Origin of the sequence: Simplicispira psychrophila DSM 11588 (assembly GCF_000688255.1) — a bacterium.
Lineage (GTDB): Bacteria > Pseudomonadota > Gammaproteobacteria > Burkholderiales > Burkholderiaceae_C > Simplicispira > Simplicispira psychrophila.
The window spans coordinates 1-49752 of sequence record NZ_JHYS01000019.1 but is presented as its reverse complement, the minus strand read 5'-3'; the positions used below and the strand labels follow the sequence as shown (position 1 = coordinate 49752).

Genomic DNA, 49752 nt, shown 5'->3' with positions numbered 1-49752 from the left:
CGGCGCAGAACCCAAAGGCGAAGCCCGGCACACGGCAAAAAACCCAACGAATAAACGCCTGAGAAACCAAATGCCGCTGGATATTGCATGGCCTAAATAATGTGGCTTTTAAGAGCGGCTAACGAACGAAAGTAAGCTGCCCGCCGAAGGCGGGTCAGCTTGACTGACCGGTTAGACCCAGACGCCAAAAAGGGAAACCCCAGGCTGGCGATGGGCGCAAACCGCGAAAAAGCACAGCGTAACCGAGGCGGCGCAATGCTGACAAAAAAGCTGAAAACTGGCGCAGCGCCAAAAGGCAAAGCCCCACCAAAAACGCCCAAACGCCCGACGGTGGAAGCAGCGACAAACCAAGCATGGCGTAGATTATTGCGGGCAGGCTAACGAACGAAAGTAAGCCGCCCGCCGAAGGCGAATCGGCTTGACTGACCGGTTAGCCACAGCGGCCAAACCGAGAATGCTGCGCAGACGCCCAGCGCTACGAAAACAGAAGCTGCAAGCGCACGCAAAATAAGGGCTAGCGCCGGATTTGACTCCAAACCAGCACAAATGCCCGGCGGTGGAAGCAGCGACAAAAAAACCATGATGCGGATTATTGCGGGCAGGCTAACGAACCAAGCTAAGCGGCGGCGAAGCCGTCCGACTTGAGCGCACAGTTAGACCCAGAGGCCAAAACTGGAAACCCAAACTTGACGACGTGCGCTAACCGCGAAAAAGCACCGCGCCACGGAAGCGGCGCAATGCTGGAAAAATGATAGCTACTAGCGCTTACTGCGCAAGCGCTAGAGACCCAAAAGGCTGGAAACTGGCGCAGCACCCAAAGGCGAAGCCCGGCACACGGTAAAAACCCCAGCGGATAAACGCTTGAAAAGGTAAATGCGGGTGAATAAACCATGGGCTTAAATAAAGCGATTATTGGGCAGGGCTAACGAACGAAAGTAAGCCGCCCGCCGAAGGCGGGTCGGCTTGACTGACCGGTTAGCCACAGAAGCCAAAACTGGAAGCCCCAAATTGACGACGCGCGCGCACTGCGAAAAAGCAGTGCGCCACGGAGGCGACGCACTGCTGGCAAAAAAAGCTGAAAACCAGCGCAGCACCCAAAGGCGAAGCCCGGCGAGAAACCAAAAACCCAACGAATAAACGCTTGAGAAGGTAAATGCCGGTGAATAAAACATGGGCCTGAATAAAGCGGATTTTTAAGCGGCTAACGAACGAAAGTAAGCCGCCCGCCGAAGGCGGGTCGGCTTGACTGCACAGTTAGACCCAGAAGCCAAAACGGGAAGCCCCAAATTGACGACGGGCGCAAACCGCGAAAAAGCACTGCGCCACGGAGGCGACGCACTGCTTGCAAAATGATAGCTATTGGCGCTTGCTGCAAAAGGGCTAGAGGCCAAAAAGGCTTGAAACTGGCGCAGCACCCAAAGGCGAAGCCCGGCACACGGCAAAAAACCTAACGAATAAACGCTTGAGAAGGTAAATGCCGGTGAATAAAACATGGGCTTGAATAAAGCGATTTACGAGCAGGCTAACGTATAAAGTTCAGTGGGCGGCGAAGCCGATCCACTGCAACGAGTTGTTAGGCGGGCGATGACTCTGCCGCGTCTTTGGCATTTGCTTCGGCTAAGATTACTTTCTTAACAACTTCATAGCAGTCATCAACGTGAGAGTTTCCAACCATTTTCATGGCACCAAAGCTAATTGACGCTGCAACAGCCGAGCCTAATATAGGTATATATTTGGCAACAGACTTTGCAGCAACGCGAATTCCGATACGCTTTAACACTTGCATAATAAGTTGCTTTGTTATGATCTTTCCGATCAGCTCACTTCCAATACTTGTTACAGCGACAAGTATCAGTTTTTTTATTTGCGGATCAATCAAATCCATTTGCTCAGGAGTTAGACCAAACTTTCGGTTAATCATCGGAATCATTTCAAGAAGCAAAGCGACATCGGCTCCAATGTCAGCTCCTGGAATAGGAATAATCGCTGCTCCTGCGGATAAACTGGCACGAGTGGTAACCATAGATTTACATTCATCTCGCAGGGAATTCAGTTCTGAAATTTTTTGCGGAAGCATAATTTATTCTCTTTTTAAGTTATGAGCTTATTGATACTACGATAGACGATGCTCGAATGCCTAACGACCGAGTTCAGCGCGCGGCGTAGCCGTCCGCTGCAACGACCAGTTAGACACAGACGCAAGCAAGGGAAACCCAAACTTGACGAAGTGCGCTAACTGCGAAAAAACACTGCGCCACGGAAGCGGCGCAATGCTTGTAAAAAGATAGCTACCAGCGCTTGCTGCACAAGCGCTAGAGGCCAAAAAGACTTGAAACTGGCGACCCACACAAAGGCGAAGCCCGGCACGCAGCCAAATACCCAGCGGATAACCGCTTGAGAAGATGAATGCGGGTGAATAAACCATGGGCCAGGATAAAGCGGCTTTTACAGCAGGCTAACGGACAAAGTAAGCGGCTGGCCGTAGGCCAGTCCGCTTGACTGCCGAGTTAGGCTGCAAGCGTGATTGTAAGACCCGCCTCGATGATTTACTTCTACTGTGCGTTACAGGGGCCTTAGTTCTTTTAGCCTCTGCAGGATATTACGGACTTGCCCACCTTCGATGATCTCGCCCCAGTGACCATCGCAGAAACGCTCTCCACGAACACACCAAGTAAGCATAGATTTGATTTCCTGCAGCGTTGCACATGCCACTTTCTCAGGATCGCAGATCATCGCGCCTATGTTCTTTGATGTGTAATTAGAGTCGGACCAGCACTCTCGCGCAGCAGCGCTGAAAAATTGAATAACAGCCTCTTCGTATTTAGGCCAAGACATGACCACTACGCCCTTGTCTGTTTTCTTGCCATCGCCACAAAGGACGACCGGCTTGAACCCTTCTCTATATAGCACCGGCAAGTAACCGAGTAGTTCATCGAAGTCTGCACCGGTGGGAGCGGCTGATTTCATGGTGTCCAATATGAAAATTTAAGAGTGTTTGAAACGATGTTTGATTTTTATTTCAGCAGAAAAGGATGACGGACCAAACGTCATTCGAAATGATTATTTAGATGCCATCTCTCATATCTTTGGCGATCTGTAAAAGCATCGCAGCGGCATCCAAAGCATGCATTATTTCCTGTCTTTGCCCATCAAACGAGCCGAAACGATTAACAGGTGCAACTACAACGCGAATTGCCGTAGATCGTCCTGCCGTCACAACATCCAAGTTACGACCATTCATCATTGTTCGGATTTGCTCAATCTTCTCAGAAGCACCTCGAATTTGAAGATCCACATAGCCTTGAGCCATTTTATGGACAATGTTTATATTTTTCCCAAGCTGATTAGGTCGAAAATCTGGCCAATCCGAGTTTGCTGGTTTTATACCGGGCCGTTGCATCTCCAAAGCTGGAAATTCCCGATTGGCGATGTCCCAATATGACAACCAGAACTGCGTCACATCCTCATTGGCCACTGGAGAATACCCTCTTCGATTTTGCTCGATGGCTTCAGAAAGAATGTATGCTCGATATTCTGCGCGTTGGGTTTTTTCGTTACTGAACCAATCTTGAAGCTGCTCGTAACTTATGCGCACGTCGTAGTTCTGTGCTTCAGCATTTGTAGTCACGTAACTACTAGGTGCAACAATGCAAGTTACAAAACTTTGCCAAAGCCCCTTATCACAACCTTCCGCGCCTCTTTTGCCGTACCGGGCTGCTTGATCGGGTTGAGCCGGAGCATCGACCTTATTTTCGATGAGGATCGCGTGCCCGTTTGCGTACTTCACCACGATATCAGATTCACCTAACTGAGGGTGTATGACTGAATGCCATGCGCCAGTACAAGCGGGCATATCCAAACATTGAGGCATTGTCAGTCGAAATAGCCACGACGAAAAGTCGCTGTTTACATTTATTTCCTCAAGCAGCAGAAGATCGATATCTCGTTCCGCGACGAACAGGAGCTTGTTTAGTTTCTTCATGACACCTAACAGCCAAGGTAAGCCGCCCGCCGTAGGCGGGTCGGCTTGACCGCAGAGTTAGACCCAGACGCCAAAACGGGAAGCCCTAGCTTAACGACGGGCGCTAACCCCGAAAAAACACCGCGCCATGGAAGCGGCGCAATGCCACAAAAAAGATAGCTAGCAGCGCTTACTAAATAAGCGCTAGAGCCCAAAAAGGCTAAAAACCCACGCACACCAAAACACGCGCCAGGAACAGCAAAAGCGCGAGATGGTGGAAATGCGGGCAGATAAACCATGGTGCAGATTACTGCGGGAGACTAACGTTTGAATTAAGCCGACCGCTTTAGCGGGTCGGCTTGAATTAATGGTTAGACAACTTTTACGTCTTTGCCGTGCTCTTCCATTAGCGCGGCAAATTTTTCCCAAGAAAGTCGTTTTTTGTTCACAGAATTTCCTGATGGAAGCCACTCCATGTTGCCCTTACTTACTAATGCTGTTCCTAGTTTCTTCCCGTCTTTCTTAACCTCAATCTGAACATCTTTGTGTAGAACGAACTTGGTAGAGATATCCAACGTAACTTCATGAGCCATAAAATTTCCTTTTTTCTTACTAACGCTTGAATTAAGCGGCGACCCGCCAGGGCCGTCAACTTGGTCGCGTTGTTAGGCTGAGACCTATTTAGTAGAGACGCAGTAATTTCCCTGAGCGCTGTAACCGCTGGGGCACGCGCCGCTTTTTGGAATGACAATTTTTGGATTGGCGGTAGTTGCTACGCAGTAGTTGCCCTGTGCACTCCAGCCGCTCGGACACGCTCCATTTTTTGGGATCGCGACTTTTGCGCTTGATGTTGGGACACACATATTCCCTTGCGCCGAGTATCCGCTAGGGCAAGCCCCATTTTTTACTATCGGCATTACCTGCATCGACATTTTTAACCTCCAAAAAAACAGCGTGAACGGCGACGCTGTGACGCCTTGCCGCCTAACAGACAAGGTAAGCGGCCCGCCGAAGGCGGGTCCGCTTGAGCGCAGAGTTAGACACAGAAGCCAGCCAGGGAAACCTAAACTTGACGACGTGCGCTAACGGCGAAAAAGCACCGCGCCACGGAAGCGGCGCACTGCTTGAAAAATGATAGCTGCTAGCGCTTGCTGCATAAGAGCTAGAGGCCAAAAATGCTTGAAAATGGCGCAGCGCCCCAAGGCTAAGCCCAGCGAGAAACCCAAAACCCAACGAGTAAACGCTTGAGAAGCCGAGTGCTGGTGAATAAGGCATGGGCTTGAATAAAGCGATTAGTGGGCAGGGCTAACGAATGAAGTTAAGCGGCGGCGCAGCCGTCCGCCTTGAACGCCCGGTTAGCCCGAGACGCCACTACAGGGCACCCAAGCTTTACGACGGACGCCGACTTTGAAAAGGCACTGCGCCACGGAAGCGGCGCAACGCAGATAAAAAAATAGCTACTAGCGCAGGCTGCATAAGCGCTAGAGGCCAAAAACGCTTGAAACTGGCGAAGCATAGAAAGGCGAAGCCCTGCACGCAGCAAAACACCCAGCGGATAACCGCTTGAGAAGGTAAATGCTGGTGAATAAACCATGGGCCGAAATAGAGCGGTTTTCAGAGCAGGGCTAACGAACAAGTTCAGCGAGCGGCGAAGCCGTCCGCTGCAACGCCAAGTTAGGCGCAATTTGGTTACTTGGACACATATTTATAGAAATGGCCGAGAAAATCTGTTTCGCCGTTGTAAGCACGGAGCGAAACATTGAGGTCACTATAAATTTGGAAATACTTTTGAGTGTTGATCTTTTGACAGCTCATGCTGACAAGCTTAGCCATGCCGCGCTGCATTGTTAAGCCCCCTGACGGGCTGTTTCTCCTTCGAGCGTCAGCGCCGCTGTATTTTCCATTTAGCGAGACACTGTAGAGTGTTTTTCCGCTTATGAAGCGGAGATCGACAACGCCGTACTTGTTGAAATAGTTGCCTTCAAATTTCTTAAATGAGTCGTGCCTGTCTGTCGGGTATGTAAGCTCAGTTGCTCCCATTTTCCCGAACCGGAACTGTAACCAACCGCCTTGCCCAATGCCTTCACTCGCAATGTTTCCACACACGGAGACAATTTTTTCGTTCGTTGTAGTCTTACAAGAAAAATAATCAACTTCCGGGGCGCGGCAGAGCGTTTGGGACAGGCAGACTGAAGGCAGCAAGAATAAGCAAGCAATGAGGGCGACCGATTTCATGGCACCTAACGGCCAAGTTCAGTGAGCGGCGTAGCCGTCCACTGCAACGCCGAGTTAGAACCGAGCCAATTAATAGGCACAGACTTTACGGCGCTATGAAAATAAAAGCTGCTTGCACACGCCCCGCTTGTGCCGGAGCCCGATTTGATACCGAAACTGAATGCCCCACGGGAACCGCGAGCGCAAAGGTGGTTGTGAGCTGGAAGCAAAAGCGCAGGATTAACCATAAACACGGTTATTTCAAATAAGGCTAACTAGATTTATACGACAGCCATCCTAAGCGGACTGGTCTACCAAAACAAGATGTATCAATCGGTACATAGGGATAGTACCGAGATGAAGCCATTTAGGCAAACCTAAAATTTTGCGGATGACACCGTCTTACGATCGCACTGCACCCACTGCATCTGCCGTGCCAGTGCCGGCCCCAGCACCCAAATTATTGGATCGAATGCGTAATCATCTACGCACGCGCCACTACAGCATTCGTACTGAAACGGCTTATGTCGATTGGGCGCGGCGCTTTATTTTGTTTCATAGAAAACGCCATCCACAGGAAATGGGTGGTGCTGAAGTGGAAGCATTTCTAACGTATTTGGCAGTGGAGCGCCATGTCTCTGCTTCAACCCAAAACCAAGCCAAAGCCGCGATTTTGTATTTGTACAAACAGGTGCTGCAAATCGAGCTGGCGTGGCTCGATGAGGTGGTGCAAGCCAAAACGCCCAAGCGCTTGCCGGTGGTGTTGACGGCCAGTGAGGTGCGCGCCTTGCTGATGCACATGCAGGGCACGACCGGGCTGGTGGCGCAGTTGCTCTATGGCACGGGTATGCGTTTGCTTGAAGCCCTGCGCCTGCGCGTCAAGGATGTGGAGTTTGCGCGGCGCGAGGTGGTGATTCGTGAGGGCAAGGGCAACAAAGACCGGGTGACGGTGCTGCCCGAAAATTTGATACTGCCGTTGCAAGCGCAATTACAAAAGGCGCGTGCGTTGCATGAAAAGGATCTGGAGGCTGGCTTTGGCCGTGTGCATTTACCGCACGCGCTGGCGGTGAAGTACGCCAACGCCGACCGCAGCTGGGCGTGGCAATACGTGTTTCCGTCGCCGGTGCGTTCGGTCGATCCGCGCCCCGACGCCGTGACCGGGCAGCAGTTGGAGCGGCGCCACCACGTGTATCCCGAGTCGGTTCAACGCGCGGTGCGCGAGGCCGCCAAGCTGGCGCAGATCGACAAGCCAGTTAGCCCGCACGTACTGCGCCATTCGTTCGCCACGCATCTGCTGCAAGCGGGCTACGACATCCGCACCGTGCAAGAGCTGCTGGGCCATGCCGATGTCAGCACCACCATGATTTACACGCACGTGCTCAACAAGGGCGGGCGCGGCGTGCTCAGTCCGCTGGATGCGCTGTAGCCACTGGGCGTGGCAACGTCTTTGCGCGGGCGACTGCGGGCAGGCGGGTGGTGATGGGACAATGGCCACCCCTTCCGACAACCTTTCTCTCACAGGTGAATCCCATGGCAGGTTTGACAGCGGGCGCGCCGACGCCGCAATCCATCACGTTGCACGCCAAGTCGCGGGTGCTGGAGGTGGTGTTTTCGGATGGCGCGCAGTTCCGCATTCCGTTTGAGTTGATGCGCGTGTATTCGCCGTCGGCCGAGGTCGCTGGGCATGGACCGGGGCAGGAGGTGCTGCAGACGGGTCAGCGCGAGGTGACGATCACGGAGTTGGCGTCGATTGGCAATTACGCCATTCAGCCGCAGTTTTCGGATGGCCACGAGAGCGGGATTTTCTCGTGGAGTTATCTGTATGAGCTGGGCCAGCGTCAGCAAGAACTGTGGGACGATTATTTGCAGCGCCTGTCCGCAGCGGGTGCTGACCGCGATACGCCGATGCCGCCCAAAGCGGGCAAAGGATGCTCCAGTCATTGACGGGGCTGGATAGGAGTCATTTTTTCACCGTGCATTTACTCTGCTTTTAATAGCATGTAGCGATTTAACCATAAGGCTTAGAGCCTGATTTCATTCAAATAATTGGCGGATAGCCCCATGGATACACGGGGTTGTCACCACACACGCTAGCATCGATACCATGAGTACCACGCATTTTGGTTTTGAGTCCGTAGATGAAAAAGACAAGGCACGCCGCGTGCGCGGGGTGTTTGATTCGGTCGCGTCCAAATATGACGTGATGAACGACCTGATGTCCGGCGGCTTGCACCGTGCCTGGAAGGCCTACACGGTGATGGTCGCCAACCTGCACGAAGGCAGCCAGGTGCTCGACATTGCCGGCGGCACGGGCGACTTGGCGCTGGCGTTTGCCAAAAAGGTCGGGCGCACCGGCCGGGTGGTGCATACCGATATCAACGAGGCCATGCTGCGCACCGGGCGCAATCGGCTGATCGACGCTGGTGTGGTGCTGCCGACATTGGTGTGCGACGCCGAAAAACTGCCGTTCCCGGATGCGCATTTTGATGTCGTCAGCGTGGCCTTTGGCCTGCGCAACATGACGCACAAGGATGCGGCGCTGGCCGAGATGTGCCGAGTGCTCAAGCCCGGTGGCAAATTGCTGGTGCTGGAGTTCTCGAAAGTGGCCAAGCCGCTGAGCAAGATTTATGACTGGTATTCCTTCAATGTGCTTCCCCAGGTGGGCAAGCTGATTGCGGGGGATGCCGAGAGCTACCGTTATCTGGCCGAATCGATCCGGATGCATCCGGGGCAGGAAGAACTCAAGGCCTTGATGCAGCAAGTCGGCTTTGGCCATGTGGACTATCACAACATGACCGGCGGCGTGGTCGCTTTGCATGTGGGAATCAAGTGCTGAATATTGCAATGTTGATTTTTGAACCGCTGGAGAATTGATATGAAGAAATGGTTGCCTGCATTGCTGGTGGCATTCCTGATGGTGGTGCACCCGGACGCGGACGCACGGCGCATGGGTGGTGGCAAGTCGTTCGGGCAGCAGTCCGGCAATGTGACGCAGCGCAATGCCGCGCCGGCCCACAACCCCGGCGCGCCGACGCAAAACGCCAATTCGGCGGCCAACAAGGCCGCGCCGGGGGCCCCGGCGGCGGCAGCACCGAAGAAACCTTGGGGTGCCATGCTGGGGGGGTTGGCCGCTGGTTTGGGTTTGGCGTGGCTGGCGCATTCGCTCGGCATGGGCGAGGGTTTTGGACAGATTTTGATGTTTGCGCTGTTGGCCATGGCAGCGTTTGCCCTCTTCAAGATGGTGATGCGTTCGCGCAGTGGGGCTGGTAATGCGCAAGGGGCGCAAGGGGCGCAAGGCTCGGCGGCACCGTTTGCTTTCCAGGGCGCGGGTGCTGGCTCAGCTTCGCCTGAGACGGCGCCGCTGCCACGCGATTACAGCCCGGACAAGGTCGGCAACGATGCTTCGGCCCGTCCATGGGAGCGCAGCAGTACGGCCTTTGATGGCAGCAAGTCGGCCACCGGTGGCTCGATGATTGGCTCGGCGTTGGCGGGCTCGCAAAACTGGGGCATTCCAGAAGGCTTTGACACCGTCGGCTTCATTGAAGCCGCTAAACGCAACTTTGCCACGCTGCAGTCGGCCTGGGATCGCTCGGATGTAACGATGTTGCGTTCGATGATGACCGATGGCATGTTGACTGAAATCCGCGCCCAGTTGGCCGAGCGCGAGTCGCACCGTGGCGACCAGCCCAACCATACCGAGGTGCTGATGATTGAAGCCCAGTTGCTGGGCATTGAGGACTTGGGCGAGGCCTACATGGCCAGCGTCGAGTTCTCCGGCATGATCCGCGAAGAGCCCTCGTCTGGCCCGAGCCCGTTCCGCGAAGTGTGGAACATGACCAAAGCCAAGACCGGCACCAGCGGCTGGCTCGTGGCTGGGGTGCAAGCCCTGCAATAAGACAGGCCAACAGCGCTGCGCGCGCAGTTCGGGGAATAATCGAGGACTATGGCAACACAGTCCCCTTTTTCTTTTCTTGGCCGCGCTTTTGAGCGCCTGGCCGCCGTTCCACCACCGCCGCAGTGGCTTTTGAGCAAGTTGCAGCCGCCGCCTTGGCTGGTACACGAGACGCAGCGCCGCGTGGTGCTGTTTTTGAACCATGTGCTGATGCAGGAGAGCGCTGCCACCGAGCGCTTGCGCCGCCAGCAAGGCCGCGTGGCGCGCATCCAGTGGCGTGGCTTCTCTATGGCGCTGCTGGTGACGCCGGCGGGCTTGTTTGATTTGGCACCTGAATTTGCCGTGCCGGATCTGCGTTTGCAGGCCACGCAGACTTCGCCCCTGGATTTGGCCCAGACCGCGCTGCGCGGCGATAAGCCCACGGTGCGCATTGAAGGCGATGTGCAGTTGGCCGCCGACCTGCAGTGGCTGGCCGATAACGTGCGCTGGGAGGCCGAAGAAGATTTGGCGCGGCTGGTGGGCGATGTGCCGGCGCACACCCTGACAGCCGTGGCGCAGCGCGCAGCCCAGGCACTGCGCCAGTTTGTCGGCGCGCGCGTCGCGCCTGCAGCCCACGCTTCTACCGCTATGCGGAACGAATACCCCGTCGTCGGTCCGATTACCGAGCACGAGCGGAAAGCGCCATGAAACGATTTTTTCGGGGTGCCACCATTGTCTGGGTGGTGCTGCGCTACGGCCTGGATGGCTTGGTATTGAACAGTTTTCAGCGCCCTTGGTTGCACGCGCTGGCCCGGGTGGTGTCGGTGGGGCGCAATCTGGAGGCGCCGCGCGGCCAGCGCTTGCGCGAGGCACTGGAGCGGCTGGGCCCCATTTTTGTCAAATTTGGCCAGGTGCTTTCGACCCGGCGCGACCTGATGCCGCCCGACATTGCCGACGAGCTGGCGCTGCTGCAAGACCGTGTGCCGCCGTTTGACTCGGCCATTGCCGTGGCCACCATTGAGCGCGCCTTTGGTCGTCGGGTGGAGGAGATTTTTGTCTCGTTCGAGCAGGTGCCGGTGGCCAGCGCCTCGATTGCCCAAGTCCACTTTGCCACCCTGCGGGATCGCCATGGCCAGTTGCATGAGGTGGCGGTGAAGGTGCTGCGCCCAGGGATGTTGCCGGTGATCGACAAAGACCTGAGCCTGATGCGCATGATGGCCGGCTGGGTGGATAGTTTGTCGGCCGACGGCAAGCGCCTGAAACCGCGCGAGGTGGTGGCCGAGTTCGATACCTACCTGCACGACGAGCTGGACCTGGTGCGCGAGGCCGCCAACGCGGCGCAGCTGCGGCGCAATATGGAAGGCCTCGATCTGGTGGAGATTCCGATCATTCACTGGGATTTTTGCCACCCCGAGGTGATGGTGATGGAGCGCATGAACGGCGTGCCCATCAGCCAGGTGGAGCGCTTGCGCGCGGCCGGCGTGGACATCCCCAAGCTGGCACGCGATGGCGTGACGATTTTTTTCACGCAGGTGTTTCGCGACGGCTTTTTTCATGCGGACATGCACCCTGGCAATATCCAGGTCAGTCTGGCGCCGGCGACGTTTGGCCGCTATATCTCGCTGGACTTTGGCATCGTCGGCACGCTCACCGAGTCGGACAAGGAATATCTGGCGCAGAACTTCGTGGCGTTCTTCCGGCGCGATTACAAGCGTGTGGCCGAGCTGCACATTGAAAGCGGCTGGGTACCACCCGAGACGCGGGTGAACGATCTGGAGTCGGCGATTCGCACGGTGTGCGAGCCATACTTTGACCGGCCTTTGAAAGAAATCTCGCTCGGTATGGTGCTGATGCGCTTGTTTCAGACCTCGCGGCGCTTTCAGGTCGAGATCCAGCCGCAGCTGGTGTTGCTGCAAAAAACCCTGCTCAATATCGAAGGTCTCGGTCGCCAGCTCGACCCGGAGCTGGATTTGTGGAGCACCGCCAAGCCGTTTTTAGAGACCTGGATGCTCGATCAAATGGGGCCACGGCGCCTGCTGCGCGAGTTCAAGGCCGAGGCGCCGCACTACGCTAAATTACTGCCCGAGTTGCCGCGCCTGCTGCACGGCTACCTGAGTCGCCAGCCAGTGCAGCAACAGCAGCGCGAGCTGCGCGAATTGCTAAAAGAGCAAAAACGTACCAATCAATTGTTGCAAAGTTTGGTGTATGGCGGTGTCGGTTTTGTACTGGGCTTGTTGGTGATGCAGTGGGTGGTACGGGTGCAGATTTTCTAGCCGGAGGCGAGGATGTTGGTTGCTTTTATCGTCCTGTATCTCCTGGCCTCAGTGGTCATCGGCTTGTACGCGTCCACGCGCGTGCACAACACGGCCGACTATGCGGTGGCCGGGCGCAGTCTGCCGCTGGCGGTGGTGATTGCCACCACCTTTGCCACCTGGTTTGGCTCGGAGCTGGTGCTGGGGGTGTCGGCACGGTTTATCGGGGGCGGCTTGAGCGAGGTGGTCGAAGACCCGTTTGGTGCCTCGATGTGCCTGGTGCTGGTCGGGTTGTTTTTTGCCTACCGCCTGTACCAGAAGAACCTCATCACCTTGGGTGATTACTACCGCCAGCGCTTTGGTCGCACGGTCGAAGTGGTGTGCTCGGGCATCATTATTTTCAGTTACCTGGGCTGGGTGGCGGCGCAAATCACCGCCCTGGGTCTGGTATTCAACCTGATCACGCAAGGCGCACTGCCGGTCACTGTCGGCATGGTGCTCGGCACCGTGGTGGTGCTGGTTTACACCTTGTACGGCGGTATGTGGTCGGTGGCCATGACCGATTTCGTGCAGATGATCGTGATTGTGGTCGGACTGGCCTTGATCGCCTGGTTTGCCGCTGACCTGGCGGGTGGCGCTGGCAAGGTGATCGATTTTGCCGCGCGCGAGGGCAAGTTTCGCTTTTTCCCCGTCAATGGGGGCGTGAAGGAGTGGACGTTTTTCTTCGCTGCCGCCATCACCATGATGCTGGGCTCGATTCCACAGCAGGACGTGTTCCAGCGCGTGATGTCGTCCGACAGCGCGCGCACCGCACGGATTGGCCCGGTCATCGGCGGTCTGTTGTACCTGCTGTTTGCTTTTGTGCCGATGTTTGTTGTCACTGCGGCGGTCATCGTCATGCCAGAGACGGCGCAACAGCTGCTCAGCGACGACCCGCAAAAAGTGCTGCCGACGCTGGTGATGGAGCGGATGCCGCTGGCCTTGCAGATTGCCTTTTTTGGCGCGCTGTTGTCGGCCATCATGTCCACCGCCTCGGCCACGCTGCTGGCGCCATCGACCACGTTTGTCGAAAACATGCTGCGCAACCTGCGCCCCGGCATGAGCGACGCGGCGACGCTCAAGGCCATGCGCATTTCGGTGGTGGTGTTTACGGCCATCGTGCTGGTGTATGCCATCACCATGCAAGGTACGTCGATTTACGAAATGGTCTCGGGCGCCTACCAGGTGCCGTTGGTGGGGGCGTTTGTGCCGCTGGTGTTTGGTCTGTATTGGGAGCGGGCCACTACCCAGGGCGCCTTGTCCGCTGTGCTGCTGGGCCTGGGCGTATGGCTGCTGTTTGCCGCCCTGCCGGTGCTGTCGCAGGCGTTTCCGCAGCAACTGGCCGGCGTGCTGGCTGCTCTGCTGGGCATGGTGGCGGGCTCGCTGCTACCGCAGTGGGCAACCGACCACAAAGGCCATGTGCACCACTACAAAAGCACGGTGGCCTGAGCGGCGCCGGCTGCAGCCAGCTGGAAGGGGAGCAGCCGCCTATAATTTGAGGTTTTGCTTTATCGCCTGGAACGACATGCCTATATACGCCTACAAATGCGGCTCCTGTGGCCATGCCAAGGATGTGCTGCAAAAAATGTCCGCCGATCCGCTGACCACCTGCCCCGAATGTGGTGCCGAGACCTTCACCAAGCAGCTGACGGCCGCCGGCTTTCAGCTCAAGGGCTCGGGTTGGTACGTCACCGATTTTCGCGGCGGCAACAGCGGCGCCGGTGCCGCGCCCGCGTCTGGCGCTACTGATGCGCCAGCTGCCGCCAGTGACAGCCAGATTGCTGCCCCGGCTGCGGCCAAGGACGCGCCTGCCAGCACCGCCGCCCCAGCGGCAGCCGCTGCTGCGCCCGCTGCCTCTGCGGCCCCCAGCGCCAGCTGACTACACCCGGTTTTTGCATGGCGCACTTTCGCAAATGGCTGTTTACCGGATTGCTGGTGATCGTTCCCGGAGCGATCACTATCGCCGTGCTCAACTGGATCGTTGGTCTGCTCGACCAGACCTTGCTGATCCTGCCGGGCGCCTGGCACCCGGACAAGCTGCTGGGTTTTCATATTCCCGGCTTTGGCGTGCTGCTGACTTTGCTGATTCTGTTGGTGGTGGGCGCTACGGCGAGCAATTTTGCCGGCCGCAAACTGGTGCAGTGGGGCGACGCTTTGGTCAGCCGCATTCCGGTGGTGCGCTCGATTTATTCCAGCGTCAAGCAGGTCTCAGATACCGTATTTTCCGAGAGCGGCAACGCCTTTCGCACTGCCGTGCTGGTGCAGTGGCCGCGCGAAGGCGTCTGGACGGTGGCTTTCATCACGGGGGCGCCCAATGGTGAAGTCGCCGCTTACTTGCGTGATGAATTCGTCAGCGTCTACGTGCCGACCACGCCCAATCCGACGGGCGGTTATTTTGTGATGGTGCGCAAGAGCGAGTGCGTCGAGCTGGAAATGAGCGTCGATGCTGCCCTGCGCTATATCGTTTCCATGGGAGTGGTGGTTCCCAGCGATCCGTTGCTGGCCGCTTCCCGTTAATCTTTTTTTATCCCTTTGCGCCGACAACGGCGCCAGAAATCTGCCATGGCTATGCGTTCCCACTATTGCGGTCTTGTCACCGAAGCCCTGTTGGGCCAAACCGTCACCCTGTCGGGCTGGGTTAACCGCCGCCGCGACCATGGCGGTGTTATTTTTATCGACCTGCGCGACCGCGAAGGCTCAGTGCAAATCGTCTGCGACCCCGATCGCGCCGAGATGTTCAAAATCGCCGAAGACGTGCGCAACGAGTTTTGCGTGCAGGTCAAAGGCTTGGTGCGCGCCCGTCCTGAAGGTACCACCAACGACAATCTGCCCAGCGGCAAAATTGAAGTGCTGTGCCACGAGTTGAACGTGCTGAACGCCTCGGTCACGCCGCCGTTCCAGATCGACGAAGACAACCTGTCGGAGACGACGCGCCTGACGCACCGTGTGCTGGACCTGCGCCGCCCGTACATGCAAAACAACCTGAAGCTGCGCTACAAAGTGGCGATGGAGGTGCGCAAGTTCCTTGACATCAGCGGCTTTATCGACATCGAAACGCCGATGCTCACCAAAAGCACGCCCGAAGGCGCGCGTGATTATTTGGTGCCCAGCCGCGTGCACGACGGCCAGTTTTTTGCGCTGCCGCAGTCGCCCCAGTTGTTCAAGCAACTGCTGATGGTGGCCGGCTTTGACCGCTACTACCAAATCACCAAGTGCTTCCGCGATGAAGACCTGCGCGCTGATCGCCAGCCTGAATTTACGCAGATCGATATTGAAACCTCGTTCATGGACGAGCAAGAAATCCGCGATCTGACGCAAGACATGATCAAGACCGTGTTCCAGAACACGCTCAACGTGGACTTGGGTGATTTCCCGGTCATGACCTACCAAGACGCGGCGCACCGCTTTGGCTCGGACAAGCCCGACCTGCGCGTCAAGCTCGAATTCACCGAGCTGACCGAAGTGATGAAGGCGGTGGACTTCAAGGTGTTTGCCGGTGCCGCCAACATGAAGAATGGCCGCGTCGTCGCCCTGCGCGTGCCCGGTGGTGCGGTCGAAGGCAGCGGCCTGTCGCGCAGCGAGATCGATGCCTACACCGAGTTCGTCAAAATCTACGGCGCCAAAGGCTTGGCTTACATCAAGGTCAACGACCTGAGCAAGGGCCGTGACGGCTTGCAGTCGCCCATCGTCAAAAACATCCAAGACAGCGTGTTGACCGAAGTGTTGGAGCGCACCGGCGCACAAAACGGCGACCTGCTGTTCTTTGGTGCCGACAAAGAAAAAATCGTCAACGACGCTATTGGCGCGCTGCGCATCAAGATCGGCCACAGCGAGTTCGGTAAGAAACACGGCCTGTTTGAAGACCGCTGGGCACCGCTGTGGGTGGTGGACTTTCCGATGTTCGAGCACGACGAAGAAAACGACCGCTGGGTGGCTGTGCACCACCCCTTCACCGCGCCCAAAGACGGCCACGAAGACTACATGGTCACCGCCCCGGAGAAGTGCATCTCCAAGGGCTACGACATGGTCTTGAACGGCTGGGAAATGGGCGGCGGCTCGGTGCGTATCCACCGTGCTGACGTGCAGCGAAAAGTGTTCGATGCGCTCAAGATCACGCCCGAAGACGCACAGCAAAAGTTTGGCTTCCTGCTGGACGCGCTGCAATACGGCGCGCCCCCGCACGGCGGCTTGGCCTTTGGTCTGGACCGCATCGTCACCATGATGACCGGCGCCGAGTCGATCCGCGACGTGATCGCCTTCCCGAAAACCCAGCGCGCCCAGTGCCTGTTGACGCAAGCACCATCGCCAGTGGACGAAAAGCAGCTGCGCGAGCTGCACATCCGCTTGCGTAACCTGGATGCGGTGAAGCCTGTCTGAGGGGCGGTTGCCGGTTTGGATGAAGCAACTGGGCGCCTTCGGGCGCCCTTTCTTTAGCAAGGAATAACCATGGCATTGGGGAATAAAAACTACAAAATTCCCCAGTCCGTGCTGGTGGTCATCCACACTGGGGCGTTGGAGGTTTTATTGATTCGGCGTACCGACCCGGCGCCCGATGGGTCGGTGTTCTGGCAGTCGGTGACGGGCAGCAAGGACACACTGGCGGAGGCGTGGCAGACGACGGCGCTGCGCGAAGTGCAGGAAGAAACCGGCATCGACGCCACGGCACCGGGCCATGTGCTGATCGACTGGCACTTGGAGAATGTCTACGCCATCTATCCGCAATGGCTGACGCGCTATGCGCCCGGGGTGCTGTACAACACGGAGCATCTGCTGAGCCTGCAAGTGCCCGACCAAACCCCCATCACTTTGAATCCGCGCGAACACACGGCGTGTGGCTGGTGGCCCTGGCGGGAGGCGGCAGATCGCTGTTTTTCATCCTCGAATGCCGAGGCTATCCTGTTACTGCCACAATTTGTTCCACGATGACCACTCTGCTCAATGACTCCGGCATTCTGCGGGTCGCTACTTACAACATCCATAAAGGCGTGTCGGGTATTGGCCCGGCGCGTCGCTTGGAAATCCACAACCTGGGCCACGCCGTCGAGCAGCTCGATGCCGACATCGTCTGCCTGCAGGAAGTGCGCAAGATGAACCGCAGCGAGGCGCTGTATTTCAAGCGCTGGCCCGACGTGTCCCAGGCTGAATTTTTAGCCCCGGAAGGCTATTCGTCGGTGTACCGCACCAATGCCTTTACCAAACACGGCGAGCACGGCAACGCCCTGCTGACGCGCTGGCCGGTCATCGGCCACCAGCACGAGGACATATCTGACCACCGCTTTGAGCAGCGCGGCCTGCTGCATGTGCAGGTCGATTTGCAGGGCAAGCATGTGCACGTCATCGTGGTGCATCTGGGGCTGATTGCCGGCAGCCGGGTGCGCCAGGTGCAGCGCATTCGCCAGTTCATTGAGCGTGAAATTCCGGAAAATGCGCCGCTCATCGTCGCCGGCGACTTCAACGATTGGGGTCTGCAGATCAAGACCGCCCTGGCGCGTTTTGGCCTGATCGAGTTCGACGCCACGCAGGCGCTGACCTACCCGGCGCGTCTGCCGCTGGTGCAGTTGGACCATATTTATGTGCGTGGCCTGACGCCGCTGGGCCTGAAAGTGCCGCGTGGACGCATCTGGTGGCGCATGTCCGACCACCTGCCGTTGATCGCCGAGTTTCGGGTGTAGCTTTGGGGGCAGGGACTGCCATGTTGCAGTGCCCGCCGCATGGCACAACAAGGACACACATTTGAAAAAAGGCCTCAACCTGGGAGATGGGCACTGCGTACAACTGCTGCAGGGAACCGTGGAGCTGTTTCCGGCGCTGATCCGGGCCATCGATGAGGCCCGTGTCGCCATCCAGTTGGAAACCTATATTTTTGACTTGACCGGCGCTGGCGCGGATGTGGCCGAGGCGCTGGTACACGCGGCGCAGCGCGGCGTACACACCTGTGTGCTGGTGGACGGCTTTGGCACTGCACCCTTGCCGCCAGCATGGGCCGAGCGTTTTCAGACCGCCGGTGTGCAATACCGCGTGTATTCGCCCCTCGGGCCGCTGGGGCTGCTGCTGCCACAGCGCTGGCAGCGCCTGCACCGCAAGCTGTGCGTGGTCGATCGCCAAGTGCTGTTTTGCGGCGGCATCAACGTACTGGACGATTTTTACGATCCCAACTACGGCGCGCTGGAAGCGCCACGTTTTGATTTTGCCGTGCAGGCCAGCGGCCGCTTGGCCAGCCAGGCCAGCGATGCCATGGAGAAGGTGTGGCGGCGCATCCAGGCCGTCAGCGAGATCCGCCACCACCACCTCAGTAGTGCACTGCGCTCGTTGCGCGCCGCCAGTGTGGCTAGCGCTGCGCAGCGTGCCGGGCGCAAGGCCGCCAGCGGTATGCGCGCTGCGTTGGTGCTGCGCGACAACCTGCGCGACCGCACCCGGATTGAAAAATCCTACCTGCGTGCGGTCGGTCTGGCACGCGAAGAAATCATCATTGCCAATGCCTACTTTGTGCCCGGACGCAAGCTGCGCCGAGCCCTGGTGCTGGCGGCGCAGCGCGGCGTGCGCGTGCGCCTGCTGCTGCAGGGGCGCTACGAATACTTCATGCAGTACCACGCCGCACGGCCGGTGTATGGCGCGCTGCTGGCCGCAGGGGTGGAAATTCATGAGTACGCACCGAGTTTCTTGCACGCCAAGGTGGCCGTCATGGACGCCCAGACGTCTCGCCCCTGGGCCACAGTAGGCTCGTCCAACTTGGACCCGCTGTCGCTGCTGCTGGCGCGCGAGGCCAATGTGGTGATTGAAGATGCCGGCTTTGCGCAGGATTTGCGCCAGCGGCTGGTGCAGGCCATGGACCGCGCCGGACGCCTGCTCGATCCGGCCAGCTATGCCTTGCGTCCTTGGCGCCAGCGCGCGCTGGATTGGGCGGCCTTTGGCATCATGCGCACCGCCCTGTGGGTGGCTGGAAAAAGTTACTGAGTGCGGGTCTTTTACTATATTTTTAATAGCTATCAGCGCTCGCTGTATATGCGTTAGATGGCAAAAGCCCTTGTAACCTGCGAAATGTGGTTCGCTGGTACGATGGTGGCATGTTCAGATCACTTGCTGCCGACATGCATCCTGCCACCAGCGACGAGGGAACGCCTGTTTCCGTCAAGATCCGTGAGCGCCTCACGGCTGCGCGCAAGCGCTTTAACGCCAACGATAACATTGCCGAGTTCATCGAGCCGGGCGAACTCGACCTGCTGCTCGATGAAGTCGAAATCAAGATGCAGGGCGTGCTCGACAGCCTGGTCATCCACACCGAGGGCGACCACAACACGCAGAACACGGCGCGCCGTGTCGCCAAGATGTATGTGAATGAGGTGTTCAACGGCCGCTACGTGCCGCCGCCCGCCATCACCGAATTCCCCAACGCCGAGCACCTCAACGAGCTGATGATCGTCGGCCCGCTCACCGTGCGCAGCGCTTGCAGCCACCATTTCTGCCCGGTGATGGGCAAAATTTGGATTGGCGTGATGCCCAACGAACACACCAACGTGATTGGCCTGTCCAAATACGCGCGCTTGGTCGATTGGATCATGGGCCGCCCGCAAATCCAGGAAGAAGCGGTGGTGCAACTGGCGGACCTGATCATGGAAATGACCCAGCCCGATGGCTTGGCCATCGTCATGGAAGCCAGCCACTTTTGTATGTCGTGGCGCGGTGTGCGCGAGCTCGATAGCAAGATGCTCAACTCCGTCATGCGCGGTGTCTTTTTGAAAGACCCCAACCTGCGCCGCGAATTTTTGTCACTCATCCCCGGAAGAAACTGACCATGTTGGTACGCCTGCTGTACGCCAGCCGCGCGGTGGACCCTTCGCCCACCGCCATTGAAGCCATCCTGACGCAGTCGCGCCAGCACAACCCGCCCTGCGGCATCACCGGCATCCTGTGCTATGGCGGCGGCATCTTTTTGCAGGCCATCGAAGGCGGGCGTTCGGCCGTCAACGAGCTGTACGGCCACATCCAGCGCGACCCGCGTCACAAGAATGTTGAGCTGCTGAGCTACGAAGAAATTGCCGAACGCCGCTTTGGTGGTTGGACGATGGGCCAGGTAAATCTGTCCAAGCTCAACCATTCCATCTTGCTCAAATACTCCGAAAAGCCCGAGCTCGACCCCTACGCCGTGTCCGGCAAAGTGTCGTTTGCGCTGCTGGAAGAGTTGATGGCCACCGCCTCCGTCATGGGCCGCGCCTGAAGCCTGTCTGACGCGCCCGCATTTTTTCAGACCGCAGCCCACCTTGAGTGCGCTGCGGTTTTTTGTTGTTCGCTTTCATTGCACACTTTCCCCATGCTTTCCTACGACACCTTGCTGGCGTTCTTTGGCGTCTCGCTGCTGCTGGCGCTGACGCCCGGCCCGGACAATATTTTTGTGCTGCTGCAGTCGGCGCAGCGTGGCTGGCGTGCCGGGATGTGCGTGGTGGTCGGCCTGTGTTTGGGCTTGTGCGTGCAGACGGCGGCGGTGGCGCTGGGACTGGCGGCGGTATTTGCCGCGTCGGCGCTGGCGTTTACCTTGCTCAAGAGCGGCGGCGCGGCGTATTTGGCGTGGTTGGCTTGGCAAGCATTGCGTGCGCCGGTGTCGGTGAATCAGGCGGCGGACGTTGATACCGCTGCGCCCGCGACGCCGACCACCAACGCCGCGCGCATGGTCGGGCGCGGGGTGGTGATGAATTTGACCAACCCCAAAGTGCTGGTGTTTTTCTTGGCTTTTTTGCCGCAGTTTGCCGAGCCGGCGCGCGGCAGTATGGCGTTGCAAATCATGCTGCTGGGCCTCATTTTTATGCTGGCGTCGCTGCTGGTGTTTGGCGCGATTGCCTGCTTTTCGGGCGCGTTTGGTGCCTTGTTGCAAGGCTCGGCGCGGGCGCAAAAGTGGCTCAACCGCGCCGCTGGCTTGGTGTTTCTCGGTCTGGCCTTGCGCCTACTGGCCGTAGAGCGTTGATGGGGCTATTAAATCAATAGCTGCTAGCGCTTTAATTTAAAGGATTTGAGAGTTAAAACACTCTTAAACCCTTTAAAGACGTGCGCTAGCAGCTATCTTTTTATAGTCCTAGTGCCAGCACTTCGGCGTCTACTTCGCTGTGCTTTTTCAGCATGGTCTTGGACAGCTGGCCCATGCGGCTGACCACCACGGCGGCCAAAGTCGCCAACACAAAGCCGGGCACGATTTCGTACAAGCCCAAGCCGATGTAGTTTTTCCAAACCACCACCGTGACCGCGCCGACCAAGATGCCGGCCAGTGCGCCGTTGCGCGTCATGCGCGACCAGAACAGCGACAAAATAACCACCGGGCCAAACGCCGCGCCAAAACCGGCCCATGCGTAGCTGACCATGCCCAGCACTTTCGACTCGGGGTTGCTGGCAATGGCGATCGCCACCAGCGCAATCATCATCACCATGGCACGGCCGACCCACACCAATTCGGTCTGGCTGGCGTTTTTGCGCAAGAAGGTGCGGTAGATGTCTTCGGTCAGCGCGCTAGAGCACACCAGCAATTGGCACGACAAGGTGCTCATCACCGCCGCCAAAATAGCCGCCAGCAACAGACCGGCCACCCACGGGTTGAACAGCTGTTTGGCCATTTCGATGAACACGGTTTCCGAGTTGGCGTTCACCGCTAACGCACCACCGCTGTGCGTCAAAAAGTACGGAATGCCGACAAAGCCGACCGCCACCGCGCCTGCCAGGCACAAAATCATCCACGTCATGCTGATACGGCGTGCCGCCGGAATGATGGCTGCCGATTCAGCCGCCATAAAGCGCACCAAAATGTGCGGCTGGCCAAAGTAGCCCAAGCCCCACGCCAGCAAGGACACGATGCCGACAAACGAGGCGCCGCGCATCATGTCCAGCTTGGCCGGCTCCATCAGGGCCGTGAACGATTGCTGCGGCTCCAGACCATTGGTGACGGCCAAATAGCCGACCACCGGAGCTACGATCAGCGCGGTAATCATCAGCGAGGCCTGGATGGTGTCCGTCCAGCTGACGGCCAAAAAGCCACCAATAAACACATAAGAGATGGTGCAAGCCGCGCCGACCCACAGGGCGGTTTGGTAGGGCATACCAAACATATTCTCGAACAGGCGCGCGCCGGCCACCACGCCCGAGGCGCAGTAGATGGTGAAGAACACCAAAATCACCAGCGTGGTCAGCACGCGCAGCAACTTGGCGTTGTCTTCGAAACGGTTGGCAAAGAAGTCGGGCAGCGTCAGGGCGTTGCCCGAGCGCTCGGTGTACAGGCGCAAACGGGCCGCGACAAAGCGCCAATTCAAATACGCGCCCATCACCAGACCGACGCCAATCCAGGCCTCGCTCAGGCCGGACAAATAGACCGCGCCGGGCAGGCCCATCAGCAGCCAGCCGCTCATGTCCGACGCGCCAGCAGACAGCGCGGTGACGAAGCTGCCCAGACTGCGGCCGCCCAAAATGTAGTCGTCGAGGTTGTTGGTGCTGCGATAGCCTAGAAAACCGATGAACAGCATGGCAAACAGGTAAATGCTGAACATGATCACAGTGGGATCGGTGAAGTTCATGAAAGTCTCTCGTGGTGGTGGGAGGAGGACAAGCGGGCGCGCGCTGCGGTGTCGGCAGCGCGCGGAGCCGGTTTGCCGGACGGGAAGTGTGAGGCGGTAGAGCAGTAACGCGGGCTGGGGAAAACGCTTAACCCATGGTCATGAGTTGTGCATTGCCGCCAGCGGCTGCCGTGTTGGTGCTGATGCTTTGCTCGTGCAGCAGCGCGCTGACGTCGTACAGCGTGCCATCGGCCAGTTGTGTGCTGCTCAGGCTTTCGATGCGCAGCAGCGCACCGGGGCGCTGCGCCATTTGCGCTGCCAGCCGTTGCAATGCGTCACCGTCGCCTTCAAACAGCAGCGCGCCCAAGGGTGCGGCCTCCAAAATCTGCGCGCGGTCGCGTTGCTCGACATAGGCCAATACTTCGGCGGGCAGTGCGGCCAGCGCTTGCGCCACCGGGCTGTTGGCGGCGGGCGGTGCCAGCCACAGCGGGTTGCCGCTGGCCAGCGCCGCCGCCAGCTGGTGCAGCAGGCCGACGGCAGTGTGTGGCTGCGCCCACACCGCGCCGCGCGGCAGCAACTGGTAGCGGTTGGTCTCACCGGTCGGGCCGGGCAGAGTGAAGATTTGTCCCAGCACGCTGTGCGCCGCATAGCTTTGGCACGCGGCCAGCGTGTGCGCGGCATCGCCGCTGCTGTACCAGCCGGGCAGGGCAGCAAAGGCTTGGCCCTGCAACGCGGCAATCAGGCTGTGCAGCGCGCGCAGCGGTGCGATGTCGCTCGGCTGGGGCGTGGGCACTGGGGAAATGCTGCGGTTGATCGGCATGGCGGGCAAAGCCGACAGCGCCGCATTGCCCTGCGCCGTGCAGGTTTGCAGCAGGCGGTACAGGTACAGTGGCCCGCCGGCTTTGGGGCCAGTGCCCGACAGGCCCATGCCGCCAAACGGCTGCACGCCGACGACAGCGCCAATCACGTTGCGGTTGACGTAGATATTGCCGGCCTGCACTTGGCGCGTGACTTGGGTAATGGTTTCGTCAATGCGGCTGTGCACGCCAAACGTCAGGCCATAGCCGGTGGCGTTGATGGCGTCCAGCACCTGCGGCAAATCCTCGCGGCGGTAGCGCAAGACATGCAAAACCGGGCCAAACACCTCACGCTGCAAGCGCTCGATGCTATCAATTTCAATCATCGTCGGCATGACGAAATGGCCTTGGCCGGCGCTTTCGTCGCGCGCCATGCGCGTCACGCGCTGGCCTTGGGCTTGCAGTTGCGCAATGTGCTGCTCAATTTGCGCGCGGGCGTTGTCGTCAATCACTGGGCCTATGTCGGTGTGCATCTTGTCGGGGTTGCCCATGACCCACTCGCCCATCGCCAAACGCACCATCTCGATGACGCGGTCAGCGCCTTCTTCTTGCAGGCACAGCAGGCGCAGCGCCGAGCAGCGCTGACCCGCCGAATCAAACGCCGAGGCCAGCACGTCGCCGACCAGTTGTTCGGCCAGTGCCGACGAGTCGGCCACCAGCGCGTTTTGCCCGCCGGTTTCGGCAATCAGCGGAATGCTCTGGCCCTGCGGGCTCAGGCGCTGCGCCAGCTTGTGCGCAATCAGGCGCGCGACTTCGGTCGAGCCGGTAAACAGCACGCCGGCCACTTGCGGGTGCGCTACCAGCGCCGCGCCGACGCTTTCGCCGTCACCCGGCAGCAGTTGCACGGCACCCGTCGGTACGCCAGCACTGTGCAAAATTTTCACCATCTGCGCGGCGACCAGCGGGGTTTGTTCGGCTGGTTTGGCCAGCACGCAATTGCCGCTGGCCAGTGCAGCCGCGACTTGGCCGGCAAAAATTGCCAGCGGAAAGTTCCACGGGCTGATGCACAGCACCACGCCCAGCGGGCGGTGGGTGGCGTTGTCAAACGTGGCCGCGACTTGGGCAGCGTAGTAGCGCAAGAAGTCCACCGCCTCGCGCACTTCGGCGATGGCGTTGGGCAGCGACTTGCCGGCCTCGCGCACGATCAGGCCGAGCAGGTTTTGCGTCTCTTGCTCCAGCAGGTCGGCGGCGCGTTGCAGGCAGGCGGCGCGCTCTTGCGGCGGCGTGCCGTGCCAAATTTGTGCGGTGTTGGTGGCGCGGCTGACCGCCTGCTCCACGTCCTGCGCCGTAGCTGGGCGCACCCAGCCCACGGGGTCGCGCGTGTCTGCCGGATTCAGCACCAGCTGCCAACCGTCGGCGTTGTCGAACGTGATGGGCGCAGCGCCAGCCTCGGCCACCGGTGCGGTGTACAGGGTTTGCGTGCTGCGCAGCAGGCCGACCGCCAAGGAGGCCAATTGCTGCTCGTGCGCCAAGTTCAGGCCCGAGGAATTGGGCCGCGACTGCACGCCCAGGTCGGCAAACAGCTGGCGCGGCAGGGCAATGCCGGCGTGCGGTGCGCCCAGTTCGCCGCTGTGGGCTTGGATTTGCAGGGCTTCGGTGACCGGGTCGGTCACCAGCTCAGACACCGGCACGTTGACATCGCCAATGCGGTTGACAAACGAGGTGTTGGCACCGTTCTCTAACAGGCGGCGCACCAAGTAGGCCAGCAGCGTTTCGTGCGTGCCGACCGGGGCGTAAATGCGACACGGCCTGGCCAGTTTGCCCTCGCTGATGGCGCCGGTGACCTGCTCGTACAGCGGCTCGCCCATGCCGTGCAGGCACTGGAATTCGTACTGGCCGCTGTAGTAGTTGTTGCCCGCCATCTGGTAGATGGAGGCAACGGTTTGCGCGTTGTGCGTGGCAAATTGCGGGTAGATGGCGTCGGGCGCAGCCAGCAGTTTGCGCGCGCAGGCCAGGTACGCCACGTCGGTGTAGACCTTGCGCGTGTAGACCGGGTAGCCCTCCAGACCGTCGAGCTGCGCGCGCTTGATTTCGCTGTCCCAATACGCGCCTTTGACCAGTCGAATCATCAGCCGGTGGCTGCTGCGCCGCGCCAAATCAATCAGGTAGTCAATGACAAACGGGCAGCGCTTTTGATACGCCTGCACCACAAAACCGATGCCGTTCCAGCCTTGCAAGCTGGGGTCAAAACACAGGCGCTCCAGCAGGTCGAGCGACAGCTCCAGCCGGTCGGCTTCTTCGGCGTCGATGTTCAGGCCAATGTCGTATTGGCGCGCCAGTTGCGTCAGTTGCAGCAACCGGGGCAGCAATTCGTCCATGACGCGCTCGCGCTGGGCGCGGCTGTAGCGCGGGTGCAGCGCCGACAGCTTGACCGAAATGCCCGGCCCCTCATGGATGCCGCGCCCGTGCGAGGCCTTGCCGATGGCGTGGATGGCCTGCTCGTAAGAGGCCAAATAGCGCGCCGCATCTTGCTCGGTCACGGCGGCTTCACCCAGCATGTCGTAGGAGTAGCGAAAGCCGGCTTTTTCCAGGGCGCGGCTGTTGGCCAGCGCTTCGGCGATAGTTTGCCCGGTGACAAACTGCTCGCCCATCAACTTCATGGCGCGGTGCACGCCTTGGCGAATCAGCGGCTCGCCGCCCTTGCCAATTAGGCGCGTCAGTGAGGTGGTCAGGCTTTTTTCGCTGCTGGTCGAGGTCAGCTTGCCGGTCAGCATCAGCCCCCACACCGCCGCGTTGACAAACATCGAGGGCGAGTTGCCCAAGTGTGAATGCCAGTCGCCATGGCTAATTTTGTCGCGGATCAGCGCGTCGCGTGTGGCGTTGTCGGGGATGCGCAGCAGCGCTTCGGCCAAGCACATCAGCGCCACGCCCTCTTGGCTGGAGAGCGAAAACTCTTGCACCAGCGCCTCAACGCCGCCGGTGTCTTTTTTATTGCGCAAGCCTTCGACCAAACGGGTAGCCAGCGTTTGTGTGGCACTGCGCTGCGCCGCATCGGTGGTGTGCGCCAAGGCCATCAGCATCGGCAGGCATTGCGGCTCGGGGCGGTGCCAGGCGGCGGTGATGGCGGCGCGCAATTCGGTTTGCGGCAATACGCTTTGCGCCCAATCCAGAAAAGGTTGCACCACGGTATCACCGCTGGGCGCGGCGGCGTCGCCTTCGTCGGCAGCGGTTGCACCGGTGGTTCCTAGCGGCAACAAGCCACGTTCAATTTGATCGACGTACTGCAATACCGCTTGTTTGATGAGCCAGTGGGGCGTGCGGCCTTGCTGGGTGGCCGCCTCTTTGATGCGGCTGCGCAGTGCTTCGTCGACCTTGAGGCCGAGCGTGACGGTAGACATGGGTTGCACCTTCTGGCAATTTAAGTGCAACCGATTCTATAAATAGTGCAACTTTTGCAATAACAGGGTTAACCCTTTAATTTTAAAAAATTAACTCAGGCGTCAAACCCAAGACAAGGCCGCCAAATCGTTGACGAATATCGGCATGTCTTTCCACAGTCCCTTGAGATTTTTAGTGGCTACCGTGATCCATTGCGGTTGGTACAGAAAGGCGCAGGCCGCGTCTTCTGCCAGCAAACGTTGTGCGTCGCCCAGCAGGCGGGCGCGGTCGGCGGGGCGGGTGGTGGTCTGGATTTTTTCGTACAGCGCGTTGAACTGCGGTGACTGGTAGCCCCAGTAATAGTCCGGCTTGGCAAAGTTGCCCAGGTCAAACGGCTCGACGTGCGAGATCAGCGTCAGGTCGTAGTTCTTCTTGCCATAGGTGGCGCTGAGCCACTGCGCCCATTCGACGTTTTGCAGCTTGGCGATGATGCCGACCTTGGCCAGTTGCGCGGCAATCACCTCGCCGCCTTGGCGCGCATACGGTGTCGGCGGCAGCGTCATGGTCAGCGTGAGTGGCAGTTTGACGCCGGCATCGGCCAGCAGCTGCTTGGCTTTGTCCACGTCATAGGGGTTGATGCCGGTGGTATCGACATAGCCAAAAGCGCCCGGCACGTAGTGGCTGCCAATCGGCACGCCATAGCCGTCGCCGCCGCCGTCGATGACGGCTTTGCGGTCGATGGCGGCGGCAATCGCCCGGCGCACACGCACATCGTTCAGTGGCTTGCGGGCATTGTTAATGGCCAGAATGGTCTTGGCACGCGAGCCGCTGACCAGTACCTGAAAGCGCGGATGGGCCTTGAACTGCGCCACGCTGCGCGGCGTGACACGCGGAAAAACGTCTACGTCACCGGCCAGCAGCGCGGCCACTTGGGCGGCCGGGTCGGGAATAAAGCGGAAGGTGGCGCGGCGAATGCGCAGGCTGCTGGCGTGGCGAAAACCGTCCCAAGCGCGCAGCGTGATGGAGGCACCTTTACTCCACTTGGCCAGCGTATATGGGCCGGTGCCGACCGGCTTGGTGGCATTGGTGGCGACGCTTTTCGGCTCAACGATGATGGCCGTGGCTTGGCCGAGCATGAACAAAAATTCGGGGTCAATTTCTTCATTCAGGATGACCACGGTGTGCTCGTCCACCACCTGCGTCTTGAGATTGGCAAAAGTGCGCTTGTCTTTGTTGGTGCTTTTGTCGCCGCCGGCACGGTCAAACGAGAACTTGACCGCTGCCGCGTTGAACGGCTCGCCATTGTGAAACCGTACCCCTTTGCGCAGCCGCAGCGTGGTGGTCTTGAGGTCGGACGAAACCTCCCAGCTCTCGGCCAGCAGCGGCGAGACGCTGCCGTCGGCGTTGATTTTGGTCAGCGTCTCAAAGACGTTGTAGAGCACGATTTCGCCAATCGACGAGGCGGCGCTGGCGGTGGGGTCAAGGCCCGGCGGCTCCAGCGCAATGGCCAGCGTGAGGCTGTCTTTTTTGCTCTGCGCCAAAGCATTCAGGGGCCAGACCAGCGGGGTGCTGACCAAGGCGCCAGTGGCAAGAAGGGTGCGGCGGTTGAGCATGGGTGGGGTTCTCCAAAAGTGAATGGCTTTTTACACTATGCGAGCCAGCGTCACAGGTGCGGCACCGCCGCCACCAGCGCTTGCGTGTACGGGTGCTGCGCGTTGGTAAACAGCTGGCCGGGCGCACCTTGTTCGACGATGCGCCCTTGGTACAGCACTGCCACGTCGTCGCACAGGTGGTTGACCACCGCCAAATCGTGGCTGATGAGCAAATAGGTGATGCCGCAGTCGCGCTGCAGGTCTTGCAGCAGGTTGAGCACCTGCGCCTGCACCGACACGTCCAGCGCGCTGACTGGCTCGTCGGCGACGATGAGGCGCGGGCGGGTAATCAGGGCGCGCGCCAGGGCAATGCGCTGGCGCTGGCCGCCAGAAAATTCGTGCGGGTATTTGTCCAAATCGCTGCGGCGCAGGCCGACTTGGTCCAGCACTTCAGCGGCGCGGGTTTGCTGCTCAGTGCGCGTCGTTTTTCGCTGCGCTTGCAGCGGTTCGGTGACGATGGTCAGCACGTTTTGGCGCGGGTCGAGCGAGCCGTAGGGGTCTTGAAACACCATCTGAAAATCGCGCCGCGCTCGGCGCAGTTCAGCCGCTGGCAGCGCGTGCAGATTGCGCCCCAGCACTTCAACCGTGCCCGAGGTGGGGGTGTCCAGCGCCATCACCAGCCGCGCCAGTGTCGATTTGCCCGAGCCCGATTCGCCGACGATGCCCAAGCTGCGCCCCGCCGTCACTTGCAAGCTGACGCCGCACAGCGCCGCCACCGCTTGGCGCGCGCCCCACAGGCGTTGGCGCGGTACCGGGTAGTGGCGCACCAAGTCGGTCACTTGCAGCAGTGGGGGGAGGTTGTCAGTCATGGCGGCAGTTTTTGAGTCAAATCGGCCTCTAGCCCTTTAGATACGTGCGCTAGTAGCTATTATTTTTTATTTTTATCGATTGCGGCGATAGCATCCAAACGCAAGCAGCGCACCACATGGCCGTCGGCCAGCAGCGTTGGCGGTGGCACGGTGGTGTAGCAAGCCTGCGCCGTGAAGGCGCAGCGCCCGGCAAACGGGCAGCCTGCGGGCAAATCCAGCAAATCGGGCACGCTGCCGGCAATCGTCGGCAGTGGCGGGCGCGGGCCGGGTGGGTAGGACACGCCCCAGCGCGGCCGCGCCGCCCACAGTCCGCGCGTGTAGGGGTGGGCCAGCGTCTGAAAAATCTCCGCCGTCGGCCCGCTCTCGACCACGCTGCCGCCGTACATCACTAGCAGGCGGCGCACTTGGCGCGCCATCACGCCCAGGTCGTGCGAGATCAGCAGCAGCGCCATTTGGCGCTCTGTGACCAACTCGGCCAGCAGGTCGAGAATTTGTTGTTGCAAGGTCACGTCCAGCGCCGTGGTTGGCTCGTCGGCAATCAGCACTTCGGGCCCACAGGCCAGCGCCATGGCGATGGTGATGCGCTGGCGCTGGCCGCCGGAGAACTGGTGCGGATAGGCATCGATGCGCCGCGCCGCATCGGCAATACCGACCCGATCGAGCAGTGCCAATGCCTCTTGTTTAGCGGCGCGCGCCGACAAGCCGCGGTGCAGGCGCAGCGGCTCGGCGACTTGGTGGCCAATGCGGTGCAGCGGATTCAGCGCCGTCATCGGCTCCTGAAACACCATGGCGATACGCTGGCCGCGGATTTGGCACAGCGCTTTGTCCGGCAGGCCGAGCAGCTCTTGGCCGTTCAGCCGGAGGCTGCCGCTGGTGCGTGCGCCGTCGGGCAGCAGCCCCATCAGCGCCAACGCGGCCATGGATTTGCCACTACCCGATTCGCCAATCAGCCCCAGCGTGTCGCCGCACTCCAGCGTAAAGCTGATGCCGCGCAGCACCGCCGCCCAGCCGCGCCGGGTCGGCAGGTGGACGTGCAGGTCAGTGACTTCGAGCAGGGGCATGGTTTTCATCGGCTTAACGGTTCAGCGGGAGCGGGACAAGCGCGGGTCGAGCAGGTCGCGCAGCCCGTCGCCCAGCAGGTTCAGGCCGAGCACGGCCAGCGCCATCGCCACGCCCGGCCACACCGCCAGCAGCGGCGCTTGAAACATTAATGTTTGCGCTTCAGCCAACATCCGTCCCCATGACGGTTGCGGCGGCTGCGTGCCGAGGCCAAGGTAAGACAGCGCAGCTTCGGCCAATATCGCCAGCGCAAATTGAATCGTCGCCTGCACGATCAGCACCGAAGCGATGTTGGGCAGCACATGATCGAGCGTGATGCGCCAGCGCCCTTTGCCACAAGCCCGCGCCGCGAGGATAAATTCGCGCCCCCACACCGCATTGGCCGAGGCGCGCGCCACCCGCGCAAATGTCGGGATATTGAAAATGCCGATGGCAATGATGGCGTTGACAATGCCGGCGCCAAATGCCGCCGTCAGCAAGATCGCCGACAAAATCGCCGGAAAGGCAAAGGTAAAGTCGGCTAGGCGCATCACCAGTTCTTCGACCCAACCGCGCCGCGCTGCCGCCAGCAGGCCCAGCGCCGTGCCGATGCTCAAACCAATGCCGACCGCAAGCACGCCGACCAAAATCGTATTGCGCGCCCCGACCAGCAGCAGCGAAGCGACGTCGCGGCCAAAGGCGTCGGTGCCCAGCCAGTGCTGTGCGCCCGGCGCTTGCAGCTTGTGCGCCAAGTCCATTTCGTAGGGCGACCACGGCGTCCAAACAAACGACAAGCCGGCCGCGCCGAATAACAGCAGCACCAGCAGCGCGCCGACGAGGAGGCTGGGATGGCCTAATTTTTTCTTCATCGCTCGCCCGCTTGGATACGCGGGTCGATCACGGCGCATAGCATATCGACGATAAAGTTAACCGCCACCACCATCGCCGCCAGCAGCATCACGCAGTTGCGCACCACGATCAGGTCGCGGTTGGCAATCGACTGGAAAATCAGCCGCCCCAGCCCGGGCAGATAAAACACGTTTTCGACCACGATGGTGCCGGCCAGCAGGTTGGCAAACTGCAAGCCCATCACCGTGACCACCGGAATCAGCGCATTGCGCAGCACATGGCGCCACAGCGCGGCGCGCTGCGACAAGCCTTTGGCGCGGGCGGTGCGGACGAAGTCCTCGCGCAGCACGTCGAGCACGGCGGAGCGGGTGATACGCGCCAAAATTGCCGCCTGCACTACCGCCAGTGACAGCGCGGGTAGCACCAAGGCTTTGAGCGCTAGCCCCACGCCGCCCCCTTCGTCCGCGCTCCAGCCCGGAAAGCCACCCGCCGCAAACCATTGCAGCTGCACCGAAAACAGCAGAATCAGCAAGATGGCGAACCAAAAATTGGGAATGGCAATACCAATTTGCGCCAGCACCATCACGCCCACATCGCCCGCCCGGCGGTGCCGTGCGGCGGCATACAGGCCCGCCGACAGCGCCAAGACCGTGGTCAGCGCCATCGCCATCAGCGCCAGTGGCACGGTCAGCAGCAAGCGCTCGCTGATCAGCTCCCACACTGGCGAGTCGTAGGCGTAGCTGTTACCCCAGTTACCGCGCAGCAGGCCGGCTAGCCACTGGCCATAGCGCTGCCAAGCCGGTTGGTCCAGCCCCAGTTGCATGGCCAATTCAGCGATCGCCTCGGGCGCAGCGTCTGGCCCCAGCAGCACTTGGGCGGCGTTGCCGGGCAACACGTCCAGCACGACAAACACCACGGCAGACGCACACAGCAGCGTGACCAGCAAGGTGGCAAAGCGTCGAAGGAGAAAAGAACCCATACGGCAAGAGCAAAAATGGCGGGTGCGAGAGGGCGCAGAGCATAGCGGCAAATCGCCCCACCGCTGTCTGGGTGGGCTGATGCCCCAGCGCTGGCGGGTGGACAGGCGCCGATAATGCCGGCCTAAGCGCAAGCGCGCGACCCCTTGGAGAGTTTGTTATGGCCTTGCTGATCACCGACGAATGCATCAACTGCGATGTCTGCGAGCCCGAGTGCCCGAACCAGGCAATTTACTTGGGCCAGAGCATCTATGAAATCGACCCGGCGAAATGCACCGAGTGTGTCGGCCACTTCGATGCGCCGCAGTGTATGGAGGTTTGCCCGGTGTCGTGCATTCCGGTCAATCCCGATCACGTCGAGAGCCGTGAGACCTTGTGGGAGAAATTTCACCGTCTGCAGGCGCAGGCCGGTTTGCCGCATCCCAGCAAGGCTAAATAAGCATCAAAACAGCCTCTAGCCCTTTAGATAATTGCGCTGGTAGCTATTAAATAAATAGTAATTAAACGGCGCTGTCCGTGTTGGCAGCGTCTGTAGGCGGTGTTGGCGCTGGCGCTGGACGCGGTGGTTTCGGGCGCGGTGGCTTAGTGGTGTGGATTTGCAGCGTCGCCTTGTCCATGTCGCCGGCTTGCAGCGCTGGCCACGCTTTGATCGAGTGGGCAATGCTGTCTTCAATCAGCGTGCGCTGCTCGGGCGCGGGTTTCTTCAGCACCCAGTTGGCCACATCGGCGCGGTCGCCGGGGTGGCCAATGCCAATGCGCAGGCGCCAGTAATCGGATGAGCCCAGTTGCGCGTGGATGTCGCGCAGGCCGTTGTGGCCGGCATGGCCGCCGCCGCGCTTGAGCTTGGCTTGGCCGGGGACAATGTCCAGCTCGTCGTGGATGACCAGAATTTCTTCTGGGGCGATTTTGAAGAAGCGTGCCAGTGCCGACACCGACTTGCCCGACAGGTTCATGAAGGTTTGCGGTTGCAGCAGCCACAGCGCTTGGCCTTGCACCGTGGCACGCGCTGCCAGGCCCCAATAGCCGCGTTCGGGCTGCAGCGTGACTTTCAGCTCGCGCGCCAGCGCATCTAGCCACCAAAAACCGGCGTTGTGGCGGGTAGCTTCATATTCCGGGCCGGGGTTGCCCAGGCCGACAAACAGTTTGATCATGTACGTGATTATCCGTAGCAGCAAAAAAAACGGCACACGCGCGCAAGCGGTGGGCCGTTGTCCAGCAGGGCAGACCGCACACGGCGATCCACCACAGCTAGAAAGAATTACTTCTTCTTCTTGCCCTTGGCAGCCGGAGCGACTTCAGCCACAGCTTCGACGATGACCAGCGGTGCGATGACGGAGATCAGCGCTGGGTTTTTGTTGCTGCCGCGCACGACAGGGGTGACGCCACGCGGGAACTTCACGTCCTTCAGGTGCACGGAAGAACCCTTCTTCAGGCCGCTCAGATCCACCGTGATGAACTCTGGCAGCTCGGATGGCATGCAGGTCACGTTGAGTTCGTTGACGATGGTGGTAATCGTGCAGTTGTCGGTCTTGACCGCCACGGACTCGTCAGCGCCGGTGTAGTGCACGGGCACTTTCAGGTGCAGCTTGGTCTTGTCGTCCACGCGCTGGAAGTCCACGTGCAGCACCAGCTGCTTGAAGGGGTGGTATTGCACGTTGCGCAGCACCACTTGGCTGGTCTGGCCGTTCATTTCCATTTCCAGTACGCTGGAGTGGAAGGCTTCCTTCTTCAGGGCGTGCCACAGGGTGTTGTGGTCGAGTTCAACCGTTTGGATCTCAGCCGAGCCACCGTAAACGATGGCAGGCGTGCGGCCCGAATTACGCAGACGGCGGCTCGCACCCGTACCTTGCATAGCGCGCTCAAAAGCGACGAAGTTCATAAAATTCTCCAGAAAAAGGGCACCGCGACCAGTGTCACCTTCGTTACGTAAAAGGGCCTCCGCGAAGGAGGCCCGACTTTTATCTCAGACCGGAAACCTTAATGAGCTTTTAGTAAGCTTAAAACAGGTTGTCCTGGTCGGAGAACAAACTCATCACCGAATCGCCCCGGGCAATGCGCTGGATCGTCTCGGCGATCAGCGGTGCCACCGACAGTTGGCGAATCTTGCTGCAGCTTTGTGCGCTGGCGCTCAGGGGGATGGTGTTGGTGACCACGATTTCGTCGAGCGAGGAACCTTCCAGGCGCTCGATGGCCGGGCCAGAGAAAATCGGGTGCGTGCAGTAGGCGTAAACTTTTTTGGCGCCACGTGCTTTGAGCACCTCGGCTGCTTTGACCAGCGTGCCAGCAGTGTCGATCATGTCATCCATGATCACGCAGTTGCGACCTTCGATTTCACCGATGACGTGCATCACTTCAGACACATTGGCCTTGGGGCGGCGCTTGTCAATGATGGCCAGATCGCAGTTGAGCTGTTTGGCGAGGGCGCGTGCGCGCACCACACCACCGACGTCGGGCGACACCACAATCAGGTCATCGTAGTTTTTTTGCAGCAAATCACCCAGCAGCACCGGCGAGGCGTAGATGTTGTCCACCGGGATATCGAAGAAACCCTGGATCTGGTCGGCGTGCAAGTCCATGGTCAGCACGCGGGCGACGCCGACAGCTTGCAGCATGTTAGCGACCACTTTGGCGGTGATCGGCACACGGGTAGAGCGTGGACGGCGGTCTTGCCGGGCATAACCAAAGTAGGGGATGACGGCGCTGATGCGTTCAGCCGAAGCGCGCTTGAGCGCATCGACCATGATCAGCAGTTCCATCAAGTTTTCGTTGGTCGGCGCGCAAGTGGACTGGACCACAAAAACGTCGCGAGCGCGAACATTCTGGTTGATTTCCACGGTGACTTCACCGTCGGAAAAGCGCCCGACATGGGCAGCGCCCAGCGAAATGCCCAGATGGTGTGCTATTTCAACAGCCATGCCAGGATTGGCATTGCCGGTGAACAGCATGAAGTCGGAATGATTGGCTTGCATGAGCGTCTTAGCGATTTGAAATGAATGCTTGTACGCGAGAAAATTTGGCAGGGGAAGAAGGACTCGAACCTTCGCATGCTGGAATCAAAATCCAGTGCCTTAACCAACTTGGCGACTCCCCTACACAGGTTGATTGCGAAACAATCAACCTAAAACTTTTATCTTAGACCCAGCCTGCCAGAGGGTGAATCATTAGATTTTCACATACTTTGATTTGCCATTCGCGTGGAGCGTCAAGAAAATCAATAGCCTGTGGTATTTTTGCAAACACTGCACTTCCAGAGCCGGTCATTCTTCCATGCAACCCGTGTGATGCAAGCCATTGCAGCGCTTGCGTGACGTCGGGGCACAGTGTCTGAGCTACCCTCTGCAAGTCGTTACGACCAAAATCGTAGTGTGTTGCAGTAAAGCCTAAGATTGTAGCACTGTCAGAATTGCGTTTTAAGGAAGGAGATGAAAAAATATTTTTCGTATCCAGTCCTGCTGTGGGTTTGACTACCACAAAGCGCGCTTTCGGAAGCTGGCTTGCATTCTCAAGAGGCGTGATTCTCTCACCAATTCCTTCGGCCCAAGCGTTCCGGCCGCATAAAAAAAACGGCACGTCTGCGCCCAGTGCCAAACCGATACGGCTGAGGTCGGGCAAATCCAGCTTCAATCCCCACAGCCGATTGAGTGCGAGCAAGGTGGAGGCGGCATCCGACGACCCTCCTCCCATGCCGGCTTGCGCCGGAATGCGCTTGAACACACTCAGGTGAGCGCCTTGTGTACAGCCGGTGGCGGCTTGTAGCGCGCGGGCAGCACGCAGCGTCAAATCGTCCGCCGGCAAGGCCGAACCCAAATCTTCGCGGCTGATCTGCGCATGCGGGCGGCGCTCGAAATGCAGTGTGTCGCACCAGTCAATCAGCATGAAAACCGATTGCAGCAGGTGATAGCCATCCGGCCGACGCCCGGTGATGTGTAGAAACAAATTGAGCTTGGCGGGTGCGGGAACGTCGTAAAGGGCTTTCACGTTTTAAGTTTTTACCTTCTTATGGCTCAAAAGTCACACGCAAGATGGCGCGTGGTGTGGGCGTGTAGCGTTTCGCCTCCAGCCGACCCCGATCGATATCTCCCAGGTGGGCTTGCCAACCGGAAGCTGTGGTTTGCACGCCGCGCAGCCAGTCAAACAGCGCCAGCACGGGCAGGGGAGTGCCTGTGATTTGTTCGAGCAGGACATCGAGCGATACCGACTCCTGTGTTGTGCCACCCGATTGCAGGCGAGCGTACTGGGGGGTCCAGTCAATGCGCGCCAGCACGTTACCCAATGGGTTTAGCAAGGTCAATTCGCCCTGTGTGGCATTGCCTTGCAGCTCAAACGCGGCTGTAAAAGATTGACTTGCCTGTCCGGCCTGCTCTTCGACCTGCAGGGCGAGACGCCCGCTCCAGGAGGTTTGCTCTGCCCGTGTTTTTGGCGCGGTGGTGGGTGGCGACGCGCATCCTGTCAGTAGTGTTGATAAAACCAGAAAGAGCGCGATCGCCAGCCACTGTACAAAGAGGTGTACGGATGGCGATGCGGGAACGGCGTGAAAGAGTGGACGCATCACAGGGTGACGTTCAGGCGTTTGAGGGTTTCACGTAAGGTTTCATTCTCTGGTTGAAGTTTTTGCGCTTCTTTCCAGAGCGTTTTCGCACGGTCTTGCTGGCCCATGCTCCAGAGAACTTCTCCCAGATGGGCGGCAATGTCGGCGTCAGGGCGTTTTTTGAATGCTGACTCCAGTAACTGCAAGGCTTGGACGCTATGGCCCATTCGAAATTCAACCCAGGCGAGACTATCGGTAATGAAGGGGTCTTCGGGCGCGTAGGTCAGTGCTTTTTCAATCAGTTGCTTGGCTTCCTGCAGGCGTATGCCGCGCTCAGCAAAAGAATAGCCCAGCGCGTTGTAGGCATGATGATAGTCGGGCTGGCGCGCTATCAATTGGCGCAGCAAATGCTCCATGGTCTGGGGTTGGCCCGCCTTGTCGGCCAGCATGGCTTGGTCGTAGAGCAGATCGTTGTCGTCTGGAAACTGCGCTACGGCTTGCGCCTGCACAGCCAGTGCTTCGTTGTATTGACCGGCTTCGCGCAGAAACTGAACTTCGGCCGTCCACTTCAGGCGCTCCTCTTCTGGAGAGCTTGCTTGCAGGGTCTGCAGCAGCGCACGCGCCTGTGTCAGTTTTCCTTGGCGTGCCCAGAGGGCGGCACGGCGCACTTGGGCATTGAAGATGTCTGGAACGTTGTCAATGCGGTTAAGCCAACCTTCCGCAGCTTCAAATTTACCCCGTTTTTCTGCGATTTGCGCATACAGCAAATAGGCTTGTGTCATTCCCAGAGGGCTGGTTTGCCCCGCAGGCGCGGCCTGTACCAGGGCGATAAATTGCTCCAGTGCCGCTTCGGCGAGTGCCAGTTGGTTGTCTTGCAACTGTAGTGCCGCCTGCATCAGCCAAGCCTCGGCAAAATCGGGTTTTTCGCGCGTGGCTGCTTGCAGTTGCTCAAGTGATTCGGCAGGCCGCTGCAAATCCACCAGCACACGAGCGTAGATAACGCGCAGCGCGGGCGTGGGTTTGCCATTAAAGTATTGGTGCGCCATAGAGGCAGCTTGGACTTCTCCTTGATCCAGAAGCTCCAGTGCCAACAAGGCAGAGCCTTCATTCAGCGGATCAAATTTTTGTGCGCGTTCTGCGGCCTCTAGAGCCCCTTTTTTGTTGCTGGCCAGCAGGCGCATACGCCCGACAGCCGTCCAGGCAGCAGCTCCGGCGTCGGGGTCATTCAGGTCGCTGGCTAAGGCTTGCTCGACCACGGCTGCTGCCAGGGTCTTGTCGCTGGCGCGGCGATACAGTTGTGGCAGCGCCAGCAATGCAGTGGTTTTGGAGTGCGGTGCACTCTGGGTCAGTTCTTGCTTGAGTGGCTCGGTGGTATCGGCAATGCGGTTGAGTGCAATCAGCAGTTGCAGCACATAGCGATTGGCTTCGCGCGATTGGGGCCACGCTTCTTTCCAGGCATTGGCGGCGACCAGGGCAGCTTCGCCCGAGCGCGCTTGCAAAGCAATATCTGCTGCGCGCTTGTAGATGTTTTCATCATTGCTGCTGCGAGCAGCCTCCAGCATGAGTGCATAGCCTGAGCCCGGATCGCCCGAGCGTGTGGTTATCTCTCCCAGTAAGATCTCATAAAAAATTTCAGCATCCAGGGCGGCGGTGCGTGATTCTTCCTGGGCCGCGCTGGCGCGGGGCATTTTGTGGGGTGCTGCAAGGGGCCGTGCTCCTGCTGCGGCCGAAGCAGTCAGCAAAGCGGCGGCCAGTGCAGCCGTCAAAAGACGATAGGTGTGAGGCATCGGATCATAATAATCCATGCTTAAGCGCTTGTTTTAAAGTGAGTTTTTATGCCTGAATTACCAGAGGTCGAAGTCACGCGTCGCAGCTTTGCCGCGGCCATTTCCGGTGCCCGTATTGCGTCTGTCTGGGTAGGCAAGCCCTTGCGCTGGCCCCTGGGCTGTGCACCAGAGAGTTTGGTGGGGCGGCAGGTGCTGGGTGTGCGTCGGCGGGGTAAATATTTGCTGCTGGACTTGGACCAAGGAATGCTGTTGATGCACCTGGGCATGTCCGGGAGCCTAGTTTTTGCCAGCACGCTGGCGCAGCGCGGTATGCACGATCATTTTGAGCTGCAGACGTCGCAAGGCAGTTTGCGCTTGCATGATCCGCGGCGTTTTGGTGCGGTGGTGTATGCCGAGCACGAGCAAGACGAACCGGCGCACAAGCTGTTGGGGCATTGGGGCATGGAACCACTTGACGATGCGTTCACACTCGCTGCTTTCACGGCCGGGCTCAAGGCCAGTCGCGCACCCATCAAGCAAGTGCTTTTGGCCGGGCGCTTGGTGGTTGGTGTGGGCAACATTTACGCTTCAGAAGCCTTGTTTTTATCGGGTATTCGGCCTACGACCGTGGCGCAAAGCCTGGGTCCCAAGCGAGTGCAGCGTTTGCATACCGCTATCGTGCAGGTATTGAGCCTGGCCGTAGAGAAGGGCGGCAGCACTTTGCGCAATTTTTCGAGTGCAGATGGCAGCGCGGGGCATTTCCAAACCGGCGCTCATGTATATGCCCGCGAAGGACTGCCCTGTCATACTTGCGCCAGCTTGGTGCAGATGGTGCGGCAGGGTCAACGCAGCAGTTTCTTTTGTCCGTCCTGCCAACAGGAATGATGCCCCTTTGGCGATGGCGTCATTATCTTTACACCGTCGGTCTGCCGGCGATTGATTGAATTCTGGGAGTCACGTGGGAGCATCATTCAACGAGCAATTCGGGCATCATGGAATTTGGCGACGTGAATTTGCTCAGCAATTGAAGCGGTTGGCCGATTGGATGTCGTCGCATGACCTGATGGATGCGGCGATGCAGGAACGCTTATTACGCTTGGAAAATCAAGTGCGCACCGACAAGATGATGGTGGCATTTGTGGCCGAGTTTTCACGCGGCAAATCCGAATTGATCAACGCTATTTTTTTTGCCGATTATGGTCGCCGCATCATGCCTGCGAGTGCCGGACGCACCACCATGTGCCCTACTGAACTCGGGTATGACGCGGCATTACCTCCGAGCCTGCGCTTGCTGCCCATTGAAACGCGCCTGCAATCGCAAGGATTGGCGGAGTGGCGCTTGAAACGAGATCGCTGGATCGACATTCCCCTGGATATTGGCGATGCTGAGCAGGTTGCAAAGTCAATAGAAAAAGTTGCGCAGGTGCGCCATGTCAGTGTAGAGGAGGCACGAAGCCTGGGGTTTTGGCACGATGAACTGCCAGATCAGAATCCGGTGGTCGATGTACAGGGACGGGTGGAGGTGCCGATGTGGCGCCATGCGCTCATCAATATGCCGCATCCCTTGCTCAAGCAAGGCTTGGTGATTCTGGATACCCCTGGGTTGAACGCGGTGGGCGCAGAGCCAGAATTGACGGTCAGCCTGATACCGCAGGCGCATGCAGTGGTTTTCATTTTGGGGGCGGATACAGGGGTAACGCGATCAGATTTGACGATTTGGCGTGAACACCTGATTTCTAGTGACGCAGGCAATGAAGCCCGGCTGATTGTGCTTAACAAGATTGATACCTTATGGGATACGCTGAGCTCGCCTGGGCAGGTGCAGGACCAGCTTGAGCGCCAATGCCGCACGTCGGGAGCAATGCTGCGGGTACATCCAGACCAAGTGGTGCCTGTATCGGCGCAAAAAGGGTTGGTTGCCAAAATTACTGCCGATGAAGCACTGCTTCGCGCCAGTGGCTTGCCTCTGTTAGAGGATGTGTTGGCTAAAAATATCATGGGGCGTCGCCAAGCTATTTTGCGCGCCGCTATTACCGACGGTGTAGCCGCTTTGCGTGCTGAAACTGGTCGCGTGATCAATATTCGACGCCGCGATCTGGACGATCAGATGCTGGAACTGTGCAGCTTGCGGGGCAAGAATGCTTCTGTGATTGACTCCATGCGCCATCGCATTGAGCAAGAGCAGCGTGAATTTGAGATGAGTTCAGCCAAGATTCATGCGCTGCGAGGGGTGCATTTGAAGCTGCTACGGGATGTATTTCATGCGTTGGGTGCCACTGCCTTAAAAGTCCATATGGCCGAGTTGGCGGAATCGTCGCAGCAAAAAGGATTGAAACTGGGTATTCGTAAACAGTATGCAGTGGTGTTTGAAAGAATCAGAACCGCATTGAATGCTGCACAGCTGTCAGCGACAGAGATCCAGGCGATGTTGGAAGGTACTTTTCGCCAATTGAATGCTGAATTTGGTTTTTCGTTGCAGGTGCCTGCTGTTCCGCAGTTGGGTAATTTCGCACTGGACTTAGTACGGATTGAGCAAAGTCAATCGCAATATTTGAGTGTTGAAAATGTACTTAAGCTCGCACAACCTGAGTTTGCCTCTCGACTGACACGCGCGCTGTCGATGCGGCTGCGTGCTGTGTTGGAGTCTGCAACGAATGATCTGGATCTGTGGAGCAAATCAGCCACGGCGCAACTGGATGCCCAATTGGGTGAGCGCAAAAGAAGTTTTGTGCGCCGCATTGAGGCGGTAGATCGTATTCAGCAAGCGGCAGGCGGTTTGATTGAGCGTATTACAGAGATAGAAGGCAGTGAAAAGGCACTGACGCAGCTGGATAAGCGCCTGCATACGTTGACGGCGCAATTGATGGCCTTGCCCCAGATATCGCAGACTGAAACATTAACTCTCCTGCAGGGTGCCTGATGAGCGAAACAAGCATATTTTCTGCCCACGTGGTGCGCTGGCAAGAAAAACACGGTCGCAGCCATCTTCCTTGGCAACAAACTCGCGATCCTTACCGGGTGTGGTTGTCGGAGGTCATGCTGCAGCAAACCCAGGTGAGCACGGTGCTTGAATACTACCCGCGTTTTTTGGTACGCTTTCCTGACGTAGCGGCCTTAGCTGAAGCCTCTGAAGATGAGGTGTTGGCGCTTTGGAGCGGATTGGGGTATTACAGTCGCGCACGCAATTTGCACCGTTGTGCCAGACAAGTGATGGCGCTGCATGGCGGAGCATTCCCGGCGACGGCGGCGATTTTGCAAAGTCTTCCTGGTATTGGCCGTTCCACTGCGGGCGCGATCGCCGCTTTTTGTTTTGGTGAACGCGCGCCTATCTTGGATGCCAATGTGCGCCGGGTGTTGACACGGATTCTTGGGTTTGACGCTGACCTAGCCTTGGCAGCCAACGAGCGCGCGCTCTGGGAGCGTGCGACAGAGTTGCTGCCCAGTAGCCATCTTGCGCAATCCATGCCGCGATACACCCAAGGCTTGATGGATTTGGGGGCCATGGTCTGCCTTGTGCGCAAGCCCCTTTGCACGCAGTGTCCTTTGCAGTCGCAATGCGTGGCACAGCAAGAAGGTACACCTGAAAAATATCCCGTCAAGACGCGCAAGTTGATTCGTAAATCCGAGTCATGGTGGCTGCTGCTACTGCGCGATACGACGGGACGTGTTTGTCTGAATCGGCGACCATCGACTGGTATCTGGCCTGGTCTGCATTCACTGCCGATGTATGCAAGCCGTGGGGAATTGGTCACACAGAGCGCTTTGGCAGGCGCGATGCGCATTCTGGAATTGCCATCTTTTTTGCATGTATTGACTCACCGAGATCTTCATTTGCATCCGGTCATGGTGGAGCTGGATGTGAATGCTTTGCCGGATCATGAAGAAGCTTGGTTCAGTAGTGAACAATGGCGTTCTTTAGGTTTGCCGGCGCCGATACGAAAATTGCTGGAGACTGTTTGATCGGCGTAAAAAATACGCCAGCTTCTCTTGTGCGTTTTCACTTGGCATCTAGTTCCCGATGACGCCGCAATGTGGTCCAGCGGTGCCCGAAAGTTTCTGCCAACCGCTCTACCAAGTATACGGAACGGTGCTGGCCTCCTGTGCAGCCAATCGCAACCGTGACGTAGCTGCGGTGGTTCTGAGCCAAAAAATCGAGCCAATGTTCTAGGAATTGTTGAATATGGCTGCGCATCAAAGCCACTTCCGGTTGTTGGCGCAGATAGTTGGCGACGGGTTCATCCAGCCCTGTTAGTTCGCGTAGTTCAGGCTCGTAATGGGGGTTGGGCAGCATGCGCACATCAAAAACATAGTCGGCATCCACTGGAATCCCGCGTTTGAAGGCAAAAGATTGAAATACTAGACTGAGCTGTCCCGGTGTTGGGGAAATGAAAGTCTTTACATAGCCTTGCAATTGCGAAGATCGGATGGTGCTGGTGTCAATCACATGCGATTGTTCTCTCAGATCAGCCAATAACTCGCGTTCCAGTTCAATGGCCTGCATGAGTGCCCTAGAACCTTCCTTGAGTGCATCGTTAGATAAGGGGTGGCGTCGCCGTGTTTCAGAGAAACGGCGTATTAACGTATCCGTCGTAGCATCCAGAAAAATGCAATGAATGACTACGCCTTGATTGCGCAGACGCTCAAGCGACTGCGGCAGTTGGGGCAGAGACGTTGCGCTGCGTACGTCCATGGCGATAGCGACCTTATTGCCATGGTTTTTAGGCTCCAGGGTGACAAACAGAGATAAGAGTTCAGGTGGAAGGTTGTCTACGCAGTAATAACCAGCGTCTTCAAGGGCTCGTAAAGCAACCGATTTTCCTGAGCCCGACATCCCCGTGATCAGGACAATTTCCAGCGCCATGGCTTGCTCCTCAAGTGATTGAATTTGCCGACTCCAGCATTTCCCGTGCATGGGCCAAAGTGGTGGCCGAGATGCGTTCACCACCCAACATGCGGGCCACTTCAGCCACTCTTTGCTCGTGCTGCACGAGCGTGACCGTACTGGATGCACCCGTCATCACTTGGGATTTGGAGACTACCAAATGGTGATCTGCGCGAGAGGCTACCTGGGGTAAATGGGTGACTGCCAAGACCTGCCGGTCATGCCCCAATTGCTGCATCAGACGCCCTACGGTTTCTGCCACTGCCCCGCCAACGCCTGAATCGACTTCGTCAAAGATCAAAGTGTCGGCAGTCCCCAGTGAGCTGGTGGCTACTGCGATGGCCAGAGAAATGCGCGAGAGTTCGCCACCAGAGGCCACTTTGGCGATGGGTCGCAGTGTCGTGCCCGCATGACTAGCAACCCGAAACAAAATTTCATCGACGCCGTGGCTACTGGGTTCAGTGGCTCTTTCTATGAGCACATCAAAATGACCGCCTACCATGCCCAATTCTTGCATGGCTTTGCTGATGGCCCGTGATAGTCGGGGCGCTGCTTTGTTGCGGGCTAAGGACAACTGGCGCGCCGTATCCAGGTAGGCCTTGGCGCAAACACTTTCAGCCTCCTCCAGAGAGGCCAGATCTGCGGCTGCATCCAGTTGCCGCAGTTCGCTCTTCCATGCATTGAAAAGAGATGGGAGCTCCACTGGATCGCGTCTATAGCGCCGTGCAAGACTGAGCCACAGTGACAGTCTGGCATCCAGTTCGCCAAGCCGGTGTGGATCGAGTTCGGTGCGGCGCAGATACAGCTGCAATGCGCGTGCTGCTTCATGGGCTTGTGCCATGCTGGAAGCGAGGATGTCCGTCAGGTTCACGAATTCAGGTTCGAGATGCTCCAGCTCAGTCAGCAAGTGGTGGGCACGAGACAGGTGCCTGCTGGCACTTGCTTCGTCATCATCGAGTTCGGTAATGGCGCTTTGCGCTGCCTCGAGCAGAGATTGCGCATGGGCCAGGCGTGTGTGCTGGGTATTGAGCTCTTCCCATTCCTGCTCGACGGGTGCCAGTTTTCCGACTTCTGCAATTTGCCACTGCAGGCGTTCACGTTCACGCTGCAGCGATTCCTGTGCTGTTCGTGCATGTTCCAATGTTTTTTGTGCAGAACGCCAGTGACTCCAATTGGCTACGACCTCTTGGTCGCTGGCGCCAGCGTATGCATCCAGCAAGTTGCGCGCCGCTTCAGATTGCGTGAGTTTCTGCCAGGCATGCTGGCCGTGAATATCGATGAGCTGTCCGCCAGCAAAACGCAATTGAGACGCCGTGGCTGGGCTGCCATTGATCCAGGCACGGCTTTTGCTTTGGCTGTCGACCGTTCGCCGCAGCAGCAGACTGTCATCGGTTTCAAATCCGGCTTTATCCAACCAGGGATGCAGCGTTGCAGGACAATCAAATTCGGCGCTGACGTCAGTGCGTTGTGCGCCTTCTCGAACTACGCCTGGGTCTGCTCTGGCGCCGAGCGTCAACTGCAGTGCATCTATCAGAATCGATTTGCCAGCACCTGTTTCACCCGTTAAAGCGGTAAAGCCCGTGCTCAGATCAAGATCGAGCGCTTGAACAATCACGAAATCGCGCAGAGTGATGCGCTTGAGGGCCATTCTCAGGAACCTCCTTCGTTCCAGCGTAATTTTTTCCGCAGCGTGTCAAAGTAGCTCCATCCTCTTGGATGCAAAAAGCGGACGCAGTATTCTGATCGGGTGACAAGAATGCGGTCTCCATGCAAGAGGGATGCGAGCGACTGCATGTCAAAACTCGCGCTAGCGCCGCGCCCACTCACGATTTCAATAGCAATTTCTGTGACATCGGCCAAGACGATCGGGCGATTGGACAGGGTGTGCGGCGCAATCGGCACCAAAACCCAGCCGGGAATGGAGGGATGCAGCATGGGTCCCCCGGCGGACAGGGCGTAGGCAGTGGATCCGGTAGGTGACGCAATAATCAATCCATCCGCTCTTTGGTTAGCAACAAAATGACCGCCCACTTCGACACGCAGTTCGACCATGCCGGAAGCCGAGCCCCGGTTGACTACGACGTCATTCATTGCAAAGGCGTCATATACACATACGTTGTCGCGAATTACGCGCGCATACATGAGGGGGCGATGGTCTTCTTCGTATTCTCCCCGTAGCATGGGAGCGAGCGTATCTTGGTAGCCATCCAGTGGAATATCCGTGACGAATCCAAGACGCCCCTGGTTGATACCAATCAACGGTGTGCCGTAAGACGCCACCTGGCGGCCAATACTCAGCATCGTGCCATCACCTCCCACGACCAAACCAAGATCACATTGCTTCCCAATTTCGTCTGTCTCCAGCGCTGCATACTGGCTGAGCTGGGTATTCGCGGCGGTCTGTGCTTCCACGGCTACCGTGCACCCTTGATCCACCAGAAACTGGGCGATCCCTTCCAGCACCTTTTGCGCTCCTGGGACGGGAGCGCCGCTGGCAGGAACTTGGTATTTACCGATCAGAGCAACATGGCGGAAATGGGGCTTCATCATCAAATTACATCATTAAAATCATGGCATGTTGGATGACCGCGCCAAGTTGTTGCTCAAAGCGTTAGTTGAACGCTATATCGAAGATGGTCAGCCCGTAGGATCGCGCACGCTTTCGCGGGCATCAGGTCTGGATCTTTCCTCTGCAACCATCCGCAATGTCATGGCTGATCTGGAGGAGTTGGGACTGATTGCCAGTCCACACACTTCTGCAGGCCGAATCCCAACAGCCAAGGGCTACCGATTGTTTGTAGACACGATGCTGACCGTGCACCATGAGCAATTGGCGCTACCGTCATTGGTTGCTGAGCAACCCCAAAAAGTCATTGCCAGTGCAGCACATTTGTTGTCCAACCTGTCGCAGTTTGTCGGGGTGGTGATGGCGCCGCGGCGCAATTCGGTGTTTCGCCATATCGAATTTTTGCGTCTGTCAGAGCGGCGTTTTCTGGTGATCATTGTGTCGCCCGAGGGTGACGTGCAAAACCGAGTGATATTTTCTGAGACGGACTTTACCCAGAGCCAGCTGGTTGAAGTAGCCAATTTTTTGAACCAGCACTACGCTGGTATGGCCATGGAGCAGGTGCGTGAGCGGCTGAAAACAGAAGTGGAGATGCTACGCGGCGAAATTGCTGCACTTATGCAGGCGGCGGTGAATATCAGCTCGGAGGCGCTGAGTCAGGCGCAAGATGAAGTAGTCATCTCGGGCGAGCGCAATTTGCTGGCGGTGAGTGATTTCTCTAAAGACATGGGCAACTTGCGCCGCGCCTTTGATATGTTTGAGCAAAAAACGCAAATTTTGCGTTTACTGGATGTCTCCAGCGTAGCAGAAGGGGTACGGATCTATATTGGCGGCGAAAGCCAAGTAGCGCCGTTTGAAGAGTTGTCGGTGGTCAGCGCCCCTTACGAGGTCGATGGCCAAGTGGTTGGCACGCTGGGCGTGATTGGCCCGATACGTATGCCTTACGACCGGATGATCCAGATTGTGGACATCACCTCCAAGCTGATTTCCAATGCGCTCAGCTACCACAAGTAAGCCCCTACAATAGCCAGCTTCCCGAACTGCCCAAGAAGGCAGCAGAAACAGGGGGCGTTAGCTCAGTTGGTTAGAGCAGAGGACTCATAATCCTTTGGTCGAGTGTTCAAGTCACTCACGCCCTACCAATACCAGCAAGGAAAGCGCGCTATCAATTAGGTAGCGCGCTTTTTCTTTGGCTCAGGATGTAAGGGCGGATGTAAGACGATTTTGGGAATCTGGCAGTCAGCGCTGCGCAAATATGCCTGCGGGCGCTAACCACTGCGGCGCTAACCATCAGCGGCTCCAATCAAATGCGGGGGAATCCCGTAATTGGGCGGTGATGGCCACTGACCAGCAAACATCGGCCAGCTTGCAACCGGGGGTTGCACTGCGGCGCATAGGTGATAGGGCACAAGCGATTGGCGCTTACGCTCCGAAATTTTCAGGAACGTGGGGCCAATTGTGTGACGGCCACACATTTGCTGCGGGTGGTCGCCGGCCTCGCGCGGGCGTACTGTTCGGAATGTCGATGCAGTGGCTGACCAGCGCCAGCAGAAAGGACAGGTTTAGACAGGTCGCACTGCACCTTGAACCATAACAATTGCTAACAGGGCGGTCTGTTCGCTCGGCTGGCAACCTCAGGTTTTCTCAGGTTGCCGACTGCCATGGCACCTCTCACGCACGCGGGCGATGCGTGTGGTTTCGCCTATGGGTGACCCCGAAAAGTACGCGCCGATTTATGCGGTTTCCGTGCGCACCAGTCTGCGTACCGGCTCGTGCGTACCGCGTGATTGCGTGTTTACCGCGTTGTTTACCAGGGCATGTTTACCGTTGGTGAATGGCGGTTTCATTGGTAACCAGTCTGGTAACCGCGCCCTTGGTAACCATCACAAAGTGCCCGATTCGATGGTTACAGCGTTGGTTACACCCAGCTTGGAAACACTGCTTTTGCTGTTACGCCCGCTGTTACGCCCACATGAAAACGTCGGTTCTGCTGTCAACCATGCTGTCAACCACGGCCTGTTAAATGCCAGCTTTCGATGGATACCAGCTTGGATACTTGCGCCTTGGATACCGCCATTGCATCCGGCGCGTGCGTGCCATTCAGCGCCAGCAAAAAGAAACCCGGCGCAGTGGCCGGGCTGGGTGGTGTGGGCGTGCTGGTGGTCAGCGTGGTGGCTTGTGCCACGGCGGTGGCGTGTTGCGCGCGGCGTTGTCGTAGGCCGTCCACAGCGCGGCACCCACGCCACAGCGCAGGCCGTAGCGAATACCTCGCCCTGCAGCTATGCAGGTGGGGCAGTTGATGTGGTGTGCAAGGTATGCAGCATCCAGTGCGCGCCAGTCGGTCGGCTCAGGTTCCGGCTCGGGTGCTGGCACGGTGTCCGCATGGTGCTGGCCGGGTGCTGGAATGGTGCGGTCGTTGGCGGCTTGCATGGTCAGCAAGCGCACCAGCTCAGCCTTGCAGGCGCGGATGTGAGGGGCCAGCTCGGTGATGGCATTGCGGCCACCGACTGCACGCAACTCGGTGCCGTCCAGCGCCAGCGCCACGCCTAAATCTCGCGCCATGTTCAGGGTCTGCGGCGCGGTCAAAGTAGGAGCACTCTCCAGTTTATGGCCCAGAGGGTAAAGGGGGGCGGGCATCAGAAGTCCACCTCAACCATCTCATTACCCGTGTCGGCAGTGCGCGGGGGATAGTTTTGAATTAATGTCCTGCAAGTCCTGATGTCCTGATTTTTGCTTAAATTTTCAGCAAAAACAGGGGTTTTGGGGTGTTTAGCAGGACTTGCAGGACTTGCAGGACATGGTTTGGATAAATATCCCCCGCCACTGCAATCGCGCACTCCCCACTTTACGGCCCCACCGACCTTGCCCAAAGACTTCACTTCGACCCCCACATAACGTAGCGACGGGGCGGCGCGGCGCAGTGCATCACCGAAGCCTTTGGGGGTCTTGGGCCATGCCTCGGCACCGTGCGGCTTGAAGCCTTCGACCTCCAGCATCAACGCCTTGACCGACATTTCTGCACTGCGCTTGTTGCGGGCTTCAAACCAATCCATAAGCGCTGCGGCTGCTGGACTGGAATCAAGGGTGCGGGCAATGCTTTCTTGGCGCGAGATGTGGAACTGGCGCAAGAACTCGCCGTCGGGTTCGCCCATAGCGCGCTCCATAGCAACACCCAGACGCGCGAAGCCGGCCATGCGGATGTTCTCGTTTGCGGGCAGTTGGGTGCTCGGCAATTCTTTTAGGGTCTGGGCCATAAGTTGGAACAGGCCAGCCACCAATGATGGGTAAGCCGCTTCAAATTCGCGCTCAATCTCCCCGTCTTCGCGTTGTGCTGGTCAAGTTTTTTCGGACACAACGATAGGTTGTTTGATTGCCGATTGCTGCTCGAAGGCATTGGGTGGCAAGTTGCCCAGTTTGGAGTGCAGCCGCACGCTGTTGTAGAAACCTATGATGTAGTCGGCGATGTCCATCATGGCCTCGGCGTGGTTGGCGTAGTCGCGCTGCCAGACCCGCTCCGTCTTGAGGCTCAGGAAGAAGCGCTCCATCACCGCGTTGTCCCAGCAGTTGCCCTTACGGCTCATGCTGCCGACCAAGCTGTGGCGGGCCAGCAGCGCCTGATACAGTGCGCTGGCGTACTGGCTGCCCCT

General features: G+C 58.5%; 54 protein-coding genes and 2 tRNA genes. 22 read left to right on the top strand and 34 right to left on the bottom strand.

The window, feature by feature from the left end; all coding sequences use genetic code 11:
* Positions 1 to 92: 92 nt before the first annotated feature.
* The 13 genes from Q390_RS20010 to Q390_RS0115365 all read right to left on the bottom strand — a co-directional run bounded on the left by Q390_RS20010 (position 93) and on the right by Q390_RS0115365 (position 6196).
* Positions 93 to 299 carry a DUF1010 domain-containing protein gene (locus Q390_RS20010; RefSeq protein ID WP_245606941.1) on the bottom strand — a complete coding sequence of 69 codons (207 nt, stop codon included), beginning with the start codon at positions 297 to 299 and terminating at the stop codon, positions 93 to 95.
* A gap of 317 nt (positions 300 to 616) precedes the next feature.
* Positions 617 to 892: a DUF1010 domain-containing protein gene (locus Q390_RS19665; protein WP_084153954.1), complete on the bottom strand. Its 276-nt coding sequence runs from the start codon at positions 890 to 892 to the stop codon at positions 617 to 619.
* Positions 893 to 896: 4 nt separating this feature from the next.
* Positions 897 to 1172 (bottom strand): DUF1010 domain-containing protein, encoded by a 276-nt coding sequence (locus Q390_RS20005; protein ID WP_156949932.1) that lies wholly within the window; start codon positions 1170 to 1172, stop codon positions 897 to 899.
* 21 nt (positions 1173 to 1193) lie between these two features.
* A complete protein-coding gene (locus Q390_RS19660; RefSeq protein ID WP_084153953.1) occupies positions 1194 to 1493 on the bottom strand; it encodes a DUF1010 domain-containing protein in 300 nt (99 codons plus the stop codon).
* 80 nt (positions 1494 to 1573) lie between these two features.
* Positions 1574 to 2077: a hypothetical protein gene (locus Q390_RS0115395; protein ID WP_027996867.1), complete on the bottom strand. Its 504-nt coding sequence runs from the start codon at positions 2075 to 2077 to the stop codon at positions 1574 to 1576.
* A gap of 60 nt (positions 2078 to 2137) precedes the next feature.
* Positions 2138 to 2425 (bottom strand): DUF1010 domain-containing protein, encoded by a 288-nt coding sequence (locus Q390_RS19655; RefSeq protein WP_156949931.1) that lies wholly within the window; start codon positions 2423 to 2425, stop codon positions 2138 to 2140.
* Positions 2426 to 2562: 137 nt separating this feature from the next.
* Complete coding sequence (locus tag Q390_RS0115385; RefSeq protein WP_027996866.1) at positions 2563 to 2967, bottom strand: DUF6508 domain-containing protein; 405 nt, start codon at positions 2965 to 2967, stop codon at positions 2563 to 2565.
* 97 nt (positions 2968 to 3064) lie between these two features.
* Entirely contained in the window at positions 3065 to 3982 is a 918-nt protein-coding gene (locus Q390_RS0115380; RefSeq protein WP_027996865.1) for a PD-(D/E)XK nuclease family protein, read from the bottom strand.
* Positions 3983 to 3987: 5 nt separating this feature from the next.
* Complete coding sequence (locus Q390_RS19650; RefSeq protein WP_156949930.1) at positions 3988 to 4260, bottom strand: DUF1010 domain-containing protein; 273 nt, start codon at positions 4258 to 4260, stop codon at positions 3988 to 3990.
* A 72-nt stretch (positions 4261 to 4332) separates the two neighbouring features.
* Positions 4333 to 4554 (bottom strand): hypothetical protein, encoded by a 222-nt coding sequence (locus Q390_RS0115375; protein ID WP_027996864.1) that lies wholly within the window; start codon positions 4552 to 4554, stop codon positions 4333 to 4335.
* A gap of 391 nt (positions 4555 to 4945) precedes the next feature.
* Positions 4946 to 5236, bottom strand: coding sequence for a DUF1010 domain-containing protein (locus Q390_RS19645; RefSeq protein ID WP_156949929.1), 291 nt, complete (start codon positions 5234 to 5236; stop codon positions 4946 to 4948).
* A 43-nt stretch (positions 5237 to 5279) separates the two neighbouring features.
* Positions 5280 to 5477, bottom strand: a complete 198-nt coding sequence (locus Q390_RS20570) for a DUF1010 domain-containing protein (protein ID WP_084153951.1) — start codon at positions 5475 to 5477, stop codon at positions 5280 to 5282.
* A gap of 173 nt (positions 5478 to 5650) precedes the next feature.
* Entirely contained in the window at positions 5651 to 6196 is a 546-nt protein-coding gene (locus Q390_RS0115365; protein ID WP_027996863.1) for a hypothetical protein, read from the bottom strand.
* Between the two features lie 451 nt (positions 6197 to 6647).
* Here Q390_RS0115365 and Q390_RS0115360 point away from each other — a divergent pair, with 451 nt between their 5' ends.
* The 16 genes from Q390_RS0115360 to Q390_RS0115285 all read left to right on the top strand — a co-directional run bounded on the left by Q390_RS0115360 (position 6648) and on the right by Q390_RS0115285 (position 21293).
* Positions 6648 to 7601, top strand: coding sequence for an integron integrase (locus tag Q390_RS0115360; protein WP_211250482.1), 954 nt, complete (start codon positions 6648 to 6650; stop codon positions 7599 to 7601).
* A 104-nt stretch (positions 7602 to 7705) separates the two neighbouring features.
* Positions 7706 to 8119 (top strand): gamma-butyrobetaine hydroxylase family protein, encoded by a 414-nt coding sequence (locus tag Q390_RS0115355; RefSeq protein WP_027996861.1) that lies wholly within the window; start codon positions 7706 to 7708, stop codon positions 8117 to 8119.
* 160 nt (positions 8120 to 8279) lie between these two features.
* On the top strand, positions 8280 to 9011 hold the full coding sequence (gene ubiE / locus Q390_RS0115350; protein ID WP_027996860.1) for a bifunctional demethylmenaquinone methyltransferase/2-methoxy-6-polyprenyl-1,4-benzoquinol methylase UbiE: 732 nt from the start codon (positions 8280 to 8282) through the stop codon (positions 9009 to 9011).
* A 39-nt stretch (positions 9012 to 9050) separates the two neighbouring features.
* Entirely contained in the window at positions 9051 to 10070 is a 1020-nt protein-coding gene (locus Q390_RS0115345) for a Tim44 domain-containing protein (protein ID WP_027996859.1), read from the top strand.
* A gap of 48 nt (positions 10071 to 10118) precedes the next feature.
* The gene (locus Q390_RS18705; protein WP_051603284.1) at positions 10119 to 10754 is read left to right on the top strand and encodes a hypothetical protein; all 636 of its coding nucleotides are present in this window, start codon (positions 10119 to 10121) and stop codon (positions 10752 to 10754) included.
* The gene (gene ubiB, locus Q390_RS0115335; protein ID WP_027996858.1) at positions 10751 to 12319 is read left to right on the top strand and encodes a ubiquinone biosynthesis regulatory protein kinase UbiB; all 1569 of its coding nucleotides are present in this window, start codon (positions 10751 to 10753) and stop codon (positions 12317 to 12319) included. The genes Q390_RS18705 and ubiB overlap by 4 nt, the downstream gene beginning before the upstream one ends.
* Before the next feature lie 12 nt (positions 12320 to 12331).
* Positions 12332 to 13786, top strand: coding sequence for a high affinity choline transporter 1 (locus Q390_RS0115330; RefSeq protein WP_027996857.1), 1455 nt, complete (start codon positions 12332 to 12334; stop codon positions 13784 to 13786).
* A 76-nt stretch (positions 13787 to 13862) separates the two neighbouring features.
* Complete coding sequence (locus Q390_RS0115325) at positions 13863 to 14216, top strand: FmdB family zinc ribbon protein (protein WP_027996856.1); 354 nt, start codon at positions 13863 to 13865, stop codon at positions 14214 to 14216.
* A 17-nt stretch (positions 14217 to 14233) separates the two neighbouring features.
* On the top strand, positions 14234 to 14854 hold the full coding sequence (locus Q390_RS0115320) for a DUF502 domain-containing protein (protein WP_027996855.1): 621 nt from the start codon (positions 14234 to 14236) through the stop codon (positions 14852 to 14854).
* A 45-nt stretch (positions 14855 to 14899) separates the two neighbouring features.
* A complete protein-coding gene (aspS, locus tag Q390_RS0115315; RefSeq protein ID WP_027996854.1) occupies positions 14900 to 16714 on the top strand; it encodes an aspartate--tRNA ligase in 1815 nt (604 codons plus the stop codon).
* Between the two features lie 69 nt (positions 16715 to 16783).
* Positions 16784 to 17263, top strand: coding sequence for a dihydroneopterin triphosphate diphosphatase (gene nudB, locus Q390_RS0115310; protein ID WP_027996853.1), 480 nt, complete (start codon positions 16784 to 16786; stop codon positions 17261 to 17263).
* Positions 17260 to 18009, top strand: a complete 750-nt coding sequence (locus tag Q390_RS0115305; protein ID WP_027996852.1) for an endonuclease/exonuclease/phosphatase family protein — start codon at positions 17260 to 17262, stop codon at positions 18007 to 18009. The genes nudB and Q390_RS0115305 overlap by 4 nt, the downstream gene beginning before the upstream one ends.
* Before the next feature lie 61 nt (positions 18010 to 18070).
* A complete protein-coding gene (clsB, locus tag Q390_RS0115300) occupies positions 18071 to 19291 on the top strand; it encodes a cardiolipin synthase ClsB (protein ID WP_027996851.1) in 1221 nt (406 codons plus the stop codon).
* A 110-nt stretch (positions 19292 to 19401) separates the two neighbouring features.
* The gene (folE, locus tag Q390_RS0115295; RefSeq protein WP_027996850.1) at positions 19402 to 20127 is read left to right on the top strand and encodes a GTP cyclohydrolase I; all 726 of its coding nucleotides are present in this window, start codon (positions 19402 to 19404) and stop codon (positions 20125 to 20127) included.
* 2 nt (positions 20128 to 20129) lie between these two features.
* Complete coding sequence (locus Q390_RS0115290) at positions 20130 to 20552, top strand: BLUF domain-containing protein (RefSeq protein WP_027996849.1); 423 nt, start codon at positions 20130 to 20132, stop codon at positions 20550 to 20552.
* 93 nt (positions 20553 to 20645) lie between these two features.
* Positions 20646 to 21293, top strand: coding sequence for a LysE family translocator (locus Q390_RS0115285; protein ID WP_027996848.1), 648 nt, complete (start codon positions 20646 to 20648; stop codon positions 21291 to 21293).
* Positions 21294 to 21393: 100 nt separating this feature from the next.
* Here Q390_RS0115285 and putP read toward each other — a convergent pair whose 3' ends face one another.
* The 7 genes from putP to Q390_RS0115250 form a co-directional block, all read right to left on the bottom strand.
* Positions 21394 to 22884 carry a sodium/proline symporter PutP gene (gene putP / locus Q390_RS0115280; RefSeq protein WP_027996847.1) on the bottom strand — a complete coding sequence of 497 codons (1491 nt, stop codon included), beginning with the start codon at positions 22882 to 22884 and terminating at the stop codon, positions 21394 to 21396.
* 127 nt (positions 22885 to 23011) lie between these two features.
* On the bottom strand, positions 23012 to 27058 hold the full coding sequence (gene putA, locus Q390_RS0115275) for a trifunctional transcriptional regulator/proline dehydrogenase/L-glutamate gamma-semialdehyde dehydrogenase (RefSeq protein WP_027996846.1): 4047 nt from the start codon (positions 27056 to 27058) through the stop codon (positions 23012 to 23014).
* A 102-nt stretch (positions 27059 to 27160) separates the two neighbouring features.
* The gene (locus Q390_RS0115270; RefSeq protein ID WP_027996845.1) at positions 27161 to 28651 is read right to left on the bottom strand and encodes an ABC transporter substrate-binding protein; all 1491 of its coding nucleotides are present in this window, start codon (positions 28649 to 28651) and stop codon (positions 27161 to 27163) included.
* A gap of 50 nt (positions 28652 to 28701) precedes the next feature.
* Positions 28702 to 29499, bottom strand: a complete 798-nt coding sequence (locus Q390_RS0115265; protein WP_027996844.1) for an ATP-binding cassette domain-containing protein — start codon at positions 29497 to 29499, stop codon at positions 28702 to 28704.
* A 59-nt stretch (positions 29500 to 29558) separates the two neighbouring features.
* On the bottom strand, positions 29559 to 30560 hold the full coding sequence (locus Q390_RS0115260) for an ABC transporter ATP-binding protein (RefSeq protein WP_027996843.1): 1002 nt from the start codon (positions 30558 to 30560) through the stop codon (positions 29559 to 29561).
* A gap of 21 nt (positions 30561 to 30581) precedes the next feature.
* The gene (locus Q390_RS0115255) at positions 30582 to 31406 is read right to left on the bottom strand and encodes an ABC transporter permease (RefSeq protein ID WP_245606940.1); all 825 of its coding nucleotides are present in this window, start codon (positions 31404 to 31406) and stop codon (positions 30582 to 30584) included.
* A complete protein-coding gene (locus Q390_RS0115250; RefSeq protein WP_027996841.1) occupies positions 31403 to 32365 on the bottom strand; it encodes an ABC transporter permease in 963 nt (320 codons plus the stop codon). The genes Q390_RS0115255 and Q390_RS0115250 overlap by 4 nt, the downstream gene beginning before the upstream one ends.
* Before the next feature lie 158 nt (positions 32366 to 32523).
* On the opposite strand from Q390_RS0115250, the gene Q390_RS0115245 reads away from it, so the two are divergent.
* Positions 32524 to 32802, top strand: coding sequence for a YfhL family 4Fe-4S dicluster ferredoxin (locus Q390_RS0115245; RefSeq protein ID WP_027996840.1), 279 nt, complete (start codon positions 32524 to 32526; stop codon positions 32800 to 32802).
* A 61-nt stretch (positions 32803 to 32863) separates the two neighbouring features.
* On the opposite strand, the gene pth is transcribed toward Q390_RS0115245, so the two are convergent.
* From pth to Q390_RS0115210, 7 genes are all read right to left on the bottom strand, one after another.
* A complete protein-coding gene (gene pth, locus Q390_RS18700) occupies positions 32864 to 33514 on the bottom strand; it encodes an aminoacyl-tRNA hydrolase (RefSeq protein ID WP_051603283.1) in 651 nt (216 codons plus the stop codon).
* 107 nt (positions 33515 to 33621) lie between these two features.
* Positions 33622 to 34242, bottom strand: a complete 621-nt coding sequence (locus tag Q390_RS0115235) for a 50S ribosomal protein L25/general stress protein Ctc (protein WP_027996839.1) — start codon at positions 34240 to 34242, stop codon at positions 33622 to 33624.
* Between the two features lie 118 nt (positions 34243 to 34360).
* On the bottom strand, positions 34361 to 35332 hold the full coding sequence (locus Q390_RS0115230) for a ribose-phosphate pyrophosphokinase (RefSeq protein WP_027996838.1): 972 nt from the start codon (positions 35330 to 35332) through the stop codon (positions 34361 to 34363).
* Positions 35333 to 35377: 45 nt separating this feature from the next.
* Positions 35378 to 35454: transfer RNA gene (locus tag Q390_RS0115225), tRNA-Gln, on the bottom strand.
* A gap of 41 nt (positions 35455 to 35495) precedes the next feature.
* Complete coding sequence (ispE, locus tag Q390_RS0115220) at positions 35496 to 36341, bottom strand: 4-(cytidine 5'-diphospho)-2-C-methyl-D-erythritol kinase (protein WP_027996837.1); 846 nt, start codon at positions 36339 to 36341, stop codon at positions 35496 to 35498.
* Between the two features lie 19 nt (positions 36342 to 36360).
* Positions 36361 to 36912, bottom strand: a complete 552-nt coding sequence (locus tag Q390_RS18695) for a lipoprotein insertase outer membrane protein LolB (RefSeq protein ID WP_051603282.1) — start codon at positions 36910 to 36912, stop codon at positions 36361 to 36363.
* Positions 36912 to 38696: a tetratricopeptide repeat protein gene (locus tag Q390_RS0115210; protein ID WP_027996836.1), complete on the bottom strand. Its 1785-nt coding sequence runs from the start codon at positions 38694 to 38696 to the stop codon at positions 36912 to 36914. Before Q390_RS0115210 ends, Q390_RS18695 begins: the two co-directional genes overlap by 1 nt.
* A gap of 30 nt (positions 38697 to 38726) precedes the next feature.
* On the opposite strand from Q390_RS0115210, the gene mutM reads away from it, so the two are divergent.
* From mutM to mutY, 3 genes are all read left to right on the top strand, one after another.
* The gene (gene mutM / locus Q390_RS0115205) at positions 38727 to 39542 is read left to right on the top strand and encodes a bifunctional DNA-formamidopyrimidine glycosylase/DNA-(apurinic or apyrimidinic site) lyase (protein ID WP_027996835.1); all 816 of its coding nucleotides are present in this window, start codon (positions 38727 to 38729) and stop codon (positions 39540 to 39542) included.
* A gap of 73 nt (positions 39543 to 39615) precedes the next feature.
* Positions 39616 to 41577, top strand: a complete 1962-nt coding sequence (locus Q390_RS0115200; RefSeq protein ID WP_027996834.1) for a dynamin family protein — start codon at positions 39616 to 39618, stop codon at positions 41575 to 41577.
* On the top strand, positions 41577 to 42617 hold the full coding sequence (mutY, locus tag Q390_RS0115195) for an A/G-specific adenine glycosylase (protein ID WP_027996833.1): 1041 nt from the start codon (positions 41577 to 41579) through the stop codon (positions 42615 to 42617). Before Q390_RS0115200 ends, mutY begins: the two co-directional genes overlap by 1 nt.
* A 37-nt stretch (positions 42618 to 42654) precedes the next feature.
* Here mutY and rapZ read toward each other — a convergent pair whose 3' ends face one another.
* The 3 genes from rapZ to Q390_RS0115180 are packed head-to-tail and all read right to left on the bottom strand — an operon-like array spanning position 42655 to position 46086.
* Positions 42655 to 43518, bottom strand: coding sequence for an RNase adapter RapZ (gene rapZ / locus Q390_RS0115190; RefSeq protein ID WP_027996832.1), 864 nt, complete (start codon positions 43516 to 43518; stop codon positions 42655 to 42657).
* A gap of 10 nt (positions 43519 to 43528) precedes the next feature.
* The gene (recN, locus tag Q390_RS0115185; protein ID WP_027996831.1) at positions 43529 to 45187 is read right to left on the bottom strand and encodes a DNA repair protein RecN; all 1659 of its coding nucleotides are present in this window, start codon (positions 45185 to 45187) and stop codon (positions 43529 to 43531) included.
* 2 nt (positions 45188 to 45189) lie between these two features.
* A complete protein-coding gene (locus Q390_RS0115180; RefSeq protein WP_027996830.1) occupies positions 45190 to 46086 on the bottom strand; it encodes an NAD kinase in 897 nt (298 codons plus the stop codon).
* A gap of 28 nt (positions 46087 to 46114) precedes the next feature.
* Here Q390_RS0115180 and hrcA point away from each other — a divergent pair, with 28 nt between their 5' ends.
* Both hrcA and Q390_RS0115170 read left to right on the top strand, forming a co-directional pair.
* Entirely contained in the window at positions 46115 to 47119 is a 1005-nt protein-coding gene (gene hrcA, locus Q390_RS0115175) for a heat-inducible transcriptional repressor HrcA (RefSeq protein WP_027996829.1), read from the top strand.
* A 51-nt stretch (positions 47120 to 47170) separates the two neighbouring features.
* Positions 47171 to 47247: transfer RNA gene (locus tag Q390_RS0115170), tRNA-Ile, on the top strand.
* 863 nt (positions 47248 to 48110) lie between these two features.
* Here Q390_RS0115170 and Q390_RS20000 read toward each other — a convergent pair.
* The 4 genes from Q390_RS20000 to Q390_RS0115155 form a co-directional block, all read right to left on the bottom strand.
* Positions 48111 to 48290 (bottom strand): hypothetical protein, encoded by a 180-nt coding sequence (locus Q390_RS20000; RefSeq protein WP_156949927.1) that lies wholly within the window; start codon positions 48288 to 48290, stop codon positions 48111 to 48113.
* Entirely contained in the window at positions 48269 to 48742 is a 474-nt protein-coding gene (locus Q390_RS0115165; RefSeq protein ID WP_156949926.1) for a hypothetical protein, read from the bottom strand. The genes Q390_RS20000 and Q390_RS0115165 overlap by 22 nt, the downstream gene beginning before the upstream one ends.
* Positions 48742 to 49359 (bottom strand): hypothetical protein, encoded by a 618-nt coding sequence (locus Q390_RS0115160; RefSeq protein ID WP_156949925.1) that lies wholly within the window; start codon positions 49357 to 49359, stop codon positions 48742 to 48744. The genes Q390_RS0115165 and Q390_RS0115160 overlap by 1 nt, the downstream gene beginning before the upstream one ends.
* A gap of 81 nt (positions 49360 to 49440) precedes the next feature.
* On the bottom strand, positions 49441 to 49752 hold a 312-nt coding region (locus tag Q390_RS0115155; protein WP_027996826.1), incomplete at its 5' end, for an integrase core domain-containing protein.

Coding starts and splice junctions, on each gene's coding strand:
- Q390_RS0115160 (WP_156949925.1), bottom strand. CDS start 49,359: ATGGCCCAGACCCTAAAAGAATTGCCGAGCACCCAACTGCCCGCAAAC.
- rapZ (WP_027996832.1), bottom strand. CDS start 43,518: ATGGCGCTGGAAATTGTCCTGATCACGGGGATGTCGGGCTCAGGAAAA.
- Q390_RS0115290 (WP_027996849.1), top strand. CDS start 20,130: ATGTTGGTACGCCTGCTGTACGCCAGCCGCGCGGTGGACCCTTCGCCC.
- mutY (WP_027996833.1), top strand. CDS start 41,577: ATGAGCGAAACAAGCATATTTTCTGCCCACGTGGTGCGCTGGCAAGAA.
- recN (WP_027996831.1), bottom strand. CDS start 45,187: ATGGCCCTCAAGCGCATCACTCTGCGCGATTTCGTGATTGTTCAAGCG.
- mutM (WP_027996835.1), top strand. CDS start 38,727: ATGCCTGAATTACCAGAGGTCGAAGTCACGCGTCGCAGCTTTGCCGCG.
- Q390_RS0115165 (WP_156949926.1), bottom strand. CDS start 48,742: ATGCCCGCCCCCCTTTACCCTCTGGGCCATAAACTGGAGAGTGCTCCT.
- Q390_RS19650 (WP_156949930.1), bottom strand. CDS start 4,260: ATGGTTTATCTGCCCGCATTTCCACCATCTCGCGCTTTTGCTGTTCCT.
- pth (WP_051603283.1), bottom strand. CDS start 33,514: ATGATCAAACTGTTTGTCGGCCTGGGCAACCCCGGCCCGGAATATGAA.
- Q390_RS20570 (WP_084153951.1), bottom strand. CDS start 5,477: ATGCTTCGCCAGTTTCAAGCGTTTTTGGCCTCTAGCGCTTATGCAGCC.
- Q390_RS0115360 (WP_211250482.1), top strand. CDS start 6,648: ATGCGTAATCATCTACGCACGCGCCACTACAGCATTCGTACTGAAACG.
- ubiB (WP_027996858.1), top strand. CDS start 10,751: ATGAAACGATTTTTTCGGGGTGCCACCATTGTCTGGGTGGTGCTGCGC.
- Q390_RS19645 (WP_156949929.1), bottom strand. CDS start 5,236: ATGCCTTATTCACCAGCACTCGGCTTCTCAAGCGTTTACTCGTTGGGT.
- Q390_RS0115355 (WP_027996861.1), top strand. CDS start 7,706: ATGGCAGGTTTGACAGCGGGCGCGCCGACGCCGCAATCCATCACGTTG.
- hrcA (WP_027996829.1), top strand. CDS start 46,115: ATGTTGGATGACCGCGCCAAGTTGTTGCTCAAAGCGTTAGTTGAACGC.
- Q390_RS0115235 (WP_027996839.1), bottom strand. CDS start 34,242: ATGAACTTCGTCGCTTTTGAGCGCGCTATGCAAGGTACGGGTGCGAGC.
- Q390_RS0115395 (WP_027996867.1), bottom strand. CDS start 2,077: ATGCTTCCGCAAAAAATTTCAGAACTGAATTCCCTGCGAGATGAATGT.
- folE (WP_027996850.1), top strand. CDS start 19,402: ATGTTCAGATCACTTGCTGCCGACATGCATCCTGCCACCAGCGACGAG.
- Q390_RS0115245 (WP_027996840.1), top strand. CDS start 32,524: ATGGCCTTGCTGATCACCGACGAATGCATCAACTGCGATGTCTGCGAG.
- Q390_RS0115385 (WP_027996866.1), bottom strand. CDS start 2,967: ATGAAATCAGCCGCTCCCACCGGTGCAGACTTCGATGAACTACTCGGT.
- Q390_RS18705 (WP_051603284.1), top strand. CDS start 10,119: ATGGCAACACAGTCCCCTTTTTCTTTTCTTGGCCGCGCTTTTGAGCGC.
- Q390_RS0115365 (WP_027996863.1), bottom strand. CDS start 6,196: ATGAAATCGGTCGCCCTCATTGCTTGCTTATTCTTGCTGCCTTCAGTC.
- Q390_RS0115285 (WP_027996848.1), top strand. CDS start 20,646: ATGCTTTCCTACGACACCTTGCTGGCGTTCTTTGGCGTCTCGCTGCTG.
- Q390_RS0115380 (WP_027996865.1), bottom strand. CDS start 3,982: ATGAAGAAACTAAACAAGCTCCTGTTCGTCGCGGAACGAGATATCGAT.
- Q390_RS0115265 (WP_027996844.1), bottom strand. CDS start 29,499: ATGACTGACAACCTCCCCCCACTGCTGCAAGTGACCGACTTGGTGCGC.
- Q390_RS19660 (WP_084153953.1), bottom strand. CDS start 1,493: ATGTTTTATTCACCGGCATTTACCTTCTCAAGCGTTTATTCGTTAGGT.
- nudB (WP_027996853.1), top strand. CDS start 16,784: ATGGCATTGGGGAATAAAAACTACAAAATTCCCCAGTCCGTGCTGGTG.
- putP (WP_027996847.1), bottom strand. CDS start 22,884: ATGAACTTCACCGATCCCACTGTGATCATGTTCAGCATTTACCTGTTT.
- Q390_RS0115375 (WP_027996864.1), bottom strand. CDS start 4,554: ATGGCTCATGAAGTTACGTTGGATATCTCTACCAAGTTCGTTCTACAC.
- Q390_RS0115320 (WP_027996855.1), top strand. CDS start 14,234: ATGGCGCACTTTCGCAAATGGCTGTTTACCGGATTGCTGGTGATCGTT.
- Q390_RS0115345 (WP_027996859.1), top strand. CDS start 9,051: ATGAAGAAATGGTTGCCTGCATTGCTGGTGGCATTCCTGATGGTGGTG.
- Q390_RS0115270 (WP_027996845.1), bottom strand. CDS start 28,651: ATGCTCAACCGCCGCACCCTTCTTGCCACTGGCGCCTTGGTCAGCACC.
- Q390_RS0115255 (WP_245606940.1), bottom strand. CDS start 31,406: ATGAAGAAAAAATTAGGCCATCCCAGCCTCCTCGTCGGCGCGCTGCTG.
- ubiE (WP_027996860.1), top strand. CDS start 8,280: ATGAGTACCACGCATTTTGGTTTTGAGTCCGTAGATGAAAAAGACAAG.
- Q390_RS19655 (WP_156949931.1), bottom strand. CDS start 2,425: ATGGTTTATTCACCCGCATTCATCTTCTCAAGCGGTTATCCGCTGGGT.
- Q390_RS0115210 (WP_027996836.1), bottom strand. CDS start 38,696: ATGGATTATTATGATCCGATGCCTCACACCTATCGTCTTTTGACGGCT.
- Q390_RS20005 (WP_156949932.1), bottom strand. CDS start 1,172: ATGTTTTATTCACCGGCATTTACCTTCTCAAGCGTTTATTCGTTGGGT.
- Q390_RS0115305 (WP_027996852.1), top strand. CDS start 17,260: ATGACCACTCTGCTCAATGACTCCGGCATTCTGCGGGTCGCTACTTAC.
- Q390_RS0115180 (WP_027996830.1), bottom strand. CDS start 46,086: ATGAAGCCCCATTTCCGCCATGTTGCTCTGATCGGTAAATACCAAGTT.
- putA (WP_027996846.1), bottom strand. CDS start 27,058: ATGTCTACCGTCACGCTCGGCCTCAAGGTCGACGAAGCACTGCGCAGC.
- Q390_RS0115330 (WP_027996857.1), top strand. CDS start 12,332: ATGTTGGTTGCTTTTATCGTCCTGTATCTCCTGGCCTCAGTGGTCATC.
- Q390_RS0115260 (WP_027996843.1), bottom strand. CDS start 30,560: ATGCCCCTGCTCGAAGTCACTGACCTGCACGTCCACCTGCCGACCCGG.
- aspS (WP_027996854.1), top strand. CDS start 14,900: ATGGCTATGCGTTCCCACTATTGCGGTCTTGTCACCGAAGCCCTGTTG.
- Q390_RS18695 (WP_051603282.1), bottom strand. CDS start 36,912: ATGCGTCCACTCTTTCACGCCGTTCCCGCATCGCCATCCGTACACCTC.
- Q390_RS0115230 (WP_027996838.1), bottom strand. CDS start 35,332: ATGCAAGCCAATCATTCCGACTTCATGCTGTTCACCGGCAATGCCAAT.
- Q390_RS0115250 (WP_027996841.1), bottom strand. CDS start 32,365: ATGGGTTCTTTTCTCCTTCGACGCTTTGCCACCTTGCTGGTCACGCTG.
- Q390_RS0115325 (WP_027996856.1), top strand. CDS start 13,863: ATGCCTATATACGCCTACAAATGCGGCTCCTGTGGCCATGCCAAGGAT.
- Q390_RS19665 (WP_084153954.1), bottom strand. CDS start 892: ATGGTTTATTCACCCGCATTTACCTTTTCAAGCGTTTATCCGCTGGGG.